The organism is Pedococcus sp. 2YAF34 (assembly GCF_052114585.1).
GTDB lineage: Bacteria > Actinomycetota > Actinomycetes > Actinomycetales > Dermatophilaceae > Pedococcus.
Map to the genome: position 1 here is coordinate 1 of NZ_JBFRFA010000007.1, position 55821 is coordinate 55821.

Below are 55821 nucleotides of genomic sequence, written 5' to 3' on the forward strand. Positions count from 1 at the left end.
GCGCTAACCCGCCCCACGTCGGTGGACGCGGAGGGTCTGCATGACTTCAAGGTCCTCATCGAGGCGAGCGACAACTGGGCGGGTGCACCATCATGTGGTCAACGGCCAAGGAGTAGTCATGAGTGACCCAACCACCAATACCCGGCCCTCTCACGCGTCGGGGCCGAACATGCCTGCCTCGAACGCGTCGAGGATTCCGGAAGGGGGCGTTGATCGTCAGCTGGCGATGCGGGCGACGGCAGCAGGGGTCGCCGTGGTTGCCGGGATGCTCGTCGTGCTCCCGCTGCTGCTCACCGTCGAGAGCAAGTGGACTCCGCTGCTCGAGCTCGACAACTCTGCGCGCGACGACCTGCACTCGTACGGGCTCGCCCATCCGAGCGTCACCTCGTTCATGACCGCTGTCAGCGCCGTCAGTGGCGCCCTCGGCTGGCAGGTCGTGTCGGTTGCGCTCATCGCCTGGCTGCTGGCGAGGCGACGGATCCGGGCTGCTGCGTTCGTGCTGGTGGCGAACGCCGGCTCCTCGTTGCTGAACACTCTGCTCAAGGCGATGGTCAACCGACACCGGCCAGTGGTGGCGCACCCGTTCGTGCACCTTCCTGGGCAGAGCTTTCCCAGTGGCCACGCCCAAGCAGCGGCAACTGGGTTCACCGTGGCTCTCTTCGTGTTGTGGCCCTGGTTGCGTTCCTCCGGCATGCGTCGGGCGTCCGTCGTCGTGGCTGTCGTGGCGACGCTGGTCATTGGGTACTCGCGTGTGGCGCTGGCAGCCCACTTCGTGTCCGACGTGGTCGCCGGCTACTTCGTGGGAGTCATGTGGACCGTGGTCCTGGCTGCTGCATTTCACGTCTGGCGTCCCGTGATTGCAGGAGCCCAGGGCCGCGCGTCAATGACCACCCGATTCGCACCCAAGCGCAAGCACACGCACGATTCGACCTGAGGGTCGCACTCCATAAGACCAGCGCATCCGAATCTCTGACTGCCTATCGTGACAACAGCGGTCATTGCCGGTTGTCTTTGGCTAGTTCCGACTAACTTGCGCCAGTCGACGGCTGGCGAAAGTCGTTGGCTTGCAGCGACTTTCAAGTCTTGGTCAAGATCCTCAGTCTGGGTGGACAGTTAGTGGACTGAGCGCACCTGTGGCGTCTCAATGGTTCCTATGGCCAAGCTGCAGATCCCTGATCACGCGATCAGGCACATCGCGTCACGGGAGGGTGTGTGCACCCGCCCGGTGCTGCGCAGGGTCACGGACCGTGTCACTGGCGGATCTGTGGTGCGGGCGCTGGACTGCGGCTCGACGCTGGAGTCTCGCTGCCCGGCGTGCGCTGCGAAGGCTCGCCGGCTGCGGACCAGTCAGTGCACCGAGGGTTGGCACCTGACCGAAGAGCCAGAACCCTCTTTCGCTGCCGCGGACGCCGAGGAGGCGACGCCAGAGCCAGACGAGGCGGACGACGTCACCGACGGGCTCGAGGACGACCAGCATGACCCGGACGCCAAGGACGGTTCCGGGTCACGACGGGTGCGGTCCACACGCCGTCTCGAGGGCATGCCCGAGCTGCCACAGCAGGAGATCGCCGATCGGACGGTGGGGACGGTGTTCACCGCCCCCGACGGCAAGACGTACCGGCCCTCGATGTTCGTCACCCTCACCCTGGACTCCTACGGCCGGATCCGACCCGGGCAAGGCGTCCCGGCCCGACCCGAGCGGTACGACTACCGCCGTGCCGCCCTCGACGCACTGCACTTCCCCAAGCTGATGGACCGCTGGTTCCAAAACCTGCGCCGAGCCGCCGGGTACCGGGTGCAGTACTTCGGCGCCATCGAAGCCCAGATGCGCCTCGCCCCGCACTTCCACGTCGCCCTGCGCGGTGCGATCCCCCGCGCCACCGTCAAGGCCGTCACCCAAGCCACCTACCTCGCCCTGTGGTGGCCCCAGATGGAGCACCCGGTGTACGTCGAGCGGACCCCGATCTGGGACGACGGGCACTACCGCGACCCCGACACCGGCTGGCCCCTCCCGACCTGGGAGCGAGCCTTGGCCGCTGTCGACGAAGATCCGACGGCCGAACCCGCGCACGTGGTGACGTTCGGGCGGCAGGTCGACGTCAAAGGCATCCTCGCCGGCACCAAGGACTCCGACCGGGCCGTGCGATACCTGACCAAGTACCTCACCAAGGCCGTCGCCGAGACCTACGCCGACGACGACACCCCGAACCCGGCGTACGAGGCGCACATCGACCGCCTCCACGACCAGATCGTCTGGCTGCCCTGCTCCCCGGGCTGCGCGAACTGGCTGCGCTACGGCACCCAACCCAAGGACCCCGGCCCAGGCCTGGTCCCCGGCCACTGCACCTCCAAGGCCCACCACCGCGAACACCTCGGCCTCGGCGGCCGCCGCGTCCTGGTCTCCCGAGGCTGGTCCGGCAAGACCCTCACCCAACACAGAGCCGACCGCCGCGCCGTCGTCGAACAAGTCCTCCAAGCCGCAGGCATCGAACCCGAAACCGCCGACCGGATGGCCGCCGACACCCTCACCGACGACGGCAGACCCCGCTTCGTCTGGGAAGAAGTCCCCGTCACCCACGCCGACTGGCAGACCGTCGTCATCGACTCCCTACGCGAACACCGACGACGCCGCGACCAGTACGAGGCCGCCAAACAAGCACTCACCACCGGCACCGACCCGCCTGTGGACAACAGTTCGGCAGTGAACCAACAGCCCGCGACTGGCGCGGCCTGAGGAGAGGAGAAGTGATGGATGACAAGTTGCTCTACACGGTCCCGGAGGTCGCTCGACACCTGAGCCTCAGCCGATCGAAGGTCTACGAGCTTGTGAGGGCCAACGTGATCCCGTCGGTGAAGATTGACCGGGTTCGCCGGGTGCGGGGCGCGGACGTGATGGCCTTCGTCGACTCACTGCGGTCCGTGGCCTGATGCCTGGCCTGCACGACGGGGTGATCCGGCGCGGCTCGTCCTGGTCGTACGTCATCCGGGTGACCGACAGCACCGGGGCGAACAAGCCTCGGTGGGTGGGCGGCTTCCGAACGGAGGACGACGCCAAGGCGGCTCGGGACGCGGCGCGAGTTGCAGCTCGACGCGGAGAGTACGTCGACCGGAGCCGGATCACGGTGGAGACCTACCTGCGCGAGTGGCTCGCGGGGCACTCGCTCGAGGTGAAGCCGAAGACGCACGAGGACTACCGTTCGTTGATCGCCGCCTACGTGGTTCCCCGGATCGGACGGATGAGACTCCAGAGCGTGCGCCCCAGCACCCTCAGTGGTCTCTACCAGGCGCTGTTGACCGGCGGAGGTCGGCACGGGCAGCCTTTGTCGCCTCGGACGGTGGGGTACGTCCACTCGGTGCTCCGGAAGGCGTTCAACGACGCCGTCCGGACCGACCACATCCTCCCCGTGAACCCGGCCGAGCGGGCGAAGCGGCCCAAGGCGCCGGCCATCGAGCAGGTCCGTGACGTCTGGGACGCCGCGCAGCTGCGCACCTTCCTCGACGCGGTGTCGACGCACCGGTTGTTCCCCTTCTTCCGCCTGGCGGCCTACACCGGCGCCCGACGTGGCGAGCTGCTGCACCTGCGCTGGGAGGACGTCCAGCTCGATGGCGACGACCCGTACATCCGGATCCGTGGCTCGATGACGATGGTGGCGGGCAAGCGCGTGGAGGGGACGACCAAGAGCGGCCGGGTCAGGACGGTCGGGATCGACGCCGGCACCGTGGCGGTGTTGCGACAGCACGCCGAGCGTCAGGCCAAGGAGCGAGAGATCGCCTGCGGGTCGTGGCAGGAGGATGGCCACGTCTTCCGGATGGAGATCGGGTCTCCCCTCTTCCCGGAGGTGGCGGCGGCACTGATGCGTCGCACCATTGCCACCATGAACGAGGGCCACAGCACGCCGGTCCTGCCGCCGATCCGCCTGCACGACCTGCGCCACGTCCACGCCACTCTCCTGCTCCAGGCCGGCATCCCTGTGCACGTCGTTGCGGCCCGACTTGGCCACGCGGACCCGGCCATCACGCTGCGGGTCTACGCCCACGTGCTGCGTGATCAGGCGATCGAGGTCGCCCAGATCTTCGCCTCGGTCGTCGACCACCCCGAGCTCTCGGGCGAGCTGCTGTTAGCAAACCCGTTAGCAAGGGACGCGGCCTCCGACACCGCGGCTGAGCCGGCAGGTCGCTGACCTGCACGTTTGGCTCCCCGGGTAGGAATCGAACCTACGTCGCTTGTCCTGATTCAAAGTCAGGCGGGCCCTGCCAGCAGACCAACCGGGGAACGCCCCCACGGGGACCAGCACAGGGTAGCCAATGTGCGGACGGTCAACCGCCGCCGAGGGCAGCGGGCATGATGAGCCGTGTGACCGACGCCCCGGAGAAGCAGAAGAGCACGAGCGCCCGATCCCGGATGACGGGCAAGCAGCGCCGTGAGCAGCTCATCGACGTCGGCCGGAAACTGTTTGCCGACAAGGGTTTCGAGGCAACCACCGTCGAGGAGATCTCCTCGAAGGCGGGGGTCTCCAAGCCCGTCGTCTACGAGCACTTCGGGGGCAAGGAGGGCCTGTACGCCGTCGTTGTCGACCGGGAGATCGCCGCCCTCCTCGACGGCATCACCGGCGCCCTGAGCGCCGACCTCGGCAGCCGCGAGACGCTGGAGCGCGCGGCCAGCGCCCTGCTCGACTACATCGAGAGCTCGACCGACGGCTTCCGCATCCTCGTGCGCGACAGCCCCGCCGGGCAGTCGACCGGGTCGTTCGCCAGCCTCATCTCCGACGTGGCGAGCCAGGTCGAGCACATCCTCGCGGCGGAGTTCAAGCGCCGGAAGCTGGACCCCAGGACCGCCCCGCTCTACGCCCAGATGCTCGTCGGCATGGTGGCGCTGACGGGTCAGTGGTGGCTGGACTCCCCCAAGATGAAGAAGGCCGACGTCGCCGCGCACCTGGTCAACCTGGCGTGGAACGGCCTGGCCAACCTGGAGAACAAGCCGCGCCTCACCGCTTCCAGGTAGCAGCCCGGCTCAGGCCCGCGGAGCCGACGGGCGGTGCGCCACGGCGAAGACGCGCCGGAACGGGAACACGACCCCGATGGCCGTGCGCGGGTAGGCGGCGCGCAGCCTGGCGTCGTAGTCGGCGAGGAAGGCGGCGCGTTCCGCGTCGTCGGTGAGCACTTCCAGGACCGGTCGCAGGCCGGTGCCACGGACCCACTCCAGAGCCGGGTTGTCCTGCTGCGCAAGGGGATCGAGCACGTGGAGGTAGGTGGTCTCCCACCCGTCGACCTCCAGGCCGAGGGCTCCCAGCGCTTCGACGTAGTCGGCGGGGTCGAGGACCGCGAGCCGCTGGAGTGCCGGCGCGAGTCGGTCGGCGGCGGGGTGGTCCGCGGCAGTCGCCCGCATGAGGGCGTGCGACGGTGCGTCGTGGTTGCCGGGGACCTGCATGGCGAACCATCCGTTCGGTGCCAGCCCCTCGACCCAGTGCCGCACGAGCTCGAGGTGGCCGGGCACCCACTGCAGGGTGGCGTTGGTGACGATGACGTCAGGGGCCTGCCCCAGGCTCGCCGGGTCCCAGTCGGCGAGGTCGGACTCCACCCACTCGACCCGCCCCGCCGTGTCGAGCGACCTTGCAGCGGCGAGCATCTGGGGTGAGTGGTCGACGCCGACGACCCGCGCACCGGGCCAGCGGTCCGCCAGCCCGAGGGTCAGCGGACCGTTGCCGCAGCCGAGGTCGACGACGAGGGCAGGCTCCTTCGCCCCCACCCGCGCCAGGAGGTCGACGAACGGCCGGCCGCGGTGGTCGGCGAACTTGGCGTACTGCGTCGGGTCCCAGGTCGTGTTCATGCCGCCATGCTGCCACCGATTTATCTTGATATCAAGATACTTGATGATGGGTACAGTTGGGCCATGACCCCTCGAGGCGCCGGCGCCGCTCCCCCGCCGGACGACGTCGACCGCATCGTCGACGCCTGGCGTCGCGAGCGCCCCGACCTCGATGTCGCACCGCTGCAGGTGCTCTCCCGCGTGTCCCGCCTCGCGCGGCGGCTCGACCTCGACCGCGCGCAGGCGTTCGCCCTGCACCACCTCGAGGGGTGGGAGTTCGACGTGCTGTCGGCCCTGCGCCGCGCGGGCGACCCCTACGAGCTCTCCCCCGGCCAGCTCATCCGCCAGACGCTCGTCACCAGCGGCACCATGACCAACCGCGTCGACCGGCTCGAGCGTCGCGGCCTCGTGGGCCGCAGCCCCGACCCGCACGACCGCCGCGGCGTCATCGTCCGCCTCACCCCCGAGGGTCAGGAGGCGGTCGACGCCGCGATGGCCGACCTGCTCGACCGCGAGCGCGCGCTGCTCGCCGAGCTGTCCGGCGCCGACCGCGAGCAGCTCGCCGCGATGCTGCGGCGCCTGCTGTCGCCCTTCGAGGCCTAGGCGGAGGACCTAGCCGACGACCTCGGCCGCCGCGAGCCACTCCAGCTCGAGGGTCTCGCGCTCGTCGACGACCTCCCGCAGCTGGCCGTTGAGCTCGAGCACCTTGGCGTGGTCGGTCGCCGCCTCGGCCATCGCCGCGTGGATCTTCTCCTCACGCTGGCCGAGCCGGGTGAGCTGCTTCTCGATGCGGGCCATGTCCTTGCGCGCCTCCCGCAGCTCCGCAGGGCTGGCGCCGGCCGGGGCGCCCGCTGCCGCAGGGGGGCGTGCCGTGTCGGCGGACGCCGAGGCGGCAGCGGCGCTGCGCGCTGAGGCCTCGAGCGCCTCGTGCCTCAGCTCGAGGTACTGCTCGACCCCGCCCGGCAGCTCGCGGACCCTGCCGTCACCGAGGAGGGCGACCTGCCGGTCGCAGACGCGCTCGAGCAGGTAGCGGTCGTGGGAGACGACCAGCAGCGTGCCGGCCCAGCCGTCGAGGACGTCCTCGAGGGAGGTCAGCGTCTCGATGTCGAGGTCGTTGGTGGGTTCGTCGAGCAGCAGGACGTTGGGCTCGTCCATGAGCAGCCGGGTCAGCTGGAGCCGGCGCCGCTCGCCACCCGAGAGGGAGGACACCCGCGTCTGCTGGCGGCCGCCGGTGAAGCCGAGCCGCTGGGCGAGCTGTGACGCGGAGACCTCCTTGGCCCCGAGCCGGACGTACTTGCGCACGTCCTCGATGGCCTCGATGACGCGCCAGTCGGCATACCGCTCCAGCTCGCGCACCTCCTGCGTGAGGTAGGCGAGGCGCACGGTGACGCCCTGCTTGCGTTTGCCCGAGGCGAGCGGCAGCTGGCCGGCGACCGCGCGCAGCAGCGTCGACTTGCCCGCGCCGTTGACGCCGACGATGCCGACCCGCTCGCCCGGCGCGAGGTGCCACGTGATCCGGTCGAGGAGCACCCGGTCGCCGAGCGCGACGGTGGCGTCGAGGAGGTCGACGACGTCCTTGCCGAGGCGCGTCGTCGCGAACCGCATGAGCTCCACGTCGTCGCGTGGCGGTGGTTCGTCGGCGATCAGGGTGTTGGCGGCCTCGATGCGGAACTTGGGCTTGGAGGTGCGGGCGGGCGCCCCGCGACGAAGCCAGGCGAGCTCCTTGCGGAGCAGGTTGTCGCGCCGCTCGGCGGTCACCTGCGCCATCCGCTCGCGCTCGGCCTTCGCGAGGACGTATGCGGCGTAGCCGCCCTCGAACGCGTTGACCTTGCCGTCGACGACCTCCCACGTGTTCGTGGCGATCGCGTCGAGGAACCAGCGGTCGTGGGTGATCGCGACCACGGCGTTGTCGGGGCGGGCGCGGTGGCGCACGAGGTGCTCGGCCAGCCACGCCACGCCCTCGACGTCGAGGTGGTTCGTCGGCTCGTCGAGGAAGAGCACGGTCGGGTCCTGCACGAGCAGCCGGGCCAGCGCGAGGCGGCGCCGCTCACCACCGGACATCGGGCCGATGGTGGCTTCCAGCCCGCCCACGGCCTGCGCCTCGATGCCGCCGAGCAGCCCGGTCAGGACGTCGCGGACCCGCGGGTCGCCCGCCCAGACGTGCTCCGGCAGGTCGCCGAGGACCGCTTCACGAACCGTGTGCCCGGGGTCGAGGACGTCGTCCTGGGCGAGGACGCCGACGCTGGAGACGCCGGCGCGCGTCACCCGACCGGAGTCGACCTCGCGCTGGCCGGCGAGGACGCGCAGCAGCGTGGTCTTGCCGCCGCCGTTGCGGCCCACGACGCCGATCCGGTCGCCGCCGAGCACACCGAGGGAGACCTCGTCGAGGACCTGGGCGGTGCCGAGGGCGAGCGAGGCGCGCTCGACGCTGATGAGGTTGGCCATCAGGACACCGTCACCCGGGCCTGGGGGCGCTGATCTCGTGGGCGCCGTGGGCGGGGCCCGTCGCCCGGCGCACGTCCTGGACCGCGCCCGAGGCCGTCAGCGAGACGGCGAGGTCGATGGCGGCCTCGTTGTCCTCGGCCAGGAACGCGACCGTCGGCCCGGACCCCGACACGACCCCGCCGAGCGCACCGAACTCCAGCCCGGCGTCGAGGACGTCGCCGAGCGCCGGCATGAGGGAGATCGCGGCCGCCTGCAGGTCGTTGCTCAGCGCCTCCCCAAGGGCGCGGGGGTCGCCGGAGCGCAGGGCGGTCATCATCTCCGGGCTCGGTGAGGGGGCCGGCACGGGCCGGTCGCCACGGAGCCGGTCGCACTCGGCATACACCGCGGGGGTGGACAGGCCGCCCTCGCTCAGCGCGAACACCCAGTGGTAGCTGCCGCGCCCGAGGACCGGGGCGAGGACCTCACCGCGGCCGGACCCCATCGCGGTGCCGCCGGACAGCAGGAAGGGGACGTCGCTGCCGAGCTCGGCGGCGAGGTGCTCGAGCTCGGTGCGCGGCAGGGCCAGGCTCCAGAGCCGGTCACAGGCGACGAGGGTCGCGGCGGCGTCGGCCGAGCCCCCGGCCATGCCCCCGGCGACGGGGATGTCCTTGCGGATGCTCACGTGCACGGGCTCGGCGACCTTGCCCACCTCGGCGAGCAGCCGCGCCGCGCGCAGCGCCAGGTTGCTCTCGTCGACGGGCACGCCGAGCGACTGCGGGCCGGTGACCCCGACGCCCCACTCCTCGGCGGTGACCACGGTCACCTCGTCGAACAGGCTCACGGCGTGGAACACCGTGGACAGCGGGTGGTAGCCGTCCTCACGGGGCGCCCCGACCATGAGCTCGAGGTTGACCTTGCCGGGGACGCGCACCGTCACCTGGGGCGGCGCGAGCTCGGCATACGTCATGGCGGCAACCCTAACGGGGACGGGCAGGGGCTGCGGATCCGCGGATCTGCACAGAACCTCCACACGTTCTCCGCCGGGGCTGCGCACGGCCCTTCTAGTCTCGACGACGTGAGCCAGCCACCCCGCGTCCTCGTCGTCGAGGACGAGCCGACCATCGCCGACGCCGTCACCGCGCGCCTGGCCGCCGAGGGCTTCGAGCCGCGGAAGGTCCACGACGGGCTGGGCGCCCTCGAGGTCGCCGCGGCCTGGGAGCCGCACGTCGTCGTGCTCGACATCATGCTGCCCGGCCTCGACGGCCTCGAGGTGTGCCGCCGGCTGCAGGCCGAGCGCCCCGTGCCCGTCCTCATGCTCACCGCCCGCGACGACGAGACCGACCTGCTCGTCGGGCTCGGCATCGGCGCGGACGACTACATGACCAAGCCGTTCTCCATGCGCGAGCTCGTGGCGCGGCTGCGGGTGCTGCTGCGACGGGTCGAGCGCGCTGCCGCCGCGACCGCAGGCCAGGCACCCACGACCGTCAACGGCCTGCGCATCGACGGCGCGCAGCGCCGGGTCTGGGCCAGCGACGAGGAGGTCCACCTCACCCCGACCGAGTTCGACCTCCTCACCTGCCTCGCGGCCCGGCCCGGCACCGTACTCAGCCGTGAGGCGCTCCTCGCGGAGGTGTGGGGATGGGCCGACGCGTCGGGCACGCGCACGGTCGACAGCCACGTGAAGTCGTTGCGCCGCAAGCTCGGTGCGGATCGGCTGCGCACCGTGCACGGTGTCGGCTACGCACTGGAGCCAGGCACATGAGGTACGACCTGCGCCCGCTCGACCCGGCCCGCTCCATCAAGACCAAGCTCGGGCTCCTGGTCGCGGCGACGATCACGGTCGCCTCGGTGCTGGCCGTCGTGGGCACCCGGCTCGGCGTCTCGCCGTGGGCGACCGTCCCGCTCGCCGTCGGCGTGGCGCTGGTGCTGACCCAGCTGCTGGCGCGCGGCATGACGTCCCCGCTGCGGGAGATGACCGTGGCGGCGCAGCGTATGGCGCAGGGTGACTACTCGCAACGGGTTCGGGCCACCTCGGGTGACGAGGTGGGTGAGCTGGCGCGGGCGTTCAACCGGATGTCGGCCACCCTCGAGCTCGTCGACCGGCACCGGCGCGACCTGGTCGCCAACGTCTCGCACGAGCTGCGCACCCCCATCTCCGCGCTGCAGGCCGTCCTGGAGAACCTCGTCGACGGTGTCAGCCAGCCGGGGCCCGAGGAGCTGCGCTCGGCCCTGGCCCAGACCGAGCGCCTCGGGCGGCTCATCGGCGACCTGCTCGACCTGTCGCGCGTGGAGGAGGGCGTGGTGCCGCTGCGCCTCGCCGAGGTCGAGGTCAGCGACCTGCTCGACGACGCCGTCGCCCAGGCGCGGGTCGACTCCCTGCGCTACACCGTCGTCGTCGAGCCGCCGGGCCTGCGGGTGCCGGCAGACCCCGACCGGCTCCACCAGCTGCTCGCCAACCTGCTCGACAACGCGGCTCGGCACAGCCCGGTCGGCGGCGAGGTGCGTGTGGTGGCCGCTGCGCGCGAGGGCCGGGTGAGCCTCGACGTCATCGACGAGGGACCCGGGATCGCCCCTGCCGAGCGGGGCCTGGTCTTCGAGCGGTTCACCACCAGCGCCGCGCACGCCAGCGGAACCGGCCTCGGGCTGGCCATCTCGCGCTGGGTCGTCCAGCTGCACGGCGGCACCATCGCCGTCGGCGACAGCGAGCAGGGCTGCCGGATCCAGGTGCTGCTGCCCTCCGACCCCGACCGACCCGTCACCACGAAGGAGCCCGTCATGAGCACGCTCACCCCGCCGGCCCCGTCCCAGCCGCCCCCGGCTGCCCCGGCCCGCGACGCCGTCGCCACGGTGTGGCCCGACGCCGGCGACGGCCGTCCCGGCCTGGTGGCAGCGGCTGCGGCCACCGGGGTCCTCGCTGCTGCCGTCCTGCCCAACCGGACGGCAGGCATCGGCACCACGCTGGTCTTCGCCGCTGTCGTCGCAACGGTTCTCGTGGCTCGGGCACTGCGCCGCACCGCCCGCTGGACCCGGCTCGACACCGCCGACGCGGTCGTTGCCGGCCTGCTGCTCGCGACGCTGTTCGTGCGCAGCGCGGAGTGGATCACGGTGCTGTGCCTGCTCGCGGCGCTGGCCCTCGTGGCGGTCGGGTCGACCCGCGCCCGCACGGTCGTGGGCCTGTTCGCCTCGGCCGTCGCGGTGCCCTTGGCCGCGGTCCGCGGCCTGCCCTGGCTGGGGCGCACCGTACGACCCCGCAGCAGCATCCAGGCGTGGGTGCCCGCCGTCCGCGCCGTACTCATCTCCGTCGTCCTGCTCCTCGTGTTCGGGGCGCTTTTCGCCTCCGCCGACGCGCTGTTCGCCTCCTGGGTGGACGCCCTGACCCCTGACATCACCTGGAACGACCTGCCGGCCCGCACCGTCCTGGCCGTCTTCGTGGCAGCGGGCACCCTGGCCGCGGCCTTCGTCGGCCTGGCGCCGCCGGCGGTCGACCGCCTCCAGCTGCCACTGCGGCAGAGCCGGCGCGACTTCGAGTGGCTGGCACCCGTGAGCGTCGTCAACGCGGTCTTCGCCCTCTTCCTCGTCGCCCAGGCGACGGCCCTGTTCGGCGGCCACGACTACCTCCAGCGGACCACGGGACTCACGTACGCCGACTACGTGCACCAAGGCTTCGGCCAGCTCACGGTGGCCACGATCCTCACCCTCACCGTGGTCGCCTGGGCCGCCCGCAAGGCCGCGCCCGGCCGGCGGCGTGACGTCGCCCTCGGAGCGCTGTGCGTCATGACGCTCGTCGTCGTCGCCTCCGCCCTGCACCGGATGAGCCTCTACGAGGAGGCGTACGGGTTCACCCGGCTGCGCCTACTCGTGTCCGTCTTCGAGGGCTGGCTCGGTGCCGTGCTGCTGCTGGTGCTGGCCACCCGCGTGGTGCGGGCCCGTGACTGGCTCGTGCCAGCGGCGGTACGGCTCGGCGCGGTCGGCCTCCTGGGGCTCGCCGTCCTCAACCCGGACCTCTGGATCGCGGAGCACAACCTGTCGCGCACCGAGGCCACCACGCCCGTCGACTACCAGTACCTCGCGGACCTCTCCCCCGACGCAGCGCCGGCGCTGGTCGGCGTGACCGCGCCGGGCGTCACCTGCCCGGCCGGGGCGGGCGGTGGCACCGACTGGCTGGAGTGGAACGTGGGACGGGTCCGGGCCACGGCGCTGGTCCGGAGCCAAGCTGGCCCCGGGATCGTCACCTGCCTCCTGCGCTGACGCGCTCGGGGTCGGCTCGGCCGGGCAGAGCGCCTGGATCGCGTCCGCGGGCGGGCTCAGTCGCCGAGGGCGGCGCGAGCGGAGGCGATGGCGGCGAACTCCTCGATGCCGAGCTGCTCGCCACGGGTGCGCGGGTCGATCCCCGCAGCCCGCAGGCACTCCTCGGCCCGTACGGCTGAGCCGGCCCAGCCCGCGAGTGCTGCGCGCAACGTCTTGCGGCGCTGGGCGAAGGCCGCGTCGATGCACGTGAAGACATCTCGACGGGAGGCGTCGGTCGACGGAGGGTCGCGTCGCTCGAGCAGCACGAGGCCCGACTCGACGTTCGGTACCGGCCAGAACACGCTGCGGGGCACCGTCCCCGCGAGCCGCACCGCGGCATACCAGGCGGCCTTGACGCTCGGCACGCCGTAGGCCTTGGAGCCGGGGCCGGCGGCGAGCCGCTCGGCGACCTCGAGCTGCACCATCACGAGGACGCGCTCCAGGGTCGGGAAGGACTCCAGGAAGGTGAGGACCACGGGCACGGAGACGTTGTAGGGCAGGTTGGCGACCAGCGCCGTCGGCTGCGGGTCGGGGAGCTCGCGCACCTGCATGGCGTCGGCGTGCACCAGCGTCAGCCGGTCGGCGTATGCGGGGGCCAGCCGTTGCACGGTGCCGGGCAGGGCCTCGGCGAGCGTCGGGTCTACCTCGACGGCGGTGACGTGGCCGACCTCGGGCAGCAGCGCCAGCGTCAGGGAGCCCAGGCCGGGACCCACCTCGACGACGCTGTCCCCCGGGCCGACGCCCGCGATCCGCACGATGCGCTTGACCGTGTTGGCGTCGACGACGAAGTTCTGGCCCCACTGCTTGGTCGGGCGCATCCCCAGCCCGGCAGCGATCTCGCGGATCTGCGCGGCCCCGAGGTAGCCGCTGGTCTGCTCCGCCATGGCGAGAACTCTAGGGGAGCCCGGCGCCCGGTCCGGACGCGACAGCGCCCCCGACCGGCTGGTCGGGGGCGCCGTGGTGCTGCTGGGTGTTGCCGAGGGACTCAGGCCGCGTGGGCGCAGCCCCAGGGGGAGAGGCCGCGGTCGGCGTAGACGCGGTTGGCCACCGTGATCTGCTCCTCGCGGGAGGCGAGGTCGGGGCGGGAGGCGAAGTCGCCGCCGCCGGCGCCGAGCCAGGTCTGCAGGTCGAACTGCAGGCCGCCGTAGTAGCCGTTGCCGGTGTTGATCGACCAGTTGCCGGTCGACTCGCACTGCGCGATGCGGTCCCACATGGCGGCGTTCGACAGGTTGATGCCGGCGCCGGAGGTGTTGCCCGCGGACGGTGGCGGAGGCGTTGCGACAGGACGCGCCTTGGTGCCCACCGCGATGACGCGGGTGACGGGACGTTGGGTCACGACGGAGGTGAGCCACTTCCTGCTCTTGACCTTGCCGTCGACCTTGGTGACGCGCCAGGTGGCGACCTTCGCGCCGTCCGCGCCGTTCTGGACGACCTTGCTCTGGCCCTTGAAGAGGCTGGAGTCGGACTTCCTGGAGACCGGGGCGGCGATCGGCACGGTCGTCTTGACGGTCGCGGTGGAGACGCGAGCGACGGCGATCTTGAGACCCTTGGTCACCGGACGCGACAAGGCGGGGTACACCCGGTCGTTGGAGTCGAAGGTGACGCCGAGCTCCTTGAGGGCCGCACCGACAGTGGTGCTGGTCGTGGTCTCGGTGAGGTTCTTGCCGTCCACGCGGACGACGACGTCCTTGGGCGTGGTCACGGAGAGCGCCAGGCCGCTGCGACCCAGCGTCATGGAGCGCGAGGTGGAGAGCTTGGCGGAGTCGGCACGGATGCCCAGCTCCTGCAGCGCCGCCTCGACCGAGGTGGCGGTGGTCCAGTACTCGCGGGTCGCACCGTCGACGGTCACGGTCAGCTTGCGCCCGTAGCGCACGACGATCTTCTGGCCGTCGGACACCTTCGCGGTGGGGGCGGGCACGACCACGTCGTGCGAGGTGAGCTTGATGTCCTGCTTCGCGAGGACGTCGCCGACCGTGCTGCCGAAGGCGTGCACGGTGGAGGCCTTGCCGTCCACCGAGAGGGTGACGGACTTGTCGAAGTGAGAGACGCCAACGGCTCCGGCGACGAGGGTCGTCACCACCGCTGCTTGGGCGATACGCCGAACGGGACGGGTGATCACAATGCTCCAGAGTTCGATCTCCCCGGGCATCGGTGGTGGCGCCGCGTCCCCGTGCCGCCGGTGGTCGCCCGGCAAAGGAAGAGGGGTGCCCGGGCCCGTCATTTCCAGACGGTGTGAGCACCCCCGCTCGCGTCGCCCGGAGGGTCCGACCCCGGCCAACAGTCATCCACCATGACCGCCGTTCGCCGAAAGGTCAAATTTCGATAACGGAACCTTCAGGCTTTGCCCAACTGCCCGCGCCACATCCACCACAGGAGTAATGCGCCGTCACGTCAGTGCCGACGCCACTCCCGACGCCACCCCGGAGGCCATTCCCGACGCTGGGCCCCGAGGGCCTCTCACCAGGGGCCGTACACGCTCTCGGAGTTGTCGCTGAGGGCCTGGCAGAGCGTCGGCACGGCCACGCCGAGGACGCCCGCCATCCCGCGCACGGTGAGGGGCACGAGGTACGGCGCGTTGGTCGCGCCCCGCCACGGGACGGGGGTGAGGTACGGCGCGTCGGTCTCGACAAGGAGGCGGTCGAGCGGCGTGACCGCCAGGGCGTCGCGCAGGCCGTTGGCGTTCTTGAAGGTCACGGTGCCGGCGAAGGACAGGAAGTAGCCCCGCTCGGCGCACGTCCGCGCCATCGCCATGTCGCCGGAGAAGCAGTGCAGCACCGTCTTCTCGGGCGCACCCTCCTCCTCGAGGATCCGCAGCACGTCGTCGTGGGCGTCACGGTCGTGGATCTGCAGCGCCTTGCCGGTGCGCTTGGCGAGATCGATGTGCCAGCGGAACGAGTCCTGTTGTGCGGCAACGCCATCGGGGCCCGTCCGGTAGTAGTCGAGTCCCGTCTCACCGATGACCCGCACCCGCGGGTGGGCCGCCAGCGACTCGATCTCCGCGTAGGCGTCGGCGAGCTCGCCGGTCGCCGCCAGCCGTGGCGCCTCGTTGGGGTGCAGGGCCACACCGCCGAGCATCGCCGGGTGCTGGTCGACGACCTCGACGGTGAACCTCGCGCCAGGCAGGTCGCAGCCGATCTGCACCATCCGGTCGACCCCGACAGCCGCTGCCTGGGCGACGGCCGCCGCCACGTCCGGCGCCGGTTCGCCGTCGCGGGCGATGTCGAGGTGGGTGTGGTTGTCCACGACCGGGATCGGCAGCGGGTCCGGGGCCGTCGGCACCCGCCCGTGGCCGGATCGGCTGGGGTTGTCGTGGGGTGCCATCAGCGGCCGCGCCTCAGCTCTGCTCGAGCCGCGCGAGCTCTTCCTCGACGACCGACTCGTCCAGCTTGGTGAAGATCGGTGTGGGCTTGACCACCGTCGCGCCGACGTCCACCGGTCGAGACGCCCACGACGGTGTCGCGGTGTACTCCCCCGTGACCACCGGGTAGGTGCGGTCGGCGTCGTCGTCGAGCCCGGACACCTGCTGCACCACGGGCATCGGCATGAACTCGCCGCTGCCACCGAGGGCCGCGTGCACGGCGTTGGCCGAGTGCGGCAGGAACGGGCTGAGGATGGTGTTGAGGTCGCTCACGCACTGCACCAGCGTGTGCAGGACCGTGGCCAGACGCTCGCGCTGTTCGTCGCCCTTGAGCTTGAACGGCTCGGTGTCGGTGACGTACTTGTTGACCTCGCCGACGGTGCGCATGGCCTCGGCCACCGCCGCCTTGACCCGCTGCCGGGCCAGCAGCCCACCCACGGTGTCGAACGCGGCCAGCACCTTGGCGCGGACGGCCTCGTCGACCGGCTCGAGGTCCCCGGGCGCCGGGACCTCCCCGAAGTTCTTGGCCACCATGGCTGCGGTGCGGTTGACGAGGTTGCCCCAGCCCGCGACCAGCTCGGAGTTGTTGCGCTGCACGAACTCCGCCCACGTGAAGTTGGCGTCGGCGTTCTCCGGGCCGGCCGCGCAGATGAAGTACCGGATGGCGTCGGGGCCGTAGCGCTCGAGCACGTCGCGGATGTAGATGACGTAGCCCCGGGAGGTCGAGAACTGCTTGCCCTCCATGGTGAGGTACTCGCTCGACACCACCTCGGTCGGCAGGTTGAGCTCACCGAACGTGCCGGGCTCACCGCCCTTGTCGCCGCGCCCGGCATACCCGAGCAGCTCGGCCGGCCAGATCTGGGAGTGGAAGGTGATGTTGTCCTTGCCCATGAAGTAGTAGGACACGGCCTCGGGGTCGTTCCACCACTCGCGCCAGCGCTCCGGCTCCCCGAGGCGGCGAGCCCACTCGACCGAGGCCGACAGGTAACCGACGACCGCGTCGAACCAGACGTAGAGCCGCTTGGTGGGCTGGTCGCGCCAGCCGTCGAGCGGCACCGGGATGCCCCAGTCGATGTCGCGGGTCATGGCGCGCGGGCGGATGTCGTCGAGGATGTTGAGGCTGAACTTGATGACGTTGGGGCGCCACGTGCCGCTCGCCTCGCGGTCCTCGAGCCACTCGCGCAGGGCGTCGGCGAGCGCGGGCAGGTCGAGGAAGAAGTGCTGCGTCTCGATGAACTCCGGCGTCTCGCCGTTGACCTTCGACCGCGGGTTGATGAGCTCGGTGGGGTCGAGCTGGTTGCCGCAGTTGTCGCACTGGTCGCCGCGGGCCTCGGGGTAGGAGCAGATCGGGCAGGTGCCCTCGATGTAGCGGTCGGGCAGCGTGCGGCCCGTCGACGGCGAGATCGCGCCGCGGGTGGTCTGCTCGACCATGTAGCCGTTCTTCCAGACCTGGGTGAACAGCTCCTGCGCCACCGAGTAGTGGTTGTCCGTCGTGGTGCGGGTGTAGAGGTCGTAGGAGCAGCCGAGGTCGGCGAGCTCGTGGGCGATGATCGCGTGGTTCTTGTCGACGAGCTCGCGCGCGGTCACGCCCTGCTGGTCGGCGAGGACAAGGATCGGTGTGCCGTGCTCATCGGACCCGCTGACCATGAGCACGTCGTGGCCGGCCATCCGCATGTAACGGCTGAACACGTCGGAGGGCACGGCGAACCCGGCCACGTGGCCGAGGTGCCGGGGGCCGTTGGCGTACGGCCAGGCGACGGCAGACAGGACTTTGCTCACCCCCGAATCCTAGGGGGACCACCCACGCCCCGAACTTCCGCCCGCACCAACCCACCACCCCTCTCCCCTCCCCTCCCCGCGACCGTCCCCCTCACCTGCGCCACGTGGCCTCCCCGACTTTCGGCCACTCGCCCGGTATCCAGCCCGCCCGACGCCCGCGCACCCCGAACTTTCGGCCACTCGCCCGGTATCCAGCCCGCCCGGCGCCCGCGCACCCCGAACTTTCGGCCACTCGCCCGGTATCCAGCCCGCCCGGCGCCCGCGCGCCCCAACTTTGGACCACTCGCCCGAGAGCTGGGCGGGGCAACGCCGCGGAAGCCTGTGGACAACACGAACCGCGCCGCCTCGTCATCGGGGACCGTGGGACGGTGCCTCGTCGCAAGCTTCCCCTCCGCACCCTCGACCCGCGGCTCCCGTTCACTCGCGCCGAGGCGCTTCGGGCGGGCATCGACGACGCCGCGCTCGCCAGCTCCGCGTACCACCAGGTCTTCTGGGGCGTCCACCTCTCCGCCGATGTCGCCCCGACCCTGGTGATGAGGGCGCTGGCAGCGCTGACCATCTCGCCCCCGACCGCCGTCGTCACGCACCACACGGCGGCTCGGCTCTGGGGCGGGGTGCCGCCGGACTCCTCCGACGTCCACCTCACCGTGCCCAGGGTCCACCGCCCCAAGGTGGCCGGCATACGCCCGCACCGAGTCGTGCGCATGCCGGTGCCCGTGACCCGGCGGGGGCTGCCGATGACGTCTGCGGAACGGACGTTCCTCGACCTCGGCCGGTGGTGCGACCTCGTCGACCTCGTGGTCCTCGGCGACTCGCTCGTCCGTGCGGGCGCGACCACTCCCCAACGCCTCGTCGATGCCGCCGCGACGTGGGACGGCACGCACCGGACGCTGGTGCGGCGGGCGGCGGCATTCGTCCGTGACCGCGTCGACTCGCCGATGGAGTCACGGCTGCGCATGCTTCTGGTGCTCGCGGGGTTGCCCGAGCCGGTCGTCAACATCGACGTCGCGGACCAGGACGGGCGCGTGCGGTACCGCATCGACCTGTCGTTCCCGGACCAGCGGCTGGGCATCGAGTTCGACGGCCGCCACCACATCGAGCGGCAGGGGCAGTGGGAGAGCGACCTGCTGCGTCGCGAGGACCTGGAGTCGGAGGGCTGGAGCTTCGTCGTGGTGTTGGCCTCGCAGCTGTACGGCGACCCGGCCGGCGTGCTGGCTCGCGTGGCGGCGGCCATGCGCACGCACGGCATACGGGTGCCGCGCCGGCTGGACCCGCAGTGGCGGCGCCACTTCCCCGGTCGCGACGAACGCTGAGCGCCCACCCCCCTTCCGCCCCCCGCCCCCAACTTTCGGCCACTCGCCCGGTATCCAGCCCCTCCCCTCCGCCAGCGCCCCAACTTTCGGCCACTCGCCCGGTATCCAGCCCCTCCCCTTCCGCCCCCCGCCCCCAACTTTCGGCCACTCGCCCGGTATCCAGCCCCTCCCCTCCGCCCGCGCCGCCAACTTTCGGCCACTCGCCCGGTATCCAGGGCCCACCCGACCCGCGCGCCTCCTCGCGCGCGGCACCACGCCGGGTCGAGTAGACATGTCCCCACGGGCGCACCCGCCCGTCCACAGGAGGTGGCCGATGATCGCCGCACTGACCGGCATGGGGCTGTCCGCGGCCGCGGGGCTCAACGCCTACATCCCCTTCCTGCTCGTCGCCCTCATCGCCCGCTTCAGCGACGTCATCACGCTGCCGCAGTCCTACGCCTGGGTCGAGTCGTGGTGGGCCATCGGCATCGGCGTGGTCCTGTTGCTCGCCGAGGTGGTCCTCGACAAGATCCCCGCTGTCGACACGGTCAACGACGCTGTGCAGACCTTCATCCGGCCCACGTCGGGCGGACTGGTGTTCGCCGCCACGTCGGCCGCTGAGGACCTCGACCGATCGACCTGGATGACCACGCACCCGTGGGTCGGCGTCGTCCTCGGCGTCCTGGTGTCCGGCCTCGTCCACACCGGCAAGACCGTCGCCCGGCCGGCGATCAACGCCGGCACGCTCGGGTTCGGGGCGCCGGTCGCCTCGACAGTCGAGGACGGGGCGTCGGTCGGGCTCAGCCTCGTGGCCGTGTTCGTCCCGGTGCTCGTGGTGCTCCTGCTCGTGGCCCTCGCGTGGCTGCTCATCTGGCTGTGGCTGAAGGTCCGCCGCTGGCGGCGGCGGCGCGACCGAAGGGCCGCCCTTGCCTGACCCGTCCGCGACCGACGGGCCGCCCATGCCTGACCCGTCCGCGACCGAAGGCCCGCCCTCGCATGAACCGTCCAGCGTCAGCGGAGAGACTGGCCCCATGACCGTCTCCACCCCGCTGTCACGCCGCAGCCTGGTCACCGAGACGGTCCTGGTCCTCGGTGTCAGCCTGGGCGCCTCCGCCATCTACTCGGTGCTCCAGCTCGTCGACAAGCTCACCCAGCAGGTGGCCCTCAACCAGCAGACGACGACGATGAACTCGTCGGTCACGCCCGACCGGCCCTGGCTCGACCTCGCCTACCAGCTGGCGCGGATCGTCCTGCCGCTCGTGCCGGTCGCCCTCGCCCTGCACCTCCTGCGGCGCGAGCGCCCCGACGCACACCACGCGATCGGGGCCGACCTGCGCCGGCCCGGTCAGGACCTGCTCCGCGGCCTGGCCCTCGCCGCCGCCGTGGGCCTGCCCGGGCTCGGGCTGTACGCCGCGGCCAAGGCCTTGGGTGCGAACACCACCGTCGCGGCGGCGAACCTGACCGACCACTGGTGGACGGTGCCCGTGCTCGTCCTGGCCGCCGTCCAGAACGCCGTCCTGGAGGAGGTGGTCATGATCGGCTACCTCTTCACCCGGTGGCGCCAGGCCGGCTGGTCGCTGCCGGCAGTGGTGGTGACCTCTGCCCTGATCCGCGGCTCGTACCACCTGTACCAGGGCTTCGGCGGCTTCGTCGGCAACATCGTCATGGGGCTGTTCTTCGGGTGGGTCTACACCCGGACCAAGCGGGTCGGACCGCTCGTGGTCGCGCACACCGTGCTCGACGTCGTGGCGTTCGTCGGCTACGCCCTCCTCAAGGACCACCTGTCGTTCCTGTCCTGAGGAGGGCGCGCCGCGGCCGGGCCGGCGCGATCCCGGCAGTGAGGCTGCCTACTTCTTCGGCAGGTCGATGACCTTGCTGGGCGCCGGAGCCGTGACGGCCGGGACCTTGTCCCACTCGCTGAAGTCGAGCTTGCCCGGGCTGTCCTTCGGCCCCTCGATGCGCAGCAGCGTCGCCTTGCCGTCGGCCGAGACGAGCAGCGCCGCCCCGTCGCCACCGGTCCGCTCGGTGAGCTTCCAGGCGTCGGCGCCGTCGACGGTGGTCTTGGAGACCCGGGTGTTGGCGCCCTCGAGGACGCTCAGCTCCTTGTCGTCGAACATGTCCGTGAGCATGCCCTTGATCGTCAGGTCGCCGAACTCCTTCGCCTGCGCGGCAGGCAGGTTCACGTACTTGTCCCGCAGGGTCTTCGCCCGGGTCGCACCCACCTGTTGGGCCCAGAAGTCCTCGGTGGCCGACAGGTAGTTCTTGCCGCCGACGGTGAGGATCGTGATCTTGGAGTCGGCGCCCTGGCCCAGCTCGAGGCTCTGGTTGCTGCCGTCGACGGTGCCGGCGAGGTCGATCGACAGGGTGTCACCGGCATCGGTGAACTCGCCCGAGATGTGGCCGCTCTCGGAGGCGAGGGCGGTCTTGCGGGCCTGCGCGTAGAGCTCGGAGGCCGAGGGCGGCTTGGCCTCGGTGGTGGTGCTGCTCGACGACGACGACTTCGAGGAACCGCTCGCTGCGGCCGGCTCCTTCTCGGAACCACAGCCGGCGAGCCCGAGGGCGACGGCGAGCGGGACGACGGCCGCGAGGGCGCGACGTGGCGGACGGGACATGGGTGACCTCCGTGAGATGGGAGGCACCCCTTCCGCGCCCCCGTGCCGGGCACGATACGCCCGAATCACCCCAGTTGGACGTAGGCGTCGTAGAGGGTCTTCTTGGACAGTCCCGTCGCGGCGGCGACGTCGGCGCACACGTCCTTGAGCCGCTCCCCCGCCTCGACGCGCTCCCGTATCGAGGGCAGCGCCTCGTCCACCGAGGTCACCCTCGGGATCGCGCCGGCCACGACGACCGTGATCTCACCGCGCACCCCGTCGGCGGCCCAGGCAGCGAGCTCGGCGAGGCCGCCGCGGCGGACCTCCTCGTAGGTCTTGGTGAGCTCGCGGCACACGGCCGCGCGCCGGTCGCCGCCCCAGGCCTCCGCCATCGCCTGCAGGCTCGCCTCGATGCGGTGCGGCGCCTCGAAGAACACCATCGTCCGGCGCTCGTCGGCCAGGGCCGCCAGCACGCGCCCGCGCTCACCGGCCTTGCGCGGCAGGAAGCCCTCGAAGCAGAAGCGGTCGACGGGGAGCCCCGACACCGCGAGCGCCATCAGCACCGCACTGGGTCCGGGGACGCAGGTCACCCGGATGCCGGCGGCCACCGCGGCGTCGACCAGGCGGTACCCGGGGTCCGACACCGACGGCATGCCGGCATCGGTCACGACGACCACCCGCTCGCCGGCGCGCAGGCGCTCGACGAGCTCCGGCGTCCGGGAGGCCTCGTTGTGCTCGTGGTAGCTGAGCACCGCGCCACCCGGCGTCACGCCGAGCTCGGCGCACAGGCGCCGCAGGCGGCGGGTGTCCTCGGCCGCGACGACGTCGGCGGACCCGAGCTCGGCCGCCAGCCGCGGGGCGGCGTCCCGGGGGTCACCGATCGGGGTCGCCGCGAGGACGAGGACGCCTGCCTCTGGCTGTGGTGTCACGTCGGTCATCCTGTCAGGCCTGCTGTGCATACGATGTCGCGCATGACCCGGACGGACGAGCTGCGATCACGCCTGCTCGGGTTCCGGCCCACCGACACGCTCTGGGGCTGGCTCGGCCCCCTGTTCTTCGCCGTGGTCGGTGGCCTCATGCGTTTCTGGTCCCTGGGCCGCCCGCACCAGCTGGTGTTCGACGAGACCTACTACGTCAAGCAGGGCGTCTCGATGCTCGAGTACGGCGTGGAGATGCGGGTCCCCGACTCGCTCAAGAAGCCGGACGAGCTGTTCACCCGTGGCACGCCCGACGTCTTCGGCACCGAGGGCGACCTCGTGGTCCACCCACCCGTCGGCAAGTGGATCATCGCGGTCGGGGAGCACCTCTTCGGCACGACCTCGTCGTGGGGCTGGCGCTTCTCGGTCTGCGTCCTCGGCACCTTGTCGATCCTCATGGTCGGGCGCGCCGCGCGTCGCCTCTTCGGGTCGTCGTTGCTCGGCACGCTGGCGGCGTTCCTGCTCGCGTTCGAGGGGCACCACTTCGTCCAGTCGCGCACCGGGCTGCTCGACCTCATCGTCATGTTCTGGGCGCTCGCGGCCTTCTGCGCGCTCCTCATCGACCGTGACCGCACCCGGGCGATCCTCGCCGAGAAGGCCGCCGCCATGACGCCGCGCCAGCTCGCGACGGGGCTCGGGCCGTGGCTGGGCTGGCGTCCGTGGCGCTGGGTCGCAGGCATCTGCCTCGGCCTCGCCACCGGCACCAAGTGGTCGGGGCTGTTCTTCCTCGTGGCGTTCGGGCTCATGACCGTCTGGTGGGACCTCGGCGCCCGTCGGGCCGTCGGGGTGGGTCGGCGGTTCTCCGGCATGGTCGTCCGCGACGGCCTGTGGGCCGCGCTCGTCATGGTCGGCGCCACCCTCGTCACCTACCTCGTGTCGTGGGTCGGGTGGTTCCGCTCCCCCCTCGGGTACGACCGGCAGTGGGGCGCGGTCCACCCCTCGAAGGAGGCGCCCTGGGTCCCCGATGCGGTGCGCTCGCTGTGGCACTACCACCAGGAGATCCTGAAGTTCCACATCACGCTCAACGACGACCACCCCTACCGCACCAACCCGTGGTCGTGGGTCGTCCAGGGCCGGCCGACGTCGTTCTTCTACGAGGGGCCCAAGCGCGGTGAGGACGGCTGCACCGTCGCGCAGTGCTCCAAGGCGATCACCTCGATCGGCACCGTCTCCATCTGGTGGCTGGGCGCAGCCGCGATCATCGTGCTCCTCTACTACCTGCTCTTCCGCCGCGACTGGCGCGCCGGGGCCGTCCTCATGGGCCTGGTCGGCGGCTACCTGCCCTGGTTCGACCTCGAGGAGCGGACCATCTACTCCTTCTACACGGTCGCGTTCGAGCCGTGGGTCGTGCTGGCCGTGGTGTTCGTGCTCGGCCTGGCGCTCGGCACCCGCACCGCGTCGCGGCGCCGGCGCGAGGTCGGCCTCTACGTCGTGGGCGCCTACTGCCTGCTCACCCTGGCGATCTTCGCGTTCTTCTGGCCGATCTACACCGCCCAGGTCATCCCGCAGGACCAGTGGTCGCTGCGGATGTGGTTCCCCAGCTGGGTCTGACACGGCAGGCTTGCCCCGTGACGCGGTTCGAGTTCGCCCCGGGGACCGTGGGCATGATGATCGACGACGAGGACGTCGCCCGGCTCGACGCGGCCAACGCAGTGCTGCGGGCCACGTTGCGCGAGGTCCGCGACGAGCTCGCGGGCCAGCCTGTCGGGGCGGTCCACGACGAGCTCGTACGCCGCCTGCGCGCCCGGGTGGGCGACGGCTTCACCGTCCGCGACGCCGACCTGCGCGCGGACGCCGAGGCGATCAGCGACGGGACCCTGTTCGGCTGACGCCGCGCTCACCTCACCCCGGACCGGGCTGCCCTCGCGCCGCGTTCAGCGGGCCATCAGCAGCTCCGACACGGCGCCGAGCAGGAACGGTGAGACCTCGAGCGCCTGCAGCGCGACCAGGGCGTCCGCGGGCGTGGCGCTGGTGCGGACCGCGTCGTACGCCGCGGCCTTGAGCTCGAACCCCGTCTGCGCGCGGTCCAGGACGTCGAAGACCCTTGCCAGGGCGTCCTGCTCGCCACCCACGACGACGGTCTCGTAGCTGCGGTCGACAGGCAGGGTCGAGGCGTCTCCCTCGACGTCGTGCACCGTGAGGCTGCCCGCGGCGTCGTCCCATGACAGGTGGGTGCGGGCCCAGCGTGAGTCGTCGCGGTCCTCGACGAGGGTGAACGCGCCGTCGGCACCGGCGTGCACGCGGACCTCGACCCGCGAGGGCAGGTCGGTGCCGAAGGTCACGGCGTCGGCCGGGACCATCGGCACCACGGCACCGGCCCGCGCGAGCACCGGGATCGAGCCGAGGTCGCGGTACAGGTGCAGTGAGCGACCACCGCGGTACGTGGTGCCGGTGAACACGTCGACCCACTCCCCCTCGGGCAGCCAGGCCTTGACCCGGGCGAGCCCGGTCTCCCGGTCGGCGGGCGTGGTGATGGGGGCGACGAGCAGCTCGGTGCCGAACATGAACTGGTTGGGCACGCTGTAGGCAGCCGGCTCGTCGGGGTGGGAGTAGTACATGGGCTCGACGACCGGGCGGCCCTCGTGCGCCCGGACGTTCATGGTGGCGAGGTAGGGCAGCAGCTGGTGGCGCAGCCGCAGGAACTCCGACATCACCTCGCGCGCCCGCGCCCCGAAGCGCCAGGGCTCCTTGGTGTTGAACGGGTTCAGTCCCGAGTGGAGGCGGTTGACCGGGGAGAAGACGCCGAGCTGCACCCACCGGGTCGCGAGCTCGTCGTCCTTGTAGCCCTTGAAGTGCCCGCCGATGTCGTGGCTCCACCAGCCGTACCCGGCGTTGGATGCCGTTGCGGTGAAACGGGGTTGGAAGTCGAGGGACTCCCACGAGATGACGGTGTCGCCGGAGAACCCGATCGGGTAACGGTGGCTGCCGATGCCGGCGTAGCGCGAGAAGGTCAGCGGGCGCCGGCCGTCGCGGCCGGAGTCGAGGTAGTGGAAGTGGTTGAGCAGCCACAGCGGGTCCAGACCCGGCACCCGGGTGACGCCGCCCTGCTGCCAGTCGAGCCACCAGAAGTCGACGCCCTCGCGCTCCAGCGGGTGGTGCAGCTCCTCGAAGTAGGCCTCGAGGAAGTCGGGGTCGGTGGGGTCGAATGCCACCGCCACCTCGGACTCCGGGTCGACGCCGACGCGCTCGGCCATGGCCCGGTAGGCCTTCTCGTGGGCGTGGACGCCCTCGGCCGGGTGCACGTTGAGCGACGTCGCCAGGCCACGCCCGTGCAGTCCGTCGAGGAACGCCTGCGGGTCCGGGAAGAGGTCGGTGTTCCAGGTGTAGCCCGTCCAGCCGCTGCCGTACCGCGGGTCGATGTCGACGAGGTGCCAGTCCATGTCGATGACGGCGACGGACAGGGGCACGTGCTCGTCGCGGAACCGGTCCATCAGCGCGAGGTACTCGTCGGCGGAGTACGGGTGGTAGCGGCTCCACCAGTTGCCCAGGGCGTAGCTCGGCAGGACCGGCGCCGGGCCCGTGAGGGTGTAGAGCACCTCGAGCGCGCGCGTGAAGTCACGGCCGAAGGCGAAGACGTACAGGTCGAGGTTTCCGTTGCGGCGCGAGGCGATCCAGCCCTCGTCGGTGAGCAGGACCGTCGAGGAGTCGTCCACCATGGCGACGCCGTCGTAGGCGAGCACGCCGCCCTCCAGCTCGATGGCGCCGTCGACGTCGTCGAGGGTGCGGGCCGTGCCCCCGAGGTTGGGGCTGTCGACGCCGTAGCGCCAGACGCTGTCGTTGGAGTGGAAGCCGCCCTTGGCGCGCACCGACAGTCCGTGGGTGGTGAACTCGCCGCAGTCGTACGTCAGGTGCAGCCGGTCGGTGCTGATCTCCAGCTGCCCCTCGGGACCGTCGCCGCGGGTCAGCGTGAAGTCGCACGGTGGGAAGGCGCGGTTGAGGGCCATCTGCGAGGCACGGTCCTCGAACTCACCCGTGGGGCTGTACTCCAGCCGCACCAGCCCGGGGTCGAGGACCGTGATCCGGTAGTGGTCGCCCTCGACGACGTTCGCCGCATCCGCGACCGGGTGTGTGTCGAGCCGGAAGTGTGCTTTCACTGCTCTCCTTCATCGAGGTGTCCGTCGCGGCCGGGCGACTCGGGACGGTGGCCGAGGTCCGCCGCCAACGGCAGCAGGGCGGGCGGGATCGGGGTCACCGCGCCCTGCAGCGGCATCGACAGCGTGAACGTGGACCCGATGCCCTCCTTGGACACCGCTGAAACGGACCCGCCGTGCTGGCTCGCGATCGCCCGCACGATGGACAGCCCGATGCCGGTGCCGGGGATCGCACGGCGCTGGGCCGTCGAGGAGCGGAAGAAGCGGCTGAAGAGCTGGTCCTGCTCGTCCTCGGGTACCCCCATGCCGGTGTCGGCGACGGCAAGGGTCGCCAGCCGGCCCGCGCGCCCGGCCGTCACGGTCACCGACCCACCGTCGGGCGTGAACTTCACGGCGTTGCTGAGCAGGTTGGCCAGGAGCCGCTCCACCTGCGCGGCATCGGCGAGCACCATGAGCGGCTCGGCGTCCAGCACGAGCTCGACCGACAGGTCACGGTCGCGCAGCAGGGGGTGCAGGCCGTCGACCGCCTCCTGTGCGCAGGTGCGCAGGTCGAGGTCGCTCAGCTCCAGGCGGGAGGCGCCCGACTCGAGGCGGGAGGCGGTGAGCAGGTCCTCGATGAGCACCATGAGGCGCTGGCCGTTGCGGCGTATGCGGGTGAGCATGTCGCGCTGGTCGGCGTTCACCTCACCACCGATGCCGTCCATGAGCATCTCGGTGTAGCCGACCACGCTGGTCACCGGCGTCCTCAGCTCGTGGCTGACCGACGACACGAAGGTGGACTTGGAGTCGTTGAGCCGGTGCAGGTCGCGCACGAGCTCACGTTCCTTGACCAGGGCCGCCTCGAGCACCTGGCGGGCTGCGTGCTGCTCGGTCGTGTCGACGAGCTGCACCGTGAACATGTGGTCGCGGGCGTCACGGCGCAGCGGCGAGAACACCAGCTCGAGCCACCGGGAGGGCTCTCCGGCCAGCTGCACCTCACCGCGCCAGCCCCTACGGTCGCCGGCGATGAGCGCCAGCAGCCCCTCGCGGACCTCCTCACGGCCTGGCTGCAGGAAGTGCCCGAGCCAGTCACCACCGCCGAGGAGCTCCTCGCGCCGTCGTCCCAGCAGGCGGGCGGCGACGTCGTTGAGCTCCACCGCGCGGGGGTGGTCGTCCTCGCAGCGCAGGATGAACATCCCCAGCATCGCGTCGGCGAAGCCCTGGCGGAACAGCTCCTCGCTGTCGGTGACCCGGGCCAGCAGGTCACGGCCCTGCTGCACGGTCAGCGCCAGGGGCAGCACCGTGAACGCGCACACGGCGAGGAACACCTGCACCAGCCCCGAGACCTCGTCGGGGTCCACGCGGCCGCCGGTGGCGGTGAGGGCGAGCGGACCGGTGCCGTGCGCGGTGAAGAGGCTGACGACCACCCCGAGCACCAACAGCTGGATGGCGGTCGTGCGCACCGAGTTGCGCAGCGCGCCCCAGACCAGGACGGGTATGGCGACGAAGGCGACCGGCAGCCCGCTGGCAAGGCCGAAGACGACGGAGGAGACGGCCAGCAGCGCCGCCCACTGGACGACGAGCTCCCAGAGCGGTCGTGCCACGGCACCCGCCCGCGCCAGGAACAGCGGCAGGATCACGAGCAGGGCGGCCAGGTGGGCGGCACCGATGGCCCGCCAGGCCAGCAGCAGGTCGCCGCCGGTGAGCGTCGCCGCCGTCAGGCCGCCGACACCGCCCGCGACGAGGGCACCGGCCACCGAGGCGAGAAGCAGCCGGGAGAAGTCGGCCATGGTGCGCAGCGAGCGACCGGGGCCGCCGAGCTCGGTCATGAGCACGACCACCACCGCGCACTCGGCCGTGTTCGCGACGGAGTACCCCAGGGCAGCGCCCGTGGCGCGACCCCCGATGAGGTTGGCCAGGAAGCACACGGCCCAGACGCCGCCGACCATGACCCAGCGACGCCGGGGGCCACGGGCCAGCAGCACCGCGCCGGCGCTCACCCCGGCCGCGGGCCACCACGCGGCCACGGTGCCGCCCCGCGGGGCCAGGGCCACGGACCCGAGCATGAGGACGAAGACGAGCAGCAGCAGCGCCGCACCGAGGACGCCCCGGCGCCACCGGCGGACCGACGCTCCCCAGGGTCGCGCGGCAGCGCTCGCGGTCACGGTCAGTCGCCCGGGATGCCCGGCAGCGAGGGGATGACGACGACCGACGGCGGGTGCAGCTCGGTGCGCTCCATGAGCAGCTGGGTCACCACGGCCATGATGTGGGCCGGGCTGAACGGCTTGGTGATGTAGCTGTTGGCCCCGGCGAGCAGCCCGGCGTCGATCTCGAAGGGAGAGGTGCGCGAGCTCACGAGGATGACGGGCACCTCGAGCAGGTGCCGCTGCCGCCGGATCCACCAGCACACCTCGATGCCGCTCAGACCGGGCATCTGGACGTCGAGCAGGACGATGTCGGGGGACAACGTCTCCAGCATGTGCACGGCCTCGCGGCCGTCCTCCGCCACGACCGTCTGGGCACCCGTGCGACCCACCGCGAGGGAGAGCAGCTCGCGGATGTCCGCGTCGTCGTCGGCGATGAGCGCGAGGGGCATGACACCAGCATTCCTCATCCGGGGCGGGGACGGGCTCGAAGGGTGCAGGGGGTCCCATCGAGCCCGTCCGGTCACTGCGGCCCCGTGGAGGGGAAACCCAGGGCCGTGACCGACACCCGGGGGGTGCCGTGCCCCATCGTGCCCCGCCGCGCATGAAGGAGGCGACGCCCTGCCCCAGCCGCTGCGTGAAGATGCCGTGAAGACGTGGACCTAGACTCGGGCCCATGGCCCGGCTGCTGGTGGTCGACGACGAGGCACAGATCGTGACGGCCCTGACCCGCGCCCTGGAGCGGGAGGGGTACGACATCGAGTCCTCGCGCACGGGCCTGGACGCCGTGGCGCTCACCGCCGCCGGCTCCCCCGACCTGATCGTCCTCGACCTCAACCTGCCCGACATCGACGGCACCGAGGTCCTGCGGCGCGTGCGCACCTGGAGCAGCGTGCCCGTGCTGGTGCTGTCCGGCGACGGCGAGGAGCAGCGCAAGATCGAGGCGCTCGACGAGGGGGCCGACGACTACCTGGAGAAGCCGTTCGGGCTCGGCGAGCTCCGGGCCCGGGTGCGGGCCCTGCTGCGTCGCGCCGGCGCCACCCCCGACTCGTCGACGGTGACCTCGGACGGCCTGGTGGTCGACCTGGGCCTGAAGTCGGTGTCGCTCGAGGGAGCGACCGTGCGGCTGACCCCCACGGAGTGGCGGTTGCTGCAGCTGTTCGTGTCCCAGCCCGGCAAGCTGCTGACCCACCAGTACCTCATCGGCAAGGTCTGGGGGGCCGGCCACGGCGAGGAGACGCTGCAGACGCTCCGGGCGCACCTGCGCTCGTTGCGGCGCAAGCTCGGCGACGACTCCAAGGAGCCGCGCTTCATCCGCACCGAGACGCGGATCGGCTACCGCTGGGTGGCGCCCGTCGCCCCGGCCGCTCGGGAGGCTGGTGGGACGGTGGCCGGTGGCTGACGACGTCGACCACCGGGTGCGCAACATCCTCGCGGCGCTGCGCGGGCACCTCGAGCTGGCTCACGAGTCCGCCACGAGTGGGGTGGCCGGCGGCGACGTCCTCGAGGACCTCACCAACGCGCTCGACACCCTGGGCCGCCTCGAGTCACGGCTGGGAGTCCAGGTCGACACCGGTTCCGGCGCGACGCCCCCGCCGGCCGCCGGCTCGAGGACCCACCAGCCGGACAGACCCTGAGCTCAGGCCCCGGCCAGCTCGACGAGCCGCGGGGGCAGCTCACGATCCGGCTGGGCACCACGGATGGCCCGGGCGACGACCGACACCAGCACCTTGGTCTGGAACGGCTTGCGCACCACTGCCACGGCCCCGGCGGCCAACGCCTGCACCTCCACCTCGGGCTCCACCGAGGCGGTCAGCAGGACCACCGGCACCGTGGAGCCCGACCTCGCCAGCTCGGACAGCACGTCCATGCCGTCGACGTCGGGCATCCGCGGGTCGACGACGAGGCAGTCCGGCGGCTGGTCGGCGAGCCCCCGCAGCGCCGCCGCGCCGTCGGCGACCGAGCTCACGGCAACCCCCACGTGGGCAAAAATGCGCTCGACGAGGACACGGATGTCCTCGTCGTCCTCGGCGACGAGGATGCGCACGCCCCGGCTCTGCACCACCGGCCCCCCTTTGCCTCGATCGCGGCATTTCGGCTCGTGCCAGGATTCTCACACAGGCGGAGCCGCATCGCCGGTGTCCTGCCTGCCGGGGGTCACGACGCTCCCGCCGGTGTCCTGGCTGCCGGAGGCCACGGCGGCGAGGAGGTCGTCGAGCACCCGCCTCGTGTGCGGCTCACTGATGACCTCGCCGACCCACGCCTCGGCGTCGTCCCTCGTCGGCGACCGCCGGTTCGGCGCCAGCCAGTCGCCCGCGGCCGTCTCGGTGATGTGGCCGAGCTGGGCGATGAGCATGGAGAAGTGCCCGCGGCGCGTGACCGCACCGGGTCCCCCGACCTCGGCGTAGGCGCCCGTGAGCGCCCTGGCCCGGCCGGGGTCGGTGCGCCCGAACTCGAAGAGGACGCAGGCGAGCTCGTGGCTCGGGTCGGCCGGGCCGCTCTGGTCCCAGTCGACGACGCAGACCCCACCGTCCGCGGCGGGCAGCACGTTGTCGGCCCACAGGTCGCGGTGGCAGGTGCGCAGCTGCGACGGCGGCTCCATCCACCTCTCCAGTGCGACCAGCTCGTCGCGCAGGCCTGCGAGCGGTTCGGCGAAAGGCGCCCGCGCCGCACGCAGCCGGGCGAGCAGCTCGTCCCAGCGCGCAGCGCCGAGCGGCGTGTGCGACCACGCGTCCGGCTCGCCGCCGCCGTCGTACGGGACCCGGTGCACGGCTGCCACCACGGCCCCCACCACGGCGGGGTCGAGCAGCGGGTCGGGGGCGCCGAGGTCCACCCAGCCGTGGACCCTCACCTGGTGCGGCCCGCTGTCCGCCAGCACCGCGCCGTCCACGGTGCGCACCACGACCGGCGTCGGCACGCCGGCTGCGTACGCCGCCTCGTGGAAGGCGGTCGCGGGCGCGACCTCCCGCTCGGTACGCCGCTCGTGCCCCACCTTGACGGCCCACACGGCGTCGCTGGTCTCCAGGCGCCACACCTCGCCCTGCCGGCCGCGGGCCACCGGCCCGTCGGAGAGCCGCAGGGCGCGCCCCAGCCCGAACCGGTCGGCGACCTCGGCTGCGTCCACCTCCCTACTGCAGCACAGGGACCGGCCAGCGTGCACAGCTTGCGCCACCCCTCCCCTCCATCGACAATCCTCGATGGAGGGAAGGGGTGAGGTGCGATGGCTGACTCGGCGGCGGGTCCTGCTGTGACCGGCTCCGGCGCGCGCCGTGGCTCCCGGGCAGAGGAGCTGCCCGCCATCCGCGTCGGTGCCACCATGCCGCGGGAGGAGGCCGAGCGCAGGGCGGCCCTCCTCAAGGCGGTGGCGGACCCCGCCCGGCTCCAGGTGCTGGGCATCGTCAGGGGCTCACCCGCCGGTGAGGCCTGCGTGCGGGACCTCGCCGAGGCCGTGGGCCTCAGCCAGCCGACCATGAGCCACCACCTGCGCATCCTCGTGGAAGCCGGCCTGCTCACGCGCGAGCGCCGGGGCACGTGGGCCTGGTACACCCTCGTGCCGGAGCGCCTGGCCCACGTGGGCACGCTGCTCGACTGAGCCAGGCCCGGCCGGAACCACGGACCGAACGCCTACGATCGAGCCATGCACCCGCTCGAGCAGGCCGCCACGTGAGCGGCGGCCACTCGCACGCGCACGGCCACGCCGGGACCGCCCACCGCTGGCGGCTGCAGGTGGCCTTCGTCCTCGTCGCCGCCTACTTCGTCGTCGAGCTCGTCACCGCCCTCACCTCCGGCTCGCTGGCCCTGCTCAGCGACGCCGGCCACATGGCCGCGGACGTGGTCGCGCTCGGGGCTGCGCTGCTCGCCACGCGGATCGCCACCCGCGCCGACACCACCGGCCGGCGGACGTTCGGCTCCTACCGCGCAGAGGTCTTCGCGTCGGGCCTCGCGGTGCTGCTCATGGTCGCCGTCTCGGTCTACATCGCGGTCGAGGCGGTGAGCCGGATCGGCCGAGGTGCCGACGTCGCCTCCGGCCCGATGCTCGTCGTCGGCGCCCTGGGGCTCGTGGTCAACCTGGTCTCCCTCGTGCTCCTGCGCGGGGGCGCCGCGGAGTCGCTCAACGTCAAGGGCGCCTACCTCGAGGTCGTGGCGGACACGCTCGGGTCGCTGGGCGTGGTCGCCGCCGGCGCGCTCGTCGCCTGGACCGGCAGCGCCTGGTGGGACACCGGTATCGCGCTCGCGATCGCCGCGTTCGTCGCCGTCCGGGCGGTGTCCCTGGGCCGCGAGGTGCTCGTCGTCCTCGGCCAGCACGTGCCCGCCGGCATGGACCCCGACGAGGTGGCCGGCGCACTCGGTGCGGTGCCCGGCGTGACCGACGTCCACGACCTGCACCTGTGGACGCTCACGTCCGGCATGAACGTCGCCACCGCCCACCTGGTCACCGCGTCCGGGGTCGACGCCCACGAGGTCCTCGACGAGGCCGGCCGCGTGATGCGCGCGTCGTTCGGGGTGGAGCACGCGACGCTGCAGGTGGAGCCCGACACCCACACCGGGTGCCAGGAGATCACCTGGTGAGGATGCGGGCGCGGTCTCGCGCGAGGGCCAGGGCGAGGTCTCAGCGGACGACCAGCTCCGCGTGCATGCCGTCGGCGTAGTGGTTCGTGAGGTTGCACACCAGCTCGTAGTGGCCCGGCGCGAGATCCAGGGTCACCCAGCCCACGGCGCCCGACTCGATACCGTCACCCTCCCCGGCCGCGCACGAGCGCGAGGCCTCGCCGAGGCTTCCCGCCTCGTCCACCTTGCCGTCCGCACCGGGCACCCGCCGGCCCTCGACGGCACCTGCCGCCAGGGGCAGGACCACCAACTCGTGGGTGCGCCAGCCGAGGTTCTCCACCAGGAGGGAGACCGTGCCGGCGGTGATCGTCGTCGGGGTGGCGCGCAGCACCATCCGCGCACCCCTCGGTGCGTCGCCGGAGCCCACCGCGTTCATGCCCATGTCGGACAGCTGCACCCGCACCACCTCGCCCGGTACGGCTGAGGGCGGTGCGCAGGTGAGCCGGCGGTAGGCCATGCCGCTGTCGCCCATCATCCCCGTCCCGGCGCGCGACCCTCCGCCCATCATGCCGCCGCCCGTTCCGTCGGTGCCGCCGCAGGCAGCCAGGGGAAGGGCCGCCACGACCGCGGCGACCGCAACGAGCCGACGACGTCTGCTGAGCCCGGTCACGGGACCAGTCCACGCTCGCCACCAGGCCACGCCAAGGGGCCAAGGTCCCCGCCCGGCCAGGGTATGGCCTCGCGCCGGGTGGGTAGGGAGCGCGCATGGACATCGAGCTGCAGCTGCCCCCGAACCAGGTCGACACCGGCGAGGAGGACTCGGTGCGCTTCATCGGCAACGCGACGGTGCTGCTGCGCTACGGCGGGTTCACGATCCTCACCGACCCGACGTTCGTCCACCGACACGAGAAGGTCGACCTTGGCCACGGCCTCCACGCCACCCGCCTCACCGACCCCGCCATGGAGGTCGAAGAGCTGCCACCGCTCGACCTCGTGCTGCTCTCGCACTACCACGGCGACCACTTCGACCAGGTCGCACAGGCGAAGCTCGACCGGTCGCTGCCCGTCGTCACGACGCCCCAGGCCCGCGACCAGCTGCACGAGCTCGGGTTCGGCCAGGCCGTCGGGCTCGACACCTGGGACGCCGCGACGGTGCGCAAGGGCGACCGCCGGCTGCGCATCACCTCCTGCCCGGGCCGCCACGGCCCCGGCATCAGCGACCTGGCGCTCCCCGACGTCATGGGCAGCGTGCTGCAGGCCGACGACGCCGCGGTCTCCACGATCTACGTCAGTGGCGACACGCTCATGTACGACGACCTGGGGCAGATCCCGAAGCGGTACCCCGAGGTCGACCTCGGGCTCTTCCACCTCGGCGGCACCAAGGTGCTCGGGATCATGGTGACGATGGACGCCGAGCAGGGCGTGGAGGCCGTGCGGCTCATCGACCCGAGCACGGCCATCCCCATCCACTTCGACGACTACGACGTCTTCACCTCACCCTTGAGCGACTTCACGCAGGCGGCCGAACGTGAGGGGCTCGGTGACCGCGTGGTGGTGCTGGAGCGCGGGCAGGCCCATCCACTCAGGTGAGGCGAGCGCCCCGGATCTCACCCGCATGGCGGATCCGGCACACCCTCGCGGTGGCGACGCTGGAGGTGCCGGGCCTCGTCGACACCCAGGAGGTATGCCATGGCTCGCTACCTGTTCATCGCCCGCTACGAGAGCTCCGGGATGCAGGGCGTCCTGGCCAAGGGCGGCAGCGCCCGGGCCAAGGTCATCTCCGACGCGGCACAGGCCGCCGGCGGGAGCATGGCCTCGTTCGACTTCGCGTTCGGCGACGACGACGTCTTCACGGTCTGCGAGCTGCCGGACAACCGGGCGGCCGCCGCCCTCGCCATGGCGGTCAACGCCAGCGGGCTGACGCACGTGCGGACCGTCGTGCTGCTCAGCCCCGAGGACGTGGACGCCGCCAGCCATCAGGACGTCAGCTACACCGCGCCAGGTCAGTGACGGGTCGCGGTCAGTGAGGCGGACTGGCCGGCCAGGGTGTCGATCGGCTCCCGCCCACGACTGCGCGGCGACGTCGCGAGGACCACGGCGCCGAGGACGTTGACCAGCAGGAGGGCCACGCCTCCCCACAGGACCGGTGGCTCGAAGCCCGCGACGTCGAAGGTGGTCACGGCGACCGGCACGTCGGCCTGACCCTGCGCCGGCGAGACGACGACCCGCAGCTCGTCCAGCCCTGTGCCTGCGGGCACCTCGAACCTCCCGACCTGCTGGCCCTCACGGTGGGGGCCGTAGGTGAAACGGGCCACCCGCGACCAGTGCTCAAGGTCCTGCGGCTGGACCTCCGGCCCCCAGCGGCGAACTGGTCGAACACGGTGCGGTCGCTCGCAGGACCTTTGCAGGACAGCGCTTTTCGCAACCACCCACCCAAGCCCGGCTTGCGGCTGCACCCCGGTCGAACTGGTGCTTGACCTTGACGCAGGGTCAAGGTTGCACGCTCGTGGCATGACCACGAAACCACCACCGGCCGCCATCCACGTCGAGGGCCTGCAGAAGTCGTTCCAGGCCCTGCACGTCCTGCGTGGCGTCGACCTCGACGTCCCGCCGGGCAGCATCGTCGCCCTGCTCGGGTCCAACGGGGCAGGAAAGACCACCGTCATCAGGATCCTGTCGACCCTGCTCGCCGCCGACGGCGGCACCGCCACCGTCGCCGGGTACGACGTGGCCACGCAACCGGCCGACGTGCGCCGGTCGATCAGCCTCACGGGTCAGTTCGCCGCCGTCGACGAGGTGCTCACCGGACGGGAGAACCTCGTCCTGGTCGCGAGGCTGCGCCACGTCGGCTCACCCGGGACGGTCGCCGACGACCTCCTCCGCCGCTTCTCGCTCACGGAGGCGGGTGGTCGCAGGGTCTCCACCTGGTCGGGCGGCATGCGACGGCGCCTCGACCTCGCGATGAGCCTCATCGGCGACCCGCCGGTCGTGTTCCTCGACGAGCCCACCACGGGGCTGGACCCGCAGGCCCGCGTCGAGGTCTGGGCCGCGGTCCAGCAGCTCGCCTCGGCCGGGACGACGGTCCTGCTGACGACCCAGCACCTCGAGGAGGCCGAGCCCCTCGCCGACCGCATCGCGATCCTGCACGAAGGTCGGATCCTCGTGGACGGCACCCTCGCCGAGCTCAAGGCGCTGCTGCCCCCGGCACAGGTCGAGTACGTCGAGAAACAGCCCACCCTCGAGGACGTCTTCCTCGCCCTCACCCAGGAGCACGCATGAGCACTCACTTCGCCGCCGACACCACCGTCCTGCTCGGGCGGTCGATGCGCCACGTCACCCGCAGCCTCGACACGATCATCACGACGGCGGTCATGCCGATCGCGTTCCTGCTGCTGTTCGTCTACGTCTTCGGCGGCGCCATCTCGGCGGGGCCGGGCCGCTATGTCGACTACCTGCTGCCCGGCATCCTGCTCATCACCGTCGCCACGGGCGTCTCCTACACCGCGTTCCGCCTCTTCCTCGACCTGCAGAGCGGCATCTTCGAACGCTTCCAGTCGATGCCGATCGCCCGGTCCTCGGTGCTGTGGGCACACGTCCTCACCTCGGTGCTGGCCAATGCCATCTCGCTGGTGCTGGTCCTGCTCGCCGCCCTGCTCATGGGGTTCCGCAGCGGTGCAGGAGTGCTGGCGTGGCTGGCCGTCGGCGGCATCCTGCTCGTGTTCACCCTGGCCCTGACCTGGATGGCGGTCGTCCCCGGCCTGACCGCGAAGTCGGTCGACGGGGCCAGTGCCTTCTCCTACCCGCTGGTCTTCCTGCCGTTCGTCAGCTCCGCCTTCGTCCCCACCGCGAGCATGCCCGGGCCGGTGCGTGCCTTCGCCGAGCACCAGCCGGTGACCTCGATCGTCGACACGATCCGGAGGCTGTTCGCCGAGCAGCCGGTCGGCGGCGACATCTGGGTGGCCCTCGCCTGGTGTGCCGGGGCCCTCGTCGTGGCCTACCTGCTCGCCATGGCGACCTATCGCCGCAAGGCCGCCTGACGGATGTGCCTGGACCCGTCCCGGCTGGGTGGTGGAATGGCGCCATGCTGACGATCAGCCAGCTCGCCGCGTACGCGGGGGTGACCGTGCGTGCCGTGCGGCACTACCACGCCAAGGGCCTGCTGCCCGAGCCCGAGCGGGACCACTCGGGCTACCGGCGGTATGACGCCGCGGCCGTCGTGGAGCTGATCCGGATCCGCACCCTCGCGGAGGCCGGCGTACCCCTGTCACGGGTCCGCGCGTTGCTCGAGGCGGGCGAGGACGAGTTCGCGGCGGCGGTCGACGACATCGACCGCCGCCTGCGCGCGGAGATCCGCGAACGCCAACGCCACCGGCAACGCGTCGCCCAGCTCGTGGCCGGTGAGAGCCTCGCCCTGCCTGGGGAGGTCGTCGCCTACCTGGACCGGTTGCGGGAGCTGGGGTTTCGCGAACGGCTCATCGAGGTCGAGCGCGACAGCTGGATCCTCATCGCCGCACAGATGCCCGACCAGGTCGCTGGGCTCATGTCGATCAAGCGGCAGCAGGTCGAGGTGCCCGAGATCCGCGAGCTGTACCGCGACCTCGCGGACATGGTCGACGTCGGCCCCGATGACCCGCGCCTGCCCGAGCTGGCCGACCGCGCGGTCGCGTTCATCGAGGCGGCCGCCGCAGAGTCCGAGGGCGTGGAGGACCCCTTCCCGATCAGCGACGACCTGGTGGAGCTGCTCGACGCGGCCTTCCTCGAGCTGGTGCCCTGCGCGCCACGGCTGTTGGAGCTGCTCGAGGAGCGGGGCTGGACCGGGTGGACCATGATCCGGCGGGTCGAATCACCCTCCGGGACCTAGGAACCCACAGCACCGATGCGGCGGCGAGGACGGCGAACAGGACCAGGGCCGGTCCGTGCACCGGGTTGAGCGCAGGCACCCAGCGCGCGAGGTGCAGCACCAGCAGCACCGACAGCGTCCACCACGGCCAGCGCCGGCGCGAGCCCGTCAGGTCCCACAACAGCGCCCCTGCGGCGACCCCTGCCGTGTAGTAGCGGTTCGTCCCGGGGTCGAGCGCCAGCCGACTGGCCATGACCAGCAGGGGCACGCCGGTGAGCCGTCCACGGCGCAGGGCCGCCAGGCCGAGCGCCACGCCCACGAGGGCCTGCAGTGGCCGGTCCCAGGGCGGGGTGCGCGCCGACGTCACGTGCAGGACGCGCAGGCCGGACATCGCGGTGTTGACGATCGTGTAATGGAGAGCACGGACGGTCCGGGGATCGGCGAGGAAGAACGGCAGCCACCCCGCGAGCACCCCGACGGCAGCGACCCCCACACCGACGACGCGCGCACGCTGTGGGGCGAGGGCCAGGAGCACCACGGCCAGGGGCAGTGCCCAGGGCTTGGAGTCCACCGCAGCGGCGACCGCCAGGCCGGCCCAGACGGGACGACCCGACTGGACCAGGGCGAGTGCCGACAGGCCGAAGGCCAGCGCGAGGACGTCGTCGAGGTGGACCGAGGAGACCGCGGCATACAGCCACACCGGCGCGAAACACGCTGCGGCGACGAGGAACTTCTCCTTGGAAACGGGTTCCGGCATTCTTCCCGTTGAGGTCGTCGCCCGCAGGGCGACGCGGCGCACGAGCAGGAGCACGACGGCGCCGAGTCCCGCTCCCACCACCTGCGCGGCCAACAGCGACCGCCCGTCGGTGACCCGCGCGAGGCCCCAGGCTGCGGCGAGGGCGAGGGGGCCGATCTGCAGGAGCGGGTGCTCGGCATACACGTGCAGCCCCGCCCGCGAGCCGTCATCGAGGTCGCCGAGCACTCCCCCGCCGAGGACGAAGAAGTGCCAGGACGCGCCGCCCCGGCGGACGTCGGCGGCGAACCAGGCGGCGCACCAGAGGGCGGCGGCGGCAGCCCCCATCGCCGGCCAGTGCACCCGTGTCGAGCCAGCCGACCTGGCCGGCTCCCGGAGCGCCCTGGCCCGCGGTTGCGGGCCGAGCTCCGTCATACCTGCACTGTGCGCCGCCGATCCTGAAGGGAGGCTGTGCCCCGACCGGACCGTCAGCGCCGTGCGTGGTCAGAAGAGCCCGACGACCTCACCGGCCTCGTCGAGGTCGATGCGGGTGGCTGCCGGGTGCCTGGGCAGTCCCGGCATCGTCCGCATGTCACCACTGATCGCGTAGACGTAGCCCGCGCCAGCCGCGGCACGCACCTCCCGCACCGGCATCCGCCAGCCACGAGGGACGCCGCGCAGGCTGGGGTCGGACGACAGCGACAGGTGCGTCTTGGCCACCACCACGGGGAAGGCGCCGTACCCGAGCAGCTCGAACCGGTCGAGGTCCTTCGCGGCCGCCGGCGCGAAGTCGACCCCGTCGGCACCGTAGACGCCGGTCGCCAGGGCCTCGATCTTGTCGCGCAGCGGTGCGTCCAGCTCGTAGGTCGGGCGGAAGTCGTGCTCGTCGGCGCAGGCCTCCACCACTGCCCGGGCGAGGTCGCGTGCGCCCTTCCCGCCGTCCGCGACGTGCGTCGAGACCGCGACGCGCACACCCTCCTCCTCCGCCACCCGGCGGATCACGTCGACCTCGGAAGGCGCGTCGGAGGGGAACGAGTTCACGGCCACCACCGGGGACACCCCGAACGACCGGACGATCTCGATGTGGCGGCGCAGGTTGTCCGCGCCGGCCAGCACCGCGCGCGGTCGCTCCTCGAGCATCTCCGGCGGCAGGGGCCGGCCCGCGACCACGGCGTAGTGGCCCGAGTGCGCCTTGAGCGAGCGCACCGTGGCGACGAGCACAGCGGCGTCCGGCTGCAGCCCCGACACCCGGCACTTGAGGTTGAAGAATCGCTCGGCTCCCATGTCGGAGCCGAACCCCGCCTCGGTGAGCAGGTAGTCGCCGATGTGGATCCCGATCCGGTCAGCGATGACCGAGGAGTTTCCGGTCGCGATGTTGCCGAAGGGCCCGGTGTGCACGAGCACCGGCGTGTTCTCGGTGGTCTGCAACAGGTTCGGCTGCAACGCGTCCTTGAGGATCACCGCCATGGCTCCCGCGGCCTGCAGGTCCTCGGCGGTGACCGGGTGGCCGTCACGGGTGAACCCGACGACGACGCGACCGAGCCGCGCCCGCAGGTCCTGCAGCGAGGTCGCGAGGCCGAGGATGACCATGACCTCGCTGGCCGCCGTGATGTCGAACCCCGACTGCCTGGTGACCCCGTCGACTCGCGCGCCCAGCCCCTCGACGATGTTGCGCAGGGCCCGGTCGTCGACGTCGAGCACCCGTCGCCAGGAGATGCTGGCGGGGTCGAGGCCGAGCTCGTTGCCGTGGTGCAGGTGGTTGGCGACCATGGCGGCGAGGAGGTTGTGCGCCGCCGTCACGGCGTGGAAGTCCCCGGTGAGGTGCAGGTTCAGCTGCTCCATCGGCAGCACCTGGCTGTACCCGGCCCCGGCGGCGCCGCCCTTGATGCCGAAGGTCGGCCCCATCGACGGCTGGCGCAGGGCGAGGGTCGCGCGGTGCCCGAGCACCGCCAGCCCCTGCGCGAGCCCGACCGCCGTCGTGGTCTTGCCCTCACCCAGCGGGGTGGGCGTGATCGCGGTGACGACGACGTAGCGCGCCCGCGGCCGGTCGGCGAGGTCAGCCATGGCCCGCAGGTCGATCTTGGCGACGTGGCGCCCGTACGGCTCCAGCCGCTCGACCGGGATGCCCGCCCTCTCGGCGACCACCGTGATCGGGTCGAGGTGCGCCGCCCGCGCGATGTCGAGGCTCGTCGGCAGCGCCGTACCCTGCCTGCTCTCCTCCCCGCCCATGGCGCCACTGTGGCGTCGTCACGACTTCGCGGCTAGGGCCCTTGTCCCCTGCCGCGGGACGGCTCAGTCGGGTTCGTGCAGGACGCGGACCGCGAGGTCGGGCGGTTCGGAGAAGGCGTCGAAGGGGTGCATCGGCCGCATGATCCGGGAGTGCCCGAGGCGCTCGAGGTCCTGGTCCACCGGGCCTGGTGTGAGCGCCAGCGTCCAGCCCTGCGCGATGTCGTGCAGGGTCGGCTCGAGGTAGCCGATCTTGGTCACGACGACATCGGCGTCGGTGGGCTCGAGGCCGATCGCCCGGAAGTCCGCGGTGTCGTGGAAGGCCTTGCGGAACTCGGTGACCACGGCGCGGATCCCGCCGCAGCGGACCACCGCGATGCGGCCGGCGTCGGGGTCGCCCTCGTGCAGGCTGACCAGCTCGCCCCTGATGCGGACCGGACCACAGACCCGGTCGTCGACCCTCGCCCCCGCGGTCACTGCGACCGTGTCGCCGGGTCGGGCTGCGAAGAGCTCCTCGATGGCGACCTCGTCGAAGATCGACGCCACGTGGACGACCGGCGAGTCGTCGCGGGTCAGCTCGGACATGGCCAGCAGCTCGGTCAGCGCCCAGGTCACGTCACCCGTGCCTCCGGCGCCGGGGTTGTCGCCGCTGTCGCTGACCAGGTAGGGACGCGCCCCGCCGCCGGCCACGTGCGCGAGCCCGGCCCGGACCCCCTCCACCAGCGTGCCCGTCGGGCCGACGAACGCGAACTCGTCCCGCGCGTCCCACAGCCGGTGGGCCAGGGCTGCGGCGTGAACCGCGACCACCTGCTCGTCCCCACCACTGACCAGAACCGAGGCGTGGCAACGAGGTTCGTCCGCCCACGCATACCCGATCCAGATGGAGGCATCCGTGACGCCCGGCTGGCGCTCGACGTCGGCGAGCCCGGCGTACAGGCTGCGGGCCGGCTCGACGCGGGTGGACGTCTTCTCCCCCGGCAGCAGGATCGGCACCCGCACCCAGGCGCGGTGCGGGCGACCGCCACGGTCCAGCCAGCGCAGGAGGTTCCGGGCCGCCCGTTCGCGCGTCTCCCACGCGTCCTCGTGCGGTGCGAGCCGGTATGCCGTTGGCAGGTCCACGCCGAGGGCGAGGCGCTCGGAGACGTTGCCGTGCAGGTCCATCGGGGCCGAGATGAGCGGCGCGGTGCCGATGACGTCGCGGATCGCGTCGACCAGGTCGCCCTCCGCGTCGTCCATCCCCTCCACGCTCATGGCGCCGTGGATGTCGAGGTAGAGGCCGTCGAGCGGACCCGCCTCGGCGAGGCCGGTGAGGATGCGGCTGCGGAAGTCGTCGTAGACGTCGCGGCGCACCCGGCCCCCGGGGATCGAGCGCGCGTAGAACACGCCGACCCACTCGGCCGCGTCGCAGAGCGGCGTCCCGGGGGCGAGGAAGTCGTAGCGCTCGACCACGGCGCGCCCCTCGCGGACGTCGAAGTCGCGGTACCCGGCCCGGTGGGCGGAATAGATGCTCGACTCGATGGCCATGCCCGCGATGGCGACCCTCGGTGTCATGGGTCCATCCTGCCGACGGCCGCGAGGACCGCGCGGACCTCGTCGGCGGACGTGCCGTAGGGCTGCGTGCCGTGGGGAGTCGGCGACGACGCCGGTGCGCGCAGGTGCACCTCGGACACCCCGGTGCGCTCCACCAGGGCGGCGACGTTCCCCGACCGGACACCGCCGGCCGCGAGCACGGTCAGGCGGTTCCGCGCGTGACGGACGAGGTCTCGGAGGCTGTCGTGGTGGTCCGCCGCCGGGCCCGGCCCGCCTGCCGTGAGGATCCGGTGCACTCCCAGCCGGGCGAGCACGTCGAGGGCGGCGTACTGGTCGGGCACCTCGTCGAAGGCCCGGCTGAAGGTGACGGGCGAGCCACCGCAGGCCGTGACGAGCTCGCGGGTGACATCCTCGTCGACCCGACGGTCCGGCGTGAGGGCGTTGACCACGAACCCGACCCGGACGGCGGTCGGGAGCCGGCGGACCGCCGCGATGTCCGCGAGCATCGCGGCGACCTCGTCGGCGTCGTAGGTGAAGCAACCACCCCGCGGGCGGATGAGGACCTGCACGCCGACCCGACGGACGCTCGCCAGCGTCGTCCCCACCATCCCGATGCTCGGGGTGATCCCACCCTCGAGCAGGTCGGCGCACAGCTCGACCCGGTCGGCCCCGCAGGCCTCAGCGGTGCGGGCGCCGGCGACGTCGTCGACGCAGATCTCGACCATCGTCATGGCTGGTCCAGGTCGCTGCGACCCGCGGCCCGGAAGGCGAGCACCGCTGCCCCCAGGCGGCCGGCCCGGTCGCCCAGCTCGGTCAGCACGACCGGGGGCCGGTCGCGCCAGGCGAGACCGTCATCCATCTTCGCGGTGAGCGGTTCGAGGAGCCTGGCGCCCGCCCGCGAGAGCCCTCCCCCGAGCACGATCACCTGGGGGTCGAGCAGGATCGTCAGGACGTCGAGGCCCTGGGCGAGGACCGTCACGGCCTCGTCCCAGAGGCGGTCCGCAGTGGGGTCGGACCCCAGGGCAGCGACCACCTGCTCGGCGGTCAGCACGCGGCCTTCCCGCGCGGCATACCGTCGGGTGAGGGCGCCTGCGGAGGCGTAGGCCTCGAGGCAGCCGCGCTGCCCGCAGGGGCAGGGCTCGCCGTCCGGCACCAGGGGGATGTGGCCGAACTCCCCTGCGGCACCGGTGAACCCGGTCACCACGCGACCGTCGACCACGACCGCGGCTGCCACCCCCGTGCCGAGCGGCACGAGCACGAAGCTGTCCGAACCCCTCCCCGCGCCGAACAGCTGCTCCGCCACCCCGGCGGCGCGTACGTCGTGCCCGACCGCGACCGGCAGGTCCGTCGCCTCGCCCAGCAGGTCGCGCAGCGGCAGGTCCCGCCAGCGCAGGTTGGACGCGTAGCGCACCACGCCGCGCTCCTCGTCGACCGAGCCGGGGGTGACCACGCCCGCCCCGACCGGCGTGGCACCCGCGTCGGCCGCAAGGCCCGACAGGTCGCCCAGGAGTCGAGTCAGGCCGGCCACCACGTCCTGGTCGGGCGTGGGCACCGTACGGGTGGCGAGCTCACGACCGGCGCCGTCCACGACGGCCCCCTTCATGGCGCTGCCGCCCAGGTCGACGGCCAGCACGGCCGGGGAGGTCGTCGCGGTCGCCGTCACCGCCGCAGCGTATCGAGCGTCAGCCGGCGTGTGATGCCGCTTAACAGCAACCGCGCGCCCGTCACAGCTCGATGGTGGCGACCGCGATCGCGCTGCGCTCGCGGGTGTAGGAGACGAGCAGACGGCCCGGGTCCGCGGCGTCGACGATCAGGGTTGGGTACGAGAGCTCACCCTGTCCGCCGGTCACCACTCCGGCGTCCTGCCCGTCGAAGCCCTCATGGGACTCGGGCAGTCGCTCGATCTCACAGAGGGCTTCCCAAGTGCGTCCGTCGTCCGTGCTCTTCGACAGCACCAGCTCGTTGCGCGGACCCCACGAGACGTCTGAGGTGTTGTGAGCGCAGAACACGGTCCCGTCCACGTGCGCGACCGCGCACAGGCCGCTGTTGTTGTTCGGCAGACTGGTCGGCTCCGCGACCGACCACGAGCACCCGCCGTCTGTGGAGGTGGAACGCCACGCCGCACCGGCTGTTGTGCGGGTCAGAGCGTGCAGACGCCCGTCCTGACCGACCCAGATCGTCGGCTGGATCATCCCCGCGCCCTCAAACGTGGCGTGATTGATCGGGAATGGTGACGAGGCTTGCCACGTGACACCCCCATCGCGGCTGACGTCAGCGAAGCAGTCCCACACCGCCGGGCGACCGGCCTCCGGAGCCGCCTCGACAGAGGCCGGCGCCACCCACGCACCGTCCCGGCTGACGACGGGGGGGTTCTTCACTGGACCACGGCCGCCGACATCTCCCGGGACCAGTTCCTCCGGCCGTGACCAAAGTCGTCCGTCCTCCGAGCGCCGGACCCAGGTCTGCCAGCGGGAGATCGGTCGACCGACCTTGTAGAACAGCGCCACCTCCCCGCCCGGCGCCTGCCCAAGCACCGGGTTCCAGTGTGCGTCGGCGAAGTCGGTCATCTCCTCCGCGTCCTCGAAGCGCCACCCGGCACCGTCCCGGCTGCCACGCGCCAGCCAGATGGAGTTGTCGATGGATCCTTCGGCCTCCCCCGCAAACCACGAGCAGAGCAGGTCGCCGTCAGGCATGTGGAGGAGTGTCGATGCGTGGCACTGCCGCCACGCCGGATCGGTTGGTGTGGCGACGCTCTGCGCGACGACCTTGGCCATGGCTGGATTCCTTTCAGCAATCGATTACTCTACGATTACACCTGAAGCCCTCCATCTGGCACAAGCAACGTCCACGCACACCCCTCGAGGCCGTACGGCATCGAGCACGGTGGAAGCACACCAACGAAGGGTGGCACCAGCCCATGCCTGTCTCCTTGAATCCCTCCGGCCGGCAACTCATTGCTGCGCTCCCCACCGCTTTCGACAGTGAGGGCACCCTCGACACGGGGGCCGTGCGAGCCTCGTGTGAGCTCGTGGCCGCCTCCTCGTGCGACGGCGCTTTCGTTGGTGGAACGACCGGGGAGTTCCTCGCACTCGAGCGCGACGAGCGTGCGGCCCTCCTGGCTGCGGCTCGAGCCGGACTGGGCGGCAGACGTCTCATCGCCCACCTGGGCGCCGCCAGCGCTCGCCAGGCCATGGCGGTGGCACGGGACGCGGTCGAGCTGGGAGTCACGGAGTTCGCCCTGCTGACCCCCCTCTACCTGCCCGCGTCCCCGGACGCGACCGTGCGCTACTTCGAGCAGGTGGCGGCGGTGCTCCCCGCAGGAACCCGGCTGTACGCGTACCTCTTCCAAGCCCGGACGTCGACTGAGGTGACGGCCGCGGTCCTGCGGCGGATCACTGACACCGTTCCGGTCGTGGGGGCCAAGATCTCGGGCGAGACTCTTGCCACCTGCCGGCACTACGCCGACATCCTCGGACCGGAGTTCGAGGTCTTCACCGGGAGTGACGCCGACTACGGCGTCGTCGGCAGGGCCGGCCTCGTCGGCGTCGTCTCCGGGGTGGCCTCGTGTCTCCCCGAGCCCTTTGACGCGCTCAACCGCGCCCTCGAGCTCGGCGACGCGGACGCCATCCGGGAGGCGGATGCCGCAGTCCAGCGCGCGGTGCAGGCAGTCGCCGGCGACATCGCCCGGATCAAGACCGTCTTGGCGTTGCGGGGCATCGGGTCGAGCGTCACGCGCCAGGCCATGGACCTGGTCCCGGACGCGGTCCGCGCGGAGCTGGGCTCGGTACTACGTGACGCCACTGAGGCGTCCGCCGTTCGCCGGTGAGGGCGTGGGCACGGCGGTAGGGTCCACGTGACCCGCGAGGGGGGAGGAGTCCGCGCAATGGTGAAGCTGGTCGACGTGGCCAACGAGGCCGGCGTATCGGCAGCGACCGTGTCGCGCGTCCTCAACGACATCCCGACGGTGGACCCCGCCATGGCCAAGCGGGTGCGGGCCGCGGCCAAGAAGCTGGGCTACCGGCCCAATGCCGTGGCAAGGAGCTTGCGCAAGAGGCGAACCCAGATATGGCAGCTGGTCGTCTCCGACATCGCCAACCCCTTTTACACCGCACTCGCGCGAGGGGTGGAGGACGTGGCTGTGGCCAACGGCTACCACGTGGTCCTGGGCAACTCCAAGGACGACGTGGCCCGCGAGGCTCGATACCTCGAGCTCGCACAGCAGGAGCAGGTCGCCGGCGTGATCATCGCCCCCCAGCGTCGCAACGACTCGGTGACCGCGTTGCTCGCCTCCGGCATCCCGGTGGTCGCCGTGAACCAGACGGTCGAGGCCCGCATCGACCACGTGCTCGCCGACAGCCACGGTGGGGCACGCGAGGCCACGCGCTACCTGTTGACGCAAGGATGGGAACGACCGGCCTGCATCACCGGGCCCACGACTTCAGAGACGGCTCAGCACCGCGCCCGGGGCTATCGCGAGGTGATGGTCGAGGCCGGGCTCAGCCCCGTCATCGAGTTCCGGGCGTACCAGACGCAGGCCGGTGCGGACGGGGCCGCTGCCCTGCTCGACTCCGACACACCACCCGACGCGTTCTTCGCGTGCAACGCGATGATCTCCCTCGGGGTGCTCAAGACCTTGAAGGACCGCGGACTCCGCGCCGGTCAGGACGTCGGGCTCGTCGCGTTCGACGACGCCCCGTGGAGCGAGCTGACCGATCCGAGCATCACCGTCATCGCCCAACACCCTTACGAGATGGGCATTCAGGCCGCCCGCCTGCTGCTGGAGCGGATCCGCGACGACGACGACCGCTCCCCCGTGCGCCTGACCCTTCAGACCGACCTCATCGAACGCGAGTCCGGCCTGCGTCGGCGGTAACCCGCGGCGCGGCGCGGCGGTCAGCGCGCGGCGGCGATCGGCGCACGGCCGCGACGCGCCAGGCCATGTTGGATCTCACGAGTGGACTCGTGGAGCTGGCGGTACCACCGGTAGAGCTCGTCATAGTCGCTGCCGTCGTTCGGCGTCAGCAGGCGCGCCGGCGGGTTCCAGTCGTCGATGCGGCCCCCCGCGCCGAGCAGGCCGGCGGCGAGCCAGGCATCACCGAACGCCGCACCGATCGTGTGGGTGGGGATGACCTGCGTGAGCCCAGTGACATCGGTGACGATCTGGGGCCACAGCGAGGTGGTGGCGCCCCCGCCCACGGCCACCACACGGGCCGGCTGCACGCCAGCGTCCGCCATCGCCTCAAGGTTGTGCCGCACGCCGTATGCCGTTGCCTCGAGCGCGGCCCGGTACACATCGCCACGGGTGTGAGAGAGGGTGAGACCACACACGACGCCCCGCGCCAAGGGGTCCTGGATCGGCGTCCGCTCGCCCGAGAAATACGGCAGCATGAGCAGCCCACGTGCACCGGGTCCCGACGACTCGGCCTCCGCCACGAGAGTGGAGAACCCGGGAACACCGAACAGCTCACGCAGCCAGTCGGTCACCGCACCGGACGTGGCCATGCCGCCCGCCAGGTTCCACTGCCCCGGCCGGATGCCGGTGGTCCCCCACATGGCCGGGTGCCGGAGCCGTCGGCTGGCGTTGGAGATCATGAACATGGTCGTCCCGTACATCAGGAGCAGGTCACCGTCACGGACGGCGCCCACCGAGACCCCCTCCGCCCAGGCGTCGATCGTTCCCACCGTGACCGGTGTACCGACGGGAAGGCCGGTCGCCGCTGCGGCCGCAGAACTGAGGACGCCCGCGAGGTCCCCCGCCCAGGCGAGACGGGGGCGCTCGATGTGCCCGGCCACCCGTTCCCACCAGCCATCCGCCCACTCCTGGGTCTGCGCGTCGTACAGGGGGGTCATCTGGCTGGCCGACTGGCGGTCCATCACGTATTCGCCCGTCAGTCGCTCGACGAGCAGAGAGGCGGGGGTGTGGAATCGGGCGGCCCTGGAGAACGCATCGGGCATCCGCTCCGCGAACCACCGCAGCTTGGGGCCTCCCGCCTGCGTGGTCAGACGGCTGTCGGTCCTGGCAAAGATGGCTTCCTGGCCCAGCTCCTGGTTGAGCGCGTCGATCTGCTCCACGGCTCGCAGGTCGACGCCGTACAGAGCCGCGGGCGCCACCGGCGCGCCGGCAGCGTCCACCAGGGCGACGCACGGGCCCATGCCAGACAGGCCGATCGCCTCCACGGTGGCTCCTGCGCGTCCCACCAGCTGCGCGGCGGTGTCGCAGAACTCAGACCACCAGATCTCTGCATCCATCTCGACGCGCGAGGGATCCGGCCGTGCGACCGAGTGGCTGCGCGTCGCGGTGGCGACGATCCGCCCACCGGTCTCGACCAGGACCCCCTTGCTCGACGCCGTCCCGGCGTCGAAGCCCAGAACCGTGCCCATGGGCGGGTCAGATTCCGCAGAGGTGCACGGTCAAACCCAACCGCTGGAAGCACGCGGCCTTGGCCGTCAGCGCCCGGTCGGCGGTCGCGGCGTCGGGAGCGTAGCTCAGCTGCACGTGGTTGGCCCGGTGGCGGGACATGAGCTGGTCCCGGCTGACGCCTGTCAGGACGACGTTGGCCAGGGGCCACTCGGGATTTGTCGCGGCGGACCGGCGCTCGACCTCGTCCCCGGGCAGATCCACGACCTCTCCGCGCCCGAGGTCGACGTGTAGGCGCCCACCCTCGATGTACACGCGGCTCCAGACGATCTCGCCAGGCTTGGAGACGCCCTTGACCGTCGACCCGCCGGCAGGGAAGAAGATAGGACCCTGGCGCAGGCCCAGGGCACCCTTCCAGCCACCGTCGAGGTGACCGGCGGGCAGCGACCCGGAGATCTCGAAGACCCACACGAACCGGCCGTCGTACTCCTCACCCCACCGGACGTCGTGGAGGGTGGTGTCGGCCTGCAGCCCCATCGCCGTCCAGAGGCGGTGGGAGACGAGGGCGTCGACGGCTACCCCCTCGTCGACCTCGTTGAAGCACGGGATCGCCACGCCGTCCCGGATGGTGGCGCCCGTGACGGCGCTCGTGACCGGCGGCCGGTCGGTGGAGTTCAGCATGCCCTCGACGAGGTCGGAGGCCGGGCTCAGGTTCTTCAGTCCCTGCTGGTACTGGATGCCGATGGCGTCGAGCGCGAACTCGTCAGTCAGCTGGCACGCCGCGACGTACATCTTCATCTGCCACAGCACCTGCTGACGGGTGAGCTCACTTCCCTCGTCATCCCCCCACTGGAAGCCCATCCCTGCGGACTCCAACCAGTCGAGCAAGTCCTGCGCCTGCTCGTCCGGGACGTCCTGCATCCGGGCCCAGAGCTCGGACTGCGACAGCCGCTCCTTGTAGATCCCCAACGGGTTGAGCAGCTCGTCGTCGATGATGGCGTTGTACATCCCCATGCAGCCCTCGTCGACGACGCCGATTATGGCCTTGTCCCTCTGGAGCTGGGCGGCCACGGCTTGCCCGAGATCCGTCTCGCGGCTCCGCGGCAGGCTGCCGAGCTCGCGGACGTGTGAGAGGTCATGCGTGACTTCACCGGTCTGGAGCCACTCCTCGACCGCAGCCTGGAAACCGGCGTCGGAGCCGTCGACCGTCCAGGTGCTGGCATAGCGCACACCCGCCTTGACCATCGAGGCGTTCAGGCCGAGCAGCCCCACGAGCCCGGGCCAGGTCGGGTTGAAGTTGCCGACCGTCAGGATGGGTCCGCGGTGCGTCCGCAGGCCCGGCAGCACATGGTGCGTGTACTGCCAGTTGGCGATCGCCACCACGACCGGCGCGTCCTGGGGGATGCCCGCGAAGACGTCCATACCCATCCGCTGGCTCGAGACGAACCCGTGTCCGGTCGCCTCGTCGACCGGGAACGCCCGGCGCACGCTCCATCCCTGGGACTCGATCGCCCGCGTGACGACAGCCTCGAGCTCCCGCTGGACCTCCCACGACGCCACGTTGGCAGGCTCGCGGGAGTCACCGCTCGTCGTGAGGAAGACGGTACGAGCCGGCGCCTCCAAGGGCGCTTCCATGGAAGGCATCCGGTACTCGGTCTGGGTCATGATGGTGGTCCTCACTGTGCAATCGATTACTGCGGTGGGTCGGGCGACGGGTTCGTGAAAGAGGGATCAGCCCTTGATGCCAGAGTTGGCGATGCCTTCGACGAAGTACCGCTGGAGCGCCAGGTAGACGACGATCGTGGGGATCACCGCCATCGAGCAGGCCGCCAGGGCAGTCCCGTACTGGAAGGAGGCGTTCTGGTTGACCGCTCCCCAGTAGCGCGAGATGGCAACGGGCAGAGGCATCATGTCGTCGTTGCGCACCGCGATGAGCGGCCACAGGAACTGGTTCCAGTTCGCGATGAATGTCAGGATCGCAACAGTCGACAGGGCGGGCTTCGACAGCGGCAGCATGACCTGCCAGAAGATCCGGAACTCACCCGCCCCGTCGATCCTCGCCGCTTGCTCCAGTTCGTCCGGCAGGTCCCGGAAGAAGGCGTGGAGGATGAAGATGGAGGTGACGTTGGCGACGAGCGGTAGAACCAGGCCCGGATAGGTGTTCAGCAGGTGCGCCCGCGACGACATCAGGTAGAGCGGGATGACGTAGGCCTGGATGGGGATCAGGAGCATGACGATGATGAGCTGGTAGAGCACGCGGCGCCCGCGGAACCGGAACCTCGCCAAGGCGTACGCGGCCATGGTGGAACAGACGAGGATGCCGAGCGTCGCCACGACCGCAATGACCACGGAGTTCAACAGCCATCGCAGGTACGGGTACTGCGTGAGCACGGTGGTGTAGCTCTCGAGGGTGAACGGGCTGGGCAACCACTGCGGAGGGTACGACTGGATGTCGTTCTCCTGCTTGAAGGAGGACACCACAGTCCACAGGACCGGAATGACGAAGAAGACCCCGGCAAGCACCAGCGCGATGTAGAGCAGCAGCTTCAGCCACCTGGGCCGACCCGTCATCGTGACACCTCCTTCGCACTGCGGCGGTTGCCGAGCACGTTCTGGACGAAGATCAGGAGCAGGAGCAGGAGCAGGATGGCGACCTCGATGGTGGCGCCGTATCCCAGGTCGAAGTCCTGGAAGGCGGACGTGTACATGTACTGCACCAGGGTGAGAGTGGAGGTCCCTGGACCGCCGTTCGTCATCACGTAGATCTGGTCGAAGAGCTGGACGACGTTGATCATGGTCAACGTCGTCACCATCATCGTCACGGGGCGCAGCAGGGGGAGCGTCACGAACCGGAACGTCTGCCATCGCGTCGCACCGTCGACGGACGCGGCCTCGCTCAGCTCGGAGTTGATGCCCTGCAGACCTGCGAGGAACAGCACCATGTTGTACCCGAGGTAGGTCCAGACCACGACGATCGACACTGCCATGAGAGCCACTCTGTCGTCAGTCAGCCAGTGAACCGGGCCGATGCCGACCTGCTTCAGGTAGTAGTTGAAGAGGCCGAAGTTGTTGTCGTAGAGCCAGTTCCACATGATGCCGACAATCGCCGGAATCAGCACGAAGGGGATGATCGACAGCGCCCGGACGACGTTGCGGCCGCGCAGCTTCTCGTTGACCAGGATCGCGAAGGCAAGGCTGACGACGACGAGGACGGGGACGGTCATGACGAAGAAGAAGAACGTGTTCTTGAGCGACGTGTAGAACTTGTCGTCGGTCAGAAGTCGCGAGTAGTTGCTGGCACCTGCCGGCTCGGGTGAGCCCCCGAGCGACCAGTCGAAGAAGCTGACGCCCAGGCCGCCGATGCTGGGCAGGAGACGGAAGATGCCAAAGATGACGGCGTAGGGCAGGAGGAACAGGAGGGCCAACCGGCCCTGCTTGAGCCTCATGGGGAGTCCTTCGGGTAAGGAGTGCGGGGCAGGAGCGAGCCACTCCCACCCCGCACTGGGGCTACTAGATGACTGAGTTGATGTCCGACTCGAACTGCTTGGTGACGTCCGCCGCAGGCTTGTCGTTGAGCACGACACTCTGGGCGAAGGTCAGGATTGGGCTCGGCGCCGCGGACGAGAAGATCTTGGTGGCCTTGGGGTGCGCCGGCAGGAACTTCACGTAGTCGAGCTCCTTGACGAACGCGTCGATGCCCGGGATCTTTGCTGCGGAGTCGAAGGCCTTCTTGTTCGCCGGGATCTGGCCGGACTTGGCCCAGTCGGCGGAGTTCTCTGCCAGCCACTTCACGAACTCCTTGGCGGCCGCCTGCTTCTTCTCCTTGCCGGTCTTGGGGAAGGTCAGCAGCTCCGAGGCCCCCCAGACGGCCTTCTGGGAGAAGATCTGCGGGTACTCAGCGGTGTCCCACTTGAAGGGCACCCCCTCGAGGCCCGATAGCTGCCAGTTGCCGTCCACGGCCATGGCGACCTTGCCTGCCTTGAAGTCGTCGATCGCCGACTTCTCGCCATTGGGCACGACCTTGTCCTTGAAGATGAGGTCCTCCAGGAAACCAACCGGCTCCTGCATCTTGGCCGGGTCAAGGGACACGCTCGTCATGTCGCTGGTGAAGGGGTTGTAGCCCTCCTGGTTGAGCAGCGCGTAGGTCTGGTAGAAGGCGTGGTGGTTCATGGCGAAGCCCAGGCCGTACGTCTTGACGTTCTTGCTGTCGAAGGCCGCTGAGTCCGGATGGTTGCCCTTGGCGTCGACCGTGAGCTTCTTCGCTGCGGCGACGAACTCGTCGCGCGTCTGCGGGAAGCTGTTGATGCCGGCGGCCTTGAAGAGGTCCTTGTTGTAGTACACGGCGTGCATGTTCACGTCCAGCGGGACCCCGTACTGGGTGTCCTTGATGTGGCTGCCGTCCCAGGCGATGGGCAGGTAGTCCTCGGACTTCAGCCCCATCGACTGGACCGCCTTGGAGTCCAGCACGTTCATCTTGGCGAACTGGCCGACCTCGAACGTGTGCATGGCGACCACATCTGGCGAGTTGCCGCTCTGGAAGTCGGCGAGGAACTTGGTGAACATGTTGGACCACTGCAGCGACGTCAAGTGAACCTTGACCTGTGTCTGCGAGGCGTTGTACTTGTCGACCAGACCCTGCATCTTGTCCAGGTCCGCGCCCGTCCAGCCTCCGTAGTACTCGATGGCCACGGGGCCGGAGCCACTCGCAGACGAGTCGCCACCGCCCCCACACGCACCGAGCGCGAGCAACGACGCTGCAGCAGCTGCTGCCACTCCGAGCTTGTACTTCATGGTCTCTCCTCGAGTCTGTGGGTGGGTAGCTTCGACACGCCTGGCGCCGTGAAATCGATTGCTGGCGATGCTAAGCCTGGTTGCCCGAAGTGGTCAAGATCTCTCTCATTTTCACCACGCGACGCCCCCCGCCAACCCCTCATGCTTCCAGAAGTCGATTGCCGCAGCGTTGCCTCGTGCGCCCAGGGCGCGGGGCCGCAGGTCCTGCACCGGGTGTGTCCGGGAGGCGCGCGGCGGACGAGCAGGGGGACCTGCAGCCCCACACAGGTCGTAGGTGACGCGGTCCTTCACGGACCGAAGCAGGCTTCCGCCCTTCGAGCGGCTCGTCAGTGGGAGCCGGCGAGGTGCCCCGCCAGACGTTCCCGACGCTCGTGGCTGGCGTCGTTGAGGCCGATGATGCTGACGTTCTTCCCCTTGGCCGCGTACCTCGTCTGGATGGCGTCGAGGGCGGCGACCGTCGACGCGTCCCAGATGTGTGACTGCGTCAGGTCGATGACGACGTTCCGGGGGTCGCCGACGTAGTCGAACTGGGTGACGAGGTCGTTGCTGGAGGCGAAGAACAGCTCACCCACCACCGCGTACACCCGGGTGTCCTCGTCGGGGTGCGCCACGTCGACGACCTCGGTGAAGTGGGCCACGCGGCGCGCGAACAACACCATCGCCACGAGCACGCCGACGACGACACCGATGGCCAGGTTGTGTGTCGCCACGACGACCGCGACGGTGACGACCATGACCAGGGTCTCGCTCCGGGGCATGCGGCGCAGGGTCGCGGGCCGGATGCTGTGCCAGTCGAAGGTGCCGACTGCGACCATCACCATCACCGCGACGAGGGCAGCCATCGGGATCATGCCGACGACGTCGCCCAGGCCCACGACGAGGACGAGCAGGAAGACGCCGGCGAGGAACGTGGAGAGGCGCGTCCGGGCGCCGGAGCCCTTCACGTTGATCATCGTCTGGCCGATCATGGCGCAGCCGCCCATCCCACCGAAGAACCCGGTGATGATGTTCGAGGCGCCCTGGCCCCAGGCCTCACGAGTCTTGGGCGAGTGGGTGTCGGTGACGTCGTCGACGAGCTTGGCGGTCATGAGCGACTCCATCAGGCCGACGAGCGCCATGCCCAGCGCGAACGGGCCGATGGTCGACAGGGTCTCCATCGTCAGCGGCACGTGGGGAAGCCCGAGGGTCGGCAGGCTGTCGGGCAGCTTGCCCTCGTCACCCACGGTGGGCACGGCGATGGACGCGGCGACGGTGAAGACCGTCAGGCCCAGGATGGCGACCAGGGGGGCGGGCACGACGCTCGTGACCCGCGGCAGCAGGACGATGACGGCGACGCCGACGGCCACCAGCGGGTAGACGACCCATGGAACCCCGATCAGGTGCCGGAGCTGGGCCAGGAAGATGAGGATCGCCAGCGCGTTGACGAAGCCGACCATGACCGACCGGGGGATGAAGCGCATGAGCTTGGCGACGCCGAGCAGGCCCAGGACCACCTGGATGGCTCCGGCCAGGATCACCGTCGCGACGAGGTAGTCCAGCCCGTGCTCGCGCACCAGCGGCGCGATCACCAGCGCCACGGCCCCGGTGGCGGCAGAGATCATCGCCGGCCGACCTCCGAGGAACGCGATGGAGACCGCCATGGTGAACGAGGCGAAGAGGCCGACGCGGGGGTCGACCCCGGCGATGATCGAGAACGAGATCGCCTCCGGGATCAGCGCCAGTGCGACGACGAGACCGCCGAGAACCTCGGTGCGCAACCGCTGGGGCGAGCGCAGGGCCGCCCGGACGGAGGTGACGTCGCGTTCGCGGGCGTGCTCGGTCGCACGGCCCGGGGCAGGACTGGGTAGGACAGCAGGCAAGGGGGAGCTCCTCTGGGGAAGGACGGGGTGGAGGGGCCCGTAGGGGGCCGGCCCTGGCACACCGTTGTGCGAAGGCGGAATGTCTTGGTGGCTAGTGCGTCTCGTCGCGCAGCTGGTCGGCGAAGGCCTGGGCGCTGTCGACCTTCCCGCGCAGGTCGGCGAGCTTGTGCTCGACCAGCGACTGGTAGGTGGCCAGACGCTCCACGAG

The 55821-nt window shown here is 71.2% G+C and carries 52 protein-coding genes and 1 tRNA gene (1 of these 53 only partly in view); 24 read left to right on the forward strand and 29 right to left on the reverse strand.

The window, feature by feature from the left end; translation table 11 throughout:
* Positions 1–118: 118 nt before the first annotated feature.
* From AB4Z02_RS05575 to AB4Z02_RS05590, 4 genes are all read left to right on the forward strand, one after another.
* Positions 119–934 carry a phosphatase PAP2 family protein gene (locus AB4Z02_RS05575; RefSeq protein ID WP_441969938.1) on the forward strand — a complete coding sequence of 272 codons (816 nt, stop codon included), beginning with the start codon at positions 119–121 and terminating at the stop codon, positions 932–934.
* A gap of 219 nt (positions 935–1153) precedes the next feature.
* The gene (locus AB4Z02_RS05580) at positions 1154–2734 is read left to right on the forward strand and encodes a replication initiator (RefSeq protein WP_441969940.1); all 1581 of its coding nucleotides are present in this window, start codon (positions 1154–1156) and stop codon (positions 2732–2734) included.
* Positions 2735–2748: 14 nt separating this feature from the next.
* Positions 2749–2928: a helix-turn-helix domain-containing protein gene (locus tag AB4Z02_RS05585; protein WP_406832217.1), complete on the forward strand. Its 180-nt coding sequence runs from the start codon at positions 2749–2751 to the stop codon at positions 2926–2928.
* Positions 2928–4181, forward strand: a complete 1254-nt coding sequence (locus tag AB4Z02_RS05590; RefSeq protein ID WP_441969942.1) for a tyrosine-type recombinase/integrase — start codon at positions 2928–2930, stop codon at positions 4179–4181. The genes AB4Z02_RS05585 and AB4Z02_RS05590 overlap by 1 nt, the downstream gene beginning before the upstream one ends.
* Positions 4182–4191: 10 nt before the next feature.
* Here AB4Z02_RS05590 and AB4Z02_RS05595 read toward each other — a convergent pair.
* Positions 4192–4273: transfer RNA gene (locus AB4Z02_RS05595), tRNA-Gln, on the reverse strand.
* Between the two features lie 129 nt (positions 4274–4402).
* On the opposite strand from AB4Z02_RS05595, the gene AB4Z02_RS05600 reads away from it, so the two are divergent.
* The gene (locus AB4Z02_RS05600) at positions 4403–5002 is read left to right on the forward strand and encodes a TetR/AcrR family transcriptional regulator (RefSeq protein ID WP_200949163.1); all 600 of its coding nucleotides are present in this window, start codon (positions 4403–4405) and stop codon (positions 5000–5002) included.
* 9 nt (positions 5003–5011) lie between these two features.
* Here AB4Z02_RS05600 and AB4Z02_RS05605 read toward each other — a convergent pair whose 3' ends face one another.
* Entirely contained in the window at positions 5012–5827 is an 816-nt protein-coding gene (locus AB4Z02_RS05605) for a methyltransferase domain-containing protein (protein WP_441969944.1), read from the reverse strand.
* Between the two features lie 63 nt (positions 5828–5890).
* On the opposite strand from AB4Z02_RS05605, the gene AB4Z02_RS05610 reads away from it, so the two are divergent.
* Entirely contained in the window at positions 5891–6409 is a 519-nt protein-coding gene (locus AB4Z02_RS05610) for a MarR family winged helix-turn-helix transcriptional regulator (RefSeq protein ID WP_056881864.1), read from the forward strand.
* A gap of 9 nt (positions 6410–6418) precedes the next feature.
* Here AB4Z02_RS05610 and AB4Z02_RS05615 read toward each other — a convergent pair whose 3' ends face one another.
* Positions 6419–8251, reverse strand: coding sequence for an ABC-F family ATP-binding cassette domain-containing protein (locus AB4Z02_RS05615; RefSeq protein ID WP_441969947.1), 1833 nt, complete (start codon positions 8249–8251; stop codon positions 6419–6421).
* Positions 8252–8261: 10 nt separating this feature from the next.
* A complete protein-coding gene (locus AB4Z02_RS05620; protein WP_056881866.1) occupies positions 8262–9197 on the reverse strand; it encodes a 4-(cytidine 5'-diphospho)-2-C-methyl-D-erythritol kinase in 936 nt (311 codons plus the stop codon).
* A gap of 108 nt (positions 9198–9305) precedes the next feature.
* Between AB4Z02_RS05620 and AB4Z02_RS05625 the strand changes: the two genes are divergently transcribed.
* Positions 9306–9992: a response regulator transcription factor gene (locus AB4Z02_RS05625; RefSeq protein WP_056881867.1), complete on the forward strand. Its 687-nt coding sequence runs from the start codon at positions 9306–9308 to the stop codon at positions 9990–9992.
* Positions 9989–12478, forward strand: a complete 2490-nt coding sequence (locus AB4Z02_RS05630) for a DUF4153 domain-containing protein (protein ID WP_441969950.1) — start codon at positions 9989–9991, stop codon at positions 12476–12478. The genes AB4Z02_RS05625 and AB4Z02_RS05630 overlap by 4 nt, the downstream gene beginning before the upstream one ends.
* Before the next feature lie 56 nt (positions 12479–12534).
* Here AB4Z02_RS05630 and rsmA read toward each other — a convergent pair whose 3' ends face one another.
* The 4 genes from rsmA to metG all read right to left on the reverse strand — a co-directional run bounded on the left by rsmA (position 12535) and on the right by metG (position 17654).
* A complete protein-coding gene (rsmA, locus tag AB4Z02_RS05635; RefSeq protein ID WP_441969952.1) occupies positions 12535–13401 on the reverse strand; it encodes a 16S rRNA (adenine(1518)-N(6)/adenine(1519)-N(6))-dimethyltransferase RsmA in 867 nt (288 codons plus the stop codon).
* Positions 13402–13502: 101 nt separating this feature from the next.
* Positions 13503–14594, reverse strand: coding sequence for a ubiquitin-like domain-containing protein (locus AB4Z02_RS05640; RefSeq protein WP_441969954.1), 1092 nt, complete (start codon positions 14592–14594; stop codon positions 13503–13505).
* Between the two features lie 380 nt (positions 14595–14974).
* Positions 14975–15838, reverse strand: coding sequence for a TatD family hydrolase (locus tag AB4Z02_RS05645; protein ID WP_441969955.1), 864 nt, complete (start codon positions 15836–15838; stop codon positions 14975–14977).
* Between the two features lie 13 nt (positions 15839–15851).
* Positions 15852–17654, reverse strand: coding sequence for a methionine--tRNA ligase (gene metG / locus AB4Z02_RS05650; RefSeq protein ID WP_056881872.1), 1803 nt, complete (start codon positions 17652–17654; stop codon positions 15852–15854).
* A gap of 368 nt (positions 17655–18022) precedes the next feature.
* Here metG and AB4Z02_RS05655 point away from each other — a divergent pair, with 368 nt between their 5' ends.
* From AB4Z02_RS05655 to AB4Z02_RS05665, 3 genes are all read left to right on the forward strand, one after another.
* Positions 18023–18967 carry a hypothetical protein gene (locus AB4Z02_RS05655; RefSeq protein ID WP_441969956.1) on the forward strand — a complete coding sequence of 315 codons (945 nt, stop codon included), beginning with the start codon at positions 18023–18025 and terminating at the stop codon, positions 18965–18967.
* A gap of 313 nt (positions 18968–19280) precedes the next feature.
* Positions 19281–19880, forward strand: coding sequence for a DUF4126 domain-containing protein (locus tag AB4Z02_RS05660; RefSeq protein ID WP_056881874.1), 600 nt, complete (start codon positions 19281–19283; stop codon positions 19878–19880).
* 97 nt (positions 19881–19977) lie between these two features.
* Positions 19978–20745 (forward strand): CPBP family intramembrane glutamic endopeptidase, encoded by a 768-nt coding sequence (locus tag AB4Z02_RS05665; RefSeq protein ID WP_441969957.1) that lies wholly within the window; start codon positions 19978–19980, stop codon positions 20743–20745.
* 48 nt (positions 20746–20793) lie between these two features.
* On the opposite strand, the gene AB4Z02_RS05670 is transcribed toward AB4Z02_RS05665, so the two are convergent.
* The gene (locus AB4Z02_RS05670; RefSeq protein ID WP_441969958.1) at positions 20794–21558 is read right to left on the reverse strand and encodes a hypothetical protein; all 765 of its coding nucleotides are present in this window, start codon (positions 21556–21558) and stop codon (positions 20794–20796) included.
* A gap of 65 nt (positions 21559–21623) precedes the next feature.
* The gene (rsmI, locus tag AB4Z02_RS05675; RefSeq protein WP_441969959.1) at positions 21624–22466 is read right to left on the reverse strand and encodes a 16S rRNA (cytidine(1402)-2'-O)-methyltransferase; all 843 of its coding nucleotides are present in this window, start codon (positions 22464–22466) and stop codon (positions 21624–21626) included.
* Positions 22467–22508: 42 nt separating this feature from the next.
* Between rsmI and AB4Z02_RS05680 the strand changes: the two genes are divergently transcribed.
* Together AB4Z02_RS05680 and AB4Z02_RS05685 are read left to right on the forward strand one after the other, a co-directional pair.
* Entirely contained in the window at positions 22509–24065 is a 1557-nt protein-coding gene (locus AB4Z02_RS05680; RefSeq protein WP_441969960.1) for a dolichyl-phosphate-mannose--protein mannosyltransferase, read from the forward strand.
* Between the two features lie 17 nt (positions 24066–24082).
* The gene (locus tag AB4Z02_RS05685; RefSeq protein ID WP_441969961.1) at positions 24083–24343 is read left to right on the forward strand and encodes a hypothetical protein; all 261 of its coding nucleotides are present in this window, start codon (positions 24083–24085) and stop codon (positions 24341–24343) included.
* A gap of 45 nt (positions 24344–24388) precedes the next feature.
* Here AB4Z02_RS05685 and AB4Z02_RS05690 read toward each other — a convergent pair whose 3' ends face one another.
* Genes AB4Z02_RS05690 through AB4Z02_RS05700 form a run of 3 tightly spaced genes read right to left on the reverse strand, consistent with a single transcriptional unit; the run spans position 24389 to position 29180 of the window.
* The gene (locus AB4Z02_RS05690; RefSeq protein ID WP_441969962.1) at positions 24389–26608 is read right to left on the reverse strand and encodes a TIM-barrel domain-containing protein; all 2220 of its coding nucleotides are present in this window, start codon (positions 26606–26608) and stop codon (positions 24389–24391) included.
* Positions 26605–28749 carry an ATP-binding protein gene (locus AB4Z02_RS05695; protein ID WP_441969963.1) on the reverse strand — a complete coding sequence of 715 codons (2145 nt, stop codon included), beginning with the start codon at positions 28747–28749 and terminating at the stop codon, positions 26605–26607. Before AB4Z02_RS05695 ends, AB4Z02_RS05690 begins: the two co-directional genes overlap by 4 nt.
* Before the next feature lie 2 nt (positions 28750–28751).
* Positions 28752–29180 (reverse strand): response regulator, encoded by a 429-nt coding sequence (locus AB4Z02_RS05700; protein WP_056881881.1) that lies wholly within the window; start codon positions 29178–29180, stop codon positions 28752–28754.
* Positions 29181–29404: 224 nt separating this feature from the next.
* Between AB4Z02_RS05700 and AB4Z02_RS05705 the strand changes: the two genes are divergently transcribed.
* A complete protein-coding gene (locus AB4Z02_RS05705; RefSeq protein WP_441969964.1) occupies positions 29405–30130 on the forward strand; it encodes a response regulator transcription factor in 726 nt (241 codons plus the stop codon).
* Positions 30123–30365 (forward strand): hypothetical protein, encoded by a 243-nt coding sequence (locus tag AB4Z02_RS05710; RefSeq protein WP_156399747.1) that lies wholly within the window; start codon positions 30123–30125, stop codon positions 30363–30365. Before AB4Z02_RS05705 ends, AB4Z02_RS05710 begins: the two co-directional genes overlap by 8 nt.
* Positions 30366–30367: 2 nt before the next feature.
* On the opposite strand, the gene AB4Z02_RS05715 is transcribed toward AB4Z02_RS05710, so the two are convergent.
* Together AB4Z02_RS05715 and AB4Z02_RS05720 are read right to left on the reverse strand one after the other, a co-directional pair.
* Entirely contained in the window at positions 30368–30793 is a 426-nt protein-coding gene (locus tag AB4Z02_RS05715) for a response regulator (protein ID WP_441969965.1), read from the reverse strand.
* A 48-nt stretch (positions 30794–30841) separates the two neighbouring features.
* Entirely contained in the window at positions 30842–31852 is a 1011-nt protein-coding gene (locus AB4Z02_RS05720) for a phosphotransferase (protein ID WP_441969966.1), read from the reverse strand.
* A 96-nt stretch (positions 31853–31948) separates the two neighbouring features.
* On the opposite strand from AB4Z02_RS05720, the gene AB4Z02_RS05725 reads away from it, so the two are divergent.
* Both AB4Z02_RS05725 and AB4Z02_RS05730 read left to right on the forward strand, forming a co-directional pair.
* The gene (locus AB4Z02_RS05725) at positions 31949–32320 is read left to right on the forward strand and encodes an ArsR/SmtB family transcription factor (RefSeq protein WP_441969967.1); all 372 of its coding nucleotides are present in this window, start codon (positions 31949–31951) and stop codon (positions 32318–32320) included.
* Positions 32321–32391: 71 nt separating this feature from the next.
* Entirely contained in the window at positions 32392–33297 is a 906-nt protein-coding gene (locus tag AB4Z02_RS05730; RefSeq protein WP_056881886.1) for a cation diffusion facilitator family transporter, read from the forward strand.
* A 40-nt stretch (positions 33298–33337) separates the two neighbouring features.
* Here the strand turns inward: AB4Z02_RS05730 and AB4Z02_RS05735 are convergent, their stop codons facing one another.
* Positions 33338–33946, reverse strand: coding sequence for a sulfocyanin-like copper-binding protein (locus AB4Z02_RS05735; RefSeq protein WP_441969968.1), 609 nt, complete (start codon positions 33944–33946; stop codon positions 33338–33340).
* A 95-nt stretch (positions 33947–34041) separates the two neighbouring features.
* Between AB4Z02_RS05735 and AB4Z02_RS05740 the strand changes: the two genes are divergently transcribed.
* Together AB4Z02_RS05740 and AB4Z02_RS05745 are read left to right on the forward strand one after the other, a co-directional pair.
* Positions 34042–34866 (forward strand): MBL fold metallo-hydrolase, encoded by an 825-nt coding sequence (locus AB4Z02_RS05740; RefSeq protein ID WP_441969969.1) that lies wholly within the window; start codon positions 34042–34044, stop codon positions 34864–34866.
* Positions 34867–34965: 99 nt separating this feature from the next.
* Positions 34966–35286 (forward strand): GYD domain-containing protein, encoded by a 321-nt coding sequence (locus tag AB4Z02_RS05745; protein ID WP_056881889.1) that lies wholly within the window; start codon positions 34966–34968, stop codon positions 35284–35286.
* Here the strand turns inward: AB4Z02_RS05745 and AB4Z02_RS05750 are convergent.
* Positions 35280–35591, reverse strand: coding sequence for a hypothetical protein (locus tag AB4Z02_RS05750; RefSeq protein WP_441969970.1), 312 nt, complete (start codon positions 35589–35591; stop codon positions 35280–35282). The two genes, AB4Z02_RS05745 and AB4Z02_RS05750, sit on opposite strands and share 7 nt — an antisense overlap.
* 196 nt (positions 35592–35787) lie before the next feature.
* Here AB4Z02_RS05750 and AB4Z02_RS05755 point away from each other — a divergent pair, with 196 nt between their 5' ends.
* From AB4Z02_RS05755 to AB4Z02_RS05765, 3 genes are read left to right on the forward strand one after another with little or no spacing between them, the layout of a single operon-like run.
* Entirely contained in the window at positions 35788–36555 is a 768-nt protein-coding gene (locus AB4Z02_RS05755; RefSeq protein WP_441969971.1) for an ABC transporter ATP-binding protein, read from the forward strand.
* On the forward strand, positions 36552–37313 hold the full coding sequence (locus AB4Z02_RS05760) for an ABC transporter permease (RefSeq protein ID WP_441969972.1): 762 nt from the start codon (positions 36552–36554) through the stop codon (positions 37311–37313). The genes AB4Z02_RS05755 and AB4Z02_RS05760 overlap by 4 nt, the downstream gene beginning before the upstream one ends.
* 44 nt (positions 37314–37357) lie before the next feature.
* Complete coding sequence (locus tag AB4Z02_RS05765; protein WP_441969973.1) at positions 37358–38137, forward strand: MerR family transcriptional regulator; 780 nt, start codon at positions 37358–37360, stop codon at positions 38135–38137.
* A 1216-nt stretch (positions 38138–39353) separates the two neighbouring features.
* Here AB4Z02_RS05765 and AB4Z02_RS05770 read toward each other — a convergent pair.
* From AB4Z02_RS05770 to AB4Z02_RS05790, 5 genes are all read right to left on the reverse strand, one after another.
* The gene (locus AB4Z02_RS05770) at positions 39354–41078 is read right to left on the reverse strand and encodes a formate--tetrahydrofolate ligase (protein ID WP_441969974.1); all 1725 of its coding nucleotides are present in this window, start codon (positions 41076–41078) and stop codon (positions 39354–39356) included.
* A gap of 63 nt (positions 41079–41141) precedes the next feature.
* A complete protein-coding gene (locus AB4Z02_RS05775; RefSeq protein WP_441969975.1) occupies positions 41142–42626 on the reverse strand; it encodes a M81 family metallopeptidase in 1485 nt (494 codons plus the stop codon).
* Positions 42623–43336 (reverse strand): copper homeostasis protein CutC, encoded by a 714-nt coding sequence (locus AB4Z02_RS05780; protein WP_441969976.1) that lies wholly within the window; start codon positions 43334–43336, stop codon positions 42623–42625. Before AB4Z02_RS05780 ends, AB4Z02_RS05775 begins: the two co-directional genes overlap by 4 nt.
* The gene (locus AB4Z02_RS05785) at positions 43333–44268 is read right to left on the reverse strand and encodes an ROK family protein (RefSeq protein WP_441969977.1); all 936 of its coding nucleotides are present in this window, start codon (positions 44266–44268) and stop codon (positions 43333–43335) included. Before AB4Z02_RS05785 ends, AB4Z02_RS05780 begins: the two co-directional genes overlap by 4 nt.
* A 61-nt stretch (positions 44269–44329) precedes the next feature.
* Entirely contained in the window at positions 44330–45379 is a 1050-nt protein-coding gene (locus tag AB4Z02_RS05790; protein WP_441969978.1) for an exo-alpha-sialidase, read from the reverse strand.
* Between the two features lie 143 nt (positions 45380–45522).
* Here AB4Z02_RS05790 and AB4Z02_RS05795 point away from each other — a divergent pair, with 143 nt between their 5' ends.
* Entirely contained in the window at positions 45523–46431 is a 909-nt protein-coding gene (locus AB4Z02_RS05795; RefSeq protein WP_441969979.1) for a dihydrodipicolinate synthase family protein, read from the forward strand.
* A 57-nt stretch (positions 46432–46488) separates the two neighbouring features.
* A complete protein-coding gene (locus AB4Z02_RS05800) occupies positions 46489–47478 on the forward strand; it encodes a LacI family DNA-binding transcriptional regulator (protein WP_441969980.1) in 990 nt (329 codons plus the stop codon).
* 20 nt (positions 47479–47498) lie between these two features.
* Here AB4Z02_RS05800 and AB4Z02_RS05805 read toward each other — a convergent pair whose 3' ends face one another.
* The 7 genes from AB4Z02_RS05805 to AB4Z02_RS05835 all read right to left on the reverse strand — a co-directional run.
* The gene (locus tag AB4Z02_RS05805) at positions 47499–48986 is read right to left on the reverse strand and encodes an FGGY-family carbohydrate kinase (protein ID WP_441969981.1); all 1488 of its coding nucleotides are present in this window, start codon (positions 48984–48986) and stop codon (positions 47499–47501) included.
* A 7-nt stretch (positions 48987–48993) separates the two neighbouring features.
* Positions 48994–50628: a fucose isomerase gene (locus AB4Z02_RS05810; protein ID WP_441969982.1), complete on the reverse strand. Its 1635-nt coding sequence runs from the start codon at positions 50626–50628 to the stop codon at positions 48994–48996.
* A gap of 66 nt (positions 50629–50694) precedes the next feature.
* Positions 50695–51534 carry a carbohydrate ABC transporter permease gene (locus tag AB4Z02_RS05815; protein ID WP_441969983.1) on the reverse strand — a complete coding sequence of 280 codons (840 nt, stop codon included), beginning with the start codon at positions 51532–51534 and terminating at the stop codon, positions 50695–50697.
* Positions 51531–52409: a carbohydrate ABC transporter permease gene (locus AB4Z02_RS05820; protein ID WP_441969984.1), complete on the reverse strand. Its 879-nt coding sequence runs from the start codon at positions 52407–52409 to the stop codon at positions 51531–51533. Before AB4Z02_RS05820 ends, AB4Z02_RS05815 begins: the two co-directional genes overlap by 4 nt.
* A gap of 64 nt (positions 52410–52473) precedes the next feature.
* Positions 52474–53754: an extracellular solute-binding protein gene (locus tag AB4Z02_RS05825; RefSeq protein WP_441969985.1), complete on the reverse strand. Its 1281-nt coding sequence runs from the start codon at positions 53752–53754 to the stop codon at positions 52474–52476.
* 326 nt (positions 53755–54080) lie between these two features.
* Positions 54081–55613, reverse strand: a complete 1533-nt coding sequence (locus AB4Z02_RS05830; RefSeq protein ID WP_441969986.1) for a SulP family inorganic anion transporter — start codon at positions 55611–55613, stop codon at positions 54081–54083.
* A 91-nt stretch (positions 55614–55704) separates the two neighbouring features.
* Positions 55705–55821, reverse strand: partial view of a MerR family transcriptional regulator gene (locus AB4Z02_RS05835; protein WP_441969987.1) — the end only. Its footprint extends 282 nt past the window's final position; 117 of the gene's 399 nt are visible here — the last part of the coding sequence; its start codon lies beyond the right edge, outside the window — the gene reads right to left on this strand; it ends in the stop codon at positions 55705–55707.

Bases quoted from the DNA above. Each gene is read 5' to 3' on its own strand.
- AB4Z02_RS05770 (WP_441969974.1), bottom strand. From the start codon at position 41,078: ATGGGCGGGGAGGAGAGCAGGCAGGGTACGGCGCTGCCGACGAGCCTC.
- AB4Z02_RS05590 (WP_441969942.1), top strand. From the start codon at position 2,928: ATGCCTGGCCTGCACGACGGGGTGATCCGGCGCGGCTCGTCCTGGTCG.
- AB4Z02_RS05760 (WP_441969972.1), top strand. From the start codon at position 36,552: ATGAGCACTCACTTCGCCGCCGACACCACCGTCCTGCTCGGGCGGTCG.
- AB4Z02_RS05670 (WP_441969958.1), bottom strand. From the start codon at position 21,558: ATGTCCCGTCCGCCACGTCGCGCCCTCGCGGCCGTCGTCCCGCTCGCC.
- AB4Z02_RS05740 (WP_441969969.1), top strand. From the start codon at position 34,042: ATGGACATCGAGCTGCAGCTGCCCCCGAACCAGGTCGACACCGGCGAG.
- AB4Z02_RS05800 (WP_441969980.1), top strand. From the start codon at position 46,489: ATGGTGAAGCTGGTCGACGTGGCCAACGAGGCCGGCGTATCGGCAGCG.
- AB4Z02_RS05600 (WP_200949163.1), top strand. From the start codon at position 4,403: ATGACGGGCAAGCAGCGCCGTGAGCAGCTCATCGACGTCGGCCGGAAA.
- AB4Z02_RS05615 (WP_441969947.1), bottom strand. From the start codon at position 8,251: ATGGCCAACCTCATCAGCGTCGAGCGCGCCTCGCTCGCCCTCGGCACC.
- AB4Z02_RS05660 (WP_056881874.1), top strand. From the start codon at position 19,281: ATGATCGCCGCACTGACCGGCATGGGGCTGTCCGCGGCCGCGGGGCTC.
- AB4Z02_RS05620 (WP_056881866.1), bottom strand. From the start codon at position 9,197: ATGACGTATGCCGAGCTCGCGCCGCCCCAGGTGACGGTGCGCGTCCCC.
- AB4Z02_RS05795 (WP_441969979.1), top strand. From the start codon at position 45,523: ATGCCTGTCTCCTTGAATCCCTCCGGCCGGCAACTCATTGCTGCGCTC.
- AB4Z02_RS05645 (WP_441969955.1), bottom strand. From the start codon at position 15,838: ATGGCACCCCACGACAACCCCAGCCGATCCGGCCACGGGCGGGTGCCG.
- AB4Z02_RS05630 (WP_441969950.1), top strand. From the start codon at position 9,989: ATGAGGTACGACCTGCGCCCGCTCGACCCGGCCCGCTCCATCAAGACC.
- AB4Z02_RS05815 (WP_441969983.1), bottom strand. From the start codon at position 51,534: ATGACGGGTCGGCCCAGGTGGCTGAAGCTGCTGCTCTACATCGCGCTG.
- AB4Z02_RS05700 (WP_056881881.1), bottom strand. From the start codon at position 29,180: ATGCCCCTCGCGCTCATCGCCGACGACGACGCGGACATCCGCGAGCTG.
- AB4Z02_RS05805 (WP_441969981.1), bottom strand. From the start codon at position 48,986: ATGGGCACGGTTCTGGGCTTCGACGCCGGGACGGCGTCGAGCAAGGGG.
- AB4Z02_RS05755 (WP_441969971.1), top strand. From the start codon at position 35,788: ATGACCACGAAACCACCACCGGCCGCCATCCACGTCGAGGGCCTGCAG.
- AB4Z02_RS05605 (WP_441969944.1), bottom strand. From the start codon at position 5,827: ATGAACACGACCTGGGACCCGACGCAGTACGCCAAGTTCGCCGACCAC.
- AB4Z02_RS05765 (WP_441969973.1), top strand. From the start codon at position 37,358: ATGCTGACGATCAGCCAGCTCGCCGCGTACGCGGGGGTGACCGTGCGT.
- AB4Z02_RS05705 (WP_441969964.1), top strand. From the start codon at position 29,405: ATGGCCCGGCTGCTGGTGGTCGACGACGAGGCACAGATCGTGACGGCC.
- AB4Z02_RS05810 (WP_441969982.1), bottom strand. From the start codon at position 50,628: ATGACCCAGACCGAGTACCGGATGCCTTCCATGGAAGCGCCCTTGGAG.
- AB4Z02_RS05780 (WP_441969976.1), bottom strand. From the start codon at position 43,336: ATGACGATGGTCGAGATCTGCGTCGACGACGTCGCCGGCGCCCGCACC.
- AB4Z02_RS05585 (WP_406832217.1), top strand. From the start codon at position 2,749: ATGGATGACAAGTTGCTCTACACGGTCCCGGAGGTCGCTCGACACCTG.
- AB4Z02_RS05680 (WP_441969960.1), top strand. From the start codon at position 22,509: ATGACCCGGACGGACGAGCTGCGATCACGCCTGCTCGGGTTCCGGCCC.
- AB4Z02_RS05575 (WP_441969938.1), top strand. From the start codon at position 119: ATGAGTGACCCAACCACCAATACCCGGCCCTCTCACGCGTCGGGGCCG.
- AB4Z02_RS05725 (WP_441969967.1), top strand. From the start codon at position 31,949: ATGGCTGACTCGGCGGCGGGTCCTGCTGTGACCGGCTCCGGCGCGCGC.
- AB4Z02_RS05825 (WP_441969985.1), bottom strand. From the start codon at position 53,754: ATGAAGTACAAGCTCGGAGTGGCAGCAGCTGCTGCAGCGTCGTTGCTC.
- AB4Z02_RS05820 (WP_441969984.1), bottom strand. From the start codon at position 52,409: ATGAGGCTCAAGCAGGGCCGGTTGGCCCTCCTGTTCCTCCTGCCCTAC.
- AB4Z02_RS05665 (WP_441969957.1), top strand. From the start codon at position 19,978: ATGACCGTCTCCACCCCGCTGTCACGCCGCAGCCTGGTCACCGAGACG.
- rsmA (WP_441969952.1), bottom strand. From the start codon at position 13,401: ATGGCGGAGCAGACCAGCGGCTACCTCGGGGCCGCGCAGATCCGCGAG.
- AB4Z02_RS05580 (WP_441969940.1), top strand. From the start codon at position 1,154: ATGGCCAAGCTGCAGATCCCTGATCACGCGATCAGGCACATCGCGTCA.
- AB4Z02_RS05775 (WP_441969975.1), bottom strand. From the start codon at position 42,626: ATGACACCGAGGGTCGCCATCGCGGGCATGGCCATCGAGTCGAGCATC.
- AB4Z02_RS05610 (WP_056881864.1), top strand. From the start codon at position 5,891: ATGACCCCTCGAGGCGCCGGCGCCGCTCCCCCGCCGGACGACGTCGAC.
- AB4Z02_RS05745 (WP_056881889.1), top strand. From the start codon at position 34,966: ATGGCTCGCTACCTGTTCATCGCCCGCTACGAGAGCTCCGGGATGCAG.
- AB4Z02_RS05790 (WP_441969978.1), bottom strand. From the start codon at position 45,379: ATGGCCAAGGTCGTCGCGCAGAGCGTCGCCACACCAACCGATCCGGCG.